At 41.7% G+C, this 57,671-nt stretch carries 59 protein-coding genes and 1 other RNA gene (2 of these 60 running past the window's edge); 12 read left to right on the top strand and 48 right to left on the bottom strand.

Annotated features, from left to right (window positions below):
* From FE005_RS12375 to FE005_RS12360, 4 genes are all read right to left on the bottom strand, one after another.
* A protein-coding gene (locus FE005_RS12375) for a CBS domain-containing protein (protein WP_003126617.1) crosses the window boundary here: on the bottom strand, positions 1–267 show its 5' end (the start). Its footprint begins 441 nt before the window's first position; only the first 267 of its 708 coding nucleotides appear in the window; its start codon is at positions 265–267; its stop codon lies off the left edge, out of view.
* Positions 260–667, bottom strand: a complete 408-nt coding sequence (locus FE005_RS12370) for a hypothetical protein (protein ID WP_138371868.1) — start codon at positions 665–667, stop codon at positions 260–262. The genes FE005_RS12375 and FE005_RS12370 overlap by 8 nt, the downstream gene beginning before the upstream one ends.
* A gap of 660 nt (positions 668–1,327) precedes the next feature.
* Entirely contained in the window at positions 1,328–2,998 is a 1,671-nt protein-coding gene (locus FE005_RS12365; protein ID WP_103300881.1) for a formate--tetrahydrofolate ligase, read from the bottom strand.
* A gap of 125 nt (positions 2,999–3,123) precedes the next feature.
* Positions 3,124–3,531, bottom strand: coding sequence for an EbsA family protein (locus FE005_RS12360; protein WP_060814305.1), 408 nt, complete (start codon positions 3,529–3,531; stop codon positions 3,124–3,126).
* A gap of 66 nt (positions 3,532–3,597) precedes the next feature.
* Here FE005_RS12360 and FE005_RS12355 point away from each other — a divergent pair, with 66 nt between their 5' ends.
* Complete coding sequence (locus tag FE005_RS12355; protein ID WP_060814306.1) at positions 3,598–4,011, top strand: ribonuclease HI family protein; 414 nt, start codon at positions 3,598–3,600, stop codon at positions 4,009–4,011.
* Here FE005_RS12355 and cls read toward each other — a convergent pair.
* From cls to FE005_RS12335, 4 genes are all read right to left on the bottom strand, one after another.
* Entirely contained in the window at positions 3,994–5,460 is a 1,467-nt protein-coding gene (gene cls / locus FE005_RS12350) for a cardiolipin synthase (protein WP_138371867.1), read from the bottom strand. The genes FE005_RS12355 and cls overlap by 18 nt on opposite strands.
* Positions 5,461–5,469: 9 nt before the next feature.
* Positions 5,470–6,609, bottom strand: coding sequence for a cation diffusion facilitator family transporter (locus FE005_RS12345; RefSeq protein ID WP_138371866.1), 1,140 nt, complete (start codon positions 6,607–6,609; stop codon positions 5,470–5,472).
* 292 nt (positions 6,610–6,901) lie between these two features.
* On the bottom strand, positions 6,902–9,544 hold the full coding sequence (alaS, locus tag FE005_RS12340; protein ID WP_103300884.1) for an alanine--tRNA ligase: 2,643 nt from the start codon (positions 9,542–9,544) through the stop codon (positions 6,902–6,904).
* A 372-nt stretch (positions 9,545–9,916) separates the two neighbouring features.
* Positions 9,917–10,969 (bottom strand): hypothetical protein, encoded by a 1,053-nt coding sequence (locus tag FE005_RS12335; RefSeq protein ID WP_060814309.1) that lies wholly within the window; start codon positions 10,967–10,969, stop codon positions 9,917–9,919.
* 66 nt (positions 10,970–11,035) lie between these two features.
* Between FE005_RS12335 and FE005_RS12330 the strand changes: the two genes are divergently transcribed.
* Entirely contained in the window at positions 11,036–11,464 is a 429-nt protein-coding gene (locus FE005_RS12330) for a GNAT family N-acetyltransferase (protein ID WP_175413548.1), read from the top strand.
* Between the two features lie 50 nt (positions 11,465–11,514).
* Here FE005_RS12330 and FE005_RS12325 read toward each other — a convergent pair whose 3' ends face one another.
* Both FE005_RS12325 and FE005_RS12320 read right to left on the bottom strand, forming a co-directional pair.
* The gene (locus tag FE005_RS12325; protein ID WP_138371864.1) at positions 11,515–12,861 is read right to left on the bottom strand and encodes a DEAD/DEAH box helicase; all 1,347 of its coding nucleotides are present in this window, start codon (positions 12,859–12,861) and stop codon (positions 11,515–11,517) included.
* Between the two features lie 51 nt (positions 12,862–12,912).
* Positions 12,913–14,070 (bottom strand): VanZ family protein, encoded by a 1,158-nt coding sequence (locus FE005_RS12320; protein ID WP_003126631.1) that lies wholly within the window; start codon positions 14,068–14,070, stop codon positions 12,913–12,915.
* A 95-nt stretch (positions 14,071–14,165) separates the two neighbouring features.
* Here FE005_RS12320 and FE005_RS12315 point away from each other — a divergent pair, with 95 nt between their 5' ends.
* Complete coding sequence (locus FE005_RS12315; RefSeq protein WP_138371863.1) at positions 14,166–14,492, top strand: hypothetical protein; 327 nt, start codon at positions 14,166–14,168, stop codon at positions 14,490–14,492.
* Between the two features lie 241 nt (positions 14,493–14,733).
* Here the strand turns inward: FE005_RS12315 and FE005_RS12310 are convergent, their stop codons facing one another.
* The 8 genes from FE005_RS12310 to FE005_RS12275 form a co-directional block, all read right to left on the bottom strand.
* Positions 14,734–14,958 carry a hypothetical protein gene (locus FE005_RS12310; RefSeq protein WP_060814313.1) on the bottom strand — a complete coding sequence of 75 codons (225 nt, stop codon included), beginning with the start codon at positions 14,956–14,958 and terminating at the stop codon, positions 14,734–14,736.
* An 11-nt stretch (positions 14,959–14,969) separates the two neighbouring features.
* Positions 14,970–15,335, bottom strand: a complete 366-nt coding sequence (locus tag FE005_RS12305; RefSeq protein ID WP_050801524.1) for a hypothetical protein — start codon at positions 15,333–15,335, stop codon at positions 14,970–14,972.
* Positions 15,336–15,407: 72 nt separating this feature from the next.
* A complete protein-coding gene (locus tag FE005_RS12300; RefSeq protein ID WP_029486827.1) occupies positions 15,408–16,049 on the bottom strand; it encodes an HD domain-containing protein in 642 nt (213 codons plus the stop codon).
* A gap of 179 nt (positions 16,050–16,228) precedes the next feature.
* The gene (locus FE005_RS12295; RefSeq protein ID WP_103300887.1) at positions 16,229–17,722 is read right to left on the bottom strand and encodes a carboxypeptidase M32; all 1,494 of its coding nucleotides are present in this window, start codon (positions 17,720–17,722) and stop codon (positions 16,229–16,231) included.
* Positions 17,719–18,882, bottom strand: coding sequence for a class I SAM-dependent RNA methyltransferase (locus FE005_RS12290; protein ID WP_003126638.1), 1,164 nt, complete (start codon positions 18,880–18,882; stop codon positions 17,719–17,721). The genes FE005_RS12295 and FE005_RS12290 overlap by 4 nt, the downstream gene beginning before the upstream one ends.
* A 66-nt stretch (positions 18,883–18,948) precedes the next feature.
* An RNA gene (rnpB, locus tag FE005_RS12285) (RNase P RNA component class B) lies at positions 18,949–19,315 on the bottom strand.
* Positions 19,316–19,332: 17 nt separating this feature from the next.
* On the bottom strand, positions 19,333–19,740 hold the full coding sequence (gene gpsB / locus FE005_RS12280) for a cell division regulator GpsB (protein WP_029486829.1): 408 nt from the start codon (positions 19,738–19,740) through the stop codon (positions 19,333–19,335).
* Positions 19,741–19,811: 71 nt separating this feature from the next.
* Positions 19,812–20,357 carry a DUF1273 domain-containing protein gene (locus FE005_RS12275; protein ID WP_003126640.1) on the bottom strand — a complete coding sequence of 182 codons (546 nt, stop codon included), beginning with the start codon at positions 20,355–20,357 and terminating at the stop codon, positions 19,812–19,814.
* A gap of 70 nt (positions 20,358–20,427) precedes the next feature.
* Here FE005_RS12275 and recU point away from each other — a divergent pair, with 70 nt between their 5' ends.
* Entirely contained in the window at positions 20,428–21,054 is a 627-nt protein-coding gene (gene recU, locus FE005_RS12270; protein ID WP_005473207.1) for a Holliday junction resolvase RecU, read from the top strand.
* A 1-nt stretch (position 21,055) separates the two neighbouring features.
* On the top strand, positions 21,056–23,365 hold the full coding sequence (locus FE005_RS12265; RefSeq protein WP_230320920.1) for a PBP1A family penicillin-binding protein: 2,310 nt from the start codon (positions 21,056–21,058) through the stop codon (positions 23,363–23,365).
* A gap of 18 nt (positions 23,366–23,383) precedes the next feature.
* Here the strand turns inward: FE005_RS12265 and nth are convergent, their stop codons facing one another.
* The 8 genes from nth to FE005_RS12225 form a co-directional block, all read right to left on the bottom strand.
* A complete protein-coding gene (gene nth / locus FE005_RS12260) occupies positions 23,384–24,049 on the bottom strand; it encodes an endonuclease III (RefSeq protein WP_003126643.1) in 666 nt (221 codons plus the stop codon).
* Positions 24,050–24,061: 12 nt separating this feature from the next.
* On the bottom strand, positions 24,062–24,763 hold the full coding sequence (locus FE005_RS12255; RefSeq protein ID WP_003126644.1) for a DnaD domain protein: 702 nt from the start codon (positions 24,761–24,763) through the stop codon (positions 24,062–24,064).
* A gap of 127 nt (positions 24,764–24,890) precedes the next feature.
* Positions 24,891–25,271 (bottom strand): RidA family protein, encoded by a 381-nt coding sequence (locus tag FE005_RS12250; RefSeq protein WP_138371861.1) that lies wholly within the window; start codon positions 25,269–25,271, stop codon positions 24,891–24,893.
* Entirely contained in the window at positions 25,268–25,699 is a 432-nt protein-coding gene (locus FE005_RS12245; protein WP_060814318.1) for a Fur family transcriptional regulator, read from the bottom strand. The genes FE005_RS12250 and FE005_RS12245 overlap by 4 nt, the downstream gene beginning before the upstream one ends.
* 170 nt (positions 25,700–25,869) lie before the next feature.
* Entirely contained in the window at positions 25,870–26,799 is a 930-nt protein-coding gene (gene cysK / locus FE005_RS12240; protein WP_003126647.1) for a cysteine synthase A, read from the bottom strand.
* Between the two features lie 199 nt (positions 26,800–26,998).
* Complete coding sequence (locus tag FE005_RS12235; protein ID WP_060814319.1) at positions 26,999–27,862, bottom strand: glucosaminidase domain-containing protein; 864 nt, start codon at positions 27,860–27,862, stop codon at positions 26,999–27,001.
* Between the two features lie 190 nt (positions 27,863–28,052).
* Positions 28,053–30,050 carry a transketolase gene (gene tkt / locus FE005_RS12230; RefSeq protein WP_138371860.1) on the bottom strand — a complete coding sequence of 666 codons (1,998 nt, stop codon included), beginning with the start codon at positions 30,048–30,050 and terminating at the stop codon, positions 28,053–28,055.
* A gap of 100 nt (positions 30,051–30,150) precedes the next feature.
* Complete coding sequence (locus tag FE005_RS12225) at positions 30,151–30,390, bottom strand: DUF896 family protein (protein WP_003126651.1); 240 nt, start codon at positions 30,388–30,390, stop codon at positions 30,151–30,153.
* 128 nt (positions 30,391–30,518) lie between these two features.
* Between FE005_RS12225 and lexA the strand changes: the two genes are divergently transcribed.
* Positions 30,519–31,148, top strand: coding sequence for a transcriptional repressor LexA (gene lexA / locus FE005_RS12220; protein WP_086269194.1), 630 nt, complete (start codon positions 30,519–30,521; stop codon positions 31,146–31,148).
* Between the two features lie 120 nt (positions 31,149–31,268).
* Positions 31,269–31,481: a hypothetical protein gene (locus tag FE005_RS12215; protein ID WP_003126653.1), complete on the top strand. Its 213-nt coding sequence runs from the start codon at positions 31,269–31,271 to the stop codon at positions 31,479–31,481.
* 71 nt (positions 31,482–31,552) lie between these two features.
* On the opposite strand, the gene FE005_RS12210 is transcribed toward FE005_RS12215, so the two are convergent.
* From FE005_RS12210 to obgE, 7 genes are all read right to left on the bottom strand, one after another.
* On the bottom strand, positions 31,553–32,065 hold the full coding sequence (locus tag FE005_RS12210; RefSeq protein ID WP_138371859.1) for an adenine phosphoribosyltransferase: 513 nt from the start codon (positions 32,063–32,065) through the stop codon (positions 31,553–31,555).
* 11 nt (positions 32,066–32,076) lie between these two features.
* Positions 32,077–34,377 (bottom strand): single-stranded-DNA-specific exonuclease RecJ, encoded by a 2,301-nt coding sequence (recJ, locus tag FE005_RS12205; protein WP_138371858.1) that lies wholly within the window; start codon positions 34,375–34,377, stop codon positions 32,077–32,079.
* 283 nt (positions 34,378–34,660) lie between these two features.
* Positions 34,661–35,086 carry a lipopolysaccharide assembly LapA domain-containing protein gene (locus FE005_RS12200; protein WP_060814322.1) on the bottom strand — a complete coding sequence of 142 codons (426 nt, stop codon included), beginning with the start codon at positions 35,084–35,086 and terminating at the stop codon, positions 34,661–34,663.
* 12 nt (positions 35,087–35,098) lie between these two features.
* Complete coding sequence (locus FE005_RS12195; RefSeq protein WP_138371857.1) at positions 35,099–35,887, bottom strand: SDR family oxidoreductase; 789 nt, start codon at positions 35,885–35,887, stop codon at positions 35,099–35,101.
* Positions 35,871–36,827, bottom strand: coding sequence for a ribonuclease Z (gene rnz, locus FE005_RS12190; RefSeq protein ID WP_060814323.1), 957 nt, complete (start codon positions 36,825–36,827; stop codon positions 35,871–35,873). Before rnz ends, FE005_RS12195 begins: the two co-directional genes overlap by 17 nt.
* Positions 36,828–36,891: 64 nt before the next feature.
* Entirely contained in the window at positions 36,892–37,461 is a 570-nt protein-coding gene (locus tag FE005_RS12185; RefSeq protein ID WP_003126659.1) for a DUF456 domain-containing protein, read from the bottom strand.
* A gap of 202 nt (positions 37,462–37,663) precedes the next feature.
* The gene (gene obgE / locus FE005_RS12180) at positions 37,664–38,977 is read right to left on the bottom strand and encodes a GTPase ObgE (protein WP_003126661.1); all 1,314 of its coding nucleotides are present in this window, start codon (positions 38,975–38,977) and stop codon (positions 37,664–37,666) included.
* Between the two features lie 252 nt (positions 38,978–39,229).
* Between obgE and gap the strand changes: the two genes are divergently transcribed.
* Positions 39,230–40,240, top strand: coding sequence for a type I glyceraldehyde-3-phosphate dehydrogenase (gene gap, locus FE005_RS12175; RefSeq protein ID WP_003126662.1), 1,011 nt, complete (start codon positions 39,230–39,232; stop codon positions 40,238–40,240).
* 51 nt (positions 40,241–40,291) lie between these two features.
* Here the strand turns inward: gap and FE005_RS12170 are convergent, their stop codons facing one another.
* From FE005_RS12170 to FE005_RS12160, 3 genes are all read right to left on the bottom strand, one after another.
* Complete coding sequence (locus FE005_RS12170; protein ID WP_138371856.1) at positions 40,292–41,236, bottom strand: alpha/beta hydrolase; 945 nt, start codon at positions 41,234–41,236, stop codon at positions 40,292–40,294.
* A 47-nt stretch (positions 41,237–41,283) separates the two neighbouring features.
* Positions 41,284–41,631, bottom strand: coding sequence for a hypothetical protein (locus FE005_RS12165; RefSeq protein ID WP_060814327.1), 348 nt, complete (start codon positions 41,629–41,631; stop codon positions 41,284–41,286).
* A 319-nt stretch (positions 41,632–41,950) separates the two neighbouring features.
* On the bottom strand, positions 41,951–43,048 hold the full coding sequence (locus tag FE005_RS12160) for a DUF871 domain-containing protein (protein ID WP_138371855.1): 1,098 nt from the start codon (positions 43,046–43,048) through the stop codon (positions 41,951–41,953).
* A 176-nt stretch (positions 43,049–43,224) separates the two neighbouring features.
* Here FE005_RS12160 and FE005_RS12155 point away from each other — a divergent pair, with 176 nt between their 5' ends.
* On the top strand, positions 43,225–43,965 hold the full coding sequence (locus FE005_RS12155; RefSeq protein WP_138371854.1) for a peptidylprolyl isomerase: 741 nt from the start codon (positions 43,225–43,227) through the stop codon (positions 43,963–43,965).
* A 53-nt stretch (positions 43,966–44,018) separates the two neighbouring features.
* Here the strand turns inward: FE005_RS12155 and fabZ are convergent, their stop codons facing one another.
* Positions 44,019–44,459 carry a 3-hydroxyacyl-ACP dehydratase FabZ gene (gene fabZ / locus FE005_RS12150; protein WP_003126667.1) on the bottom strand — a complete coding sequence of 147 codons (441 nt, stop codon included), beginning with the start codon at positions 44,457–44,459 and terminating at the stop codon, positions 44,019–44,021.
* Positions 44,460–44,662: 203 nt separating this feature from the next.
* Between fabZ and fabI the strand changes: the two genes are divergently transcribed.
* Complete coding sequence (gene fabI, locus FE005_RS12145) at positions 44,663–45,418, top strand: enoyl-ACP reductase FabI (protein WP_003126668.1); 756 nt, start codon at positions 44,663–44,665, stop codon at positions 45,416–45,418.
* 188 nt (positions 45,419–45,606) lie between these two features.
* Positions 45,607–46,524 (top strand): mechanosensitive ion channel family protein, encoded by a 918-nt coding sequence (locus FE005_RS12140; protein WP_003126669.1) that lies wholly within the window; start codon positions 45,607–45,609, stop codon positions 46,522–46,524.
* A 57-nt stretch (positions 46,525–46,581) separates the two neighbouring features.
* Here the strand turns inward: FE005_RS12140 and cbpB are convergent, their stop codons facing one another.
* The 8 genes from cbpB to FE005_RS12100 all read right to left on the bottom strand — a co-directional run bounded on the left by cbpB (position 46,582) and on the right by FE005_RS12100 (position 52,987).
* Positions 46,582–47,079: a cyclic-di-AMP-binding protein CbpB gene (gene cbpB, locus FE005_RS12135; RefSeq protein WP_005473224.1), complete on the bottom strand. Its 498-nt coding sequence runs from the start codon at positions 47,077–47,079 to the stop codon at positions 46,582–46,584.
* Positions 47,080–47,187: 108 nt separating this feature from the next.
* Complete coding sequence (locus FE005_RS12130; protein ID WP_138371853.1) at positions 47,188–47,700, bottom strand: metallophosphoesterase; 513 nt, start codon at positions 47,698–47,700, stop codon at positions 47,188–47,190.
* A complete protein-coding gene (gene rph / locus FE005_RS12125; RefSeq protein ID WP_003126673.1) occupies positions 47,697–49,049 on the bottom strand; it encodes a ribonuclease PH in 1,353 nt (450 codons plus the stop codon). The genes FE005_RS12130 and rph overlap by 4 nt, the downstream gene beginning before the upstream one ends.
* Positions 49,050–49,862, bottom strand: coding sequence for a glutamate racemase (gene racE, locus FE005_RS12120; protein WP_060814329.1), 813 nt, complete (start codon positions 49,860–49,862; stop codon positions 49,050–49,052).
* A gap of 231 nt (positions 49,863–50,093) precedes the next feature.
* Complete coding sequence (locus FE005_RS12115; RefSeq protein WP_003126675.1) at positions 50,094–50,750, bottom strand: amino acid ABC transporter permease; 657 nt, start codon at positions 50,748–50,750, stop codon at positions 50,094–50,096.
* A gap of 14 nt (positions 50,751–50,764) precedes the next feature.
* The gene (locus tag FE005_RS12110; RefSeq protein WP_138371852.1) at positions 50,765–51,412 is read right to left on the bottom strand and encodes an amino acid ABC transporter permease; all 648 of its coding nucleotides are present in this window, start codon (positions 51,410–51,412) and stop codon (positions 50,765–50,767) included.
* Between the two features lie 14 nt (positions 51,413–51,426).
* Positions 51,427–52,236 (bottom strand): transporter substrate-binding domain-containing protein, encoded by an 810-nt coding sequence (locus tag FE005_RS12105; protein ID WP_003126678.1) that lies wholly within the window; start codon positions 52,234–52,236, stop codon positions 51,427–51,429.
* 13 nt (positions 52,237–52,249) lie between these two features.
* Entirely contained in the window at positions 52,250–52,987 is a 738-nt protein-coding gene (locus FE005_RS12100) for an amino acid ABC transporter ATP-binding protein (protein ID WP_003126679.1), read from the bottom strand.
* Between the two features lie 255 nt (positions 52,988–53,242).
* Here FE005_RS12100 and trpS point away from each other — a divergent pair, with 255 nt between their 5' ends.
* A complete protein-coding gene (gene trpS, locus FE005_RS12095) occupies positions 53,243–54,250 on the top strand; it encodes a tryptophan--tRNA ligase (protein ID WP_005473228.1) in 1,008 nt (335 codons plus the stop codon).
* A gap of 336 nt (positions 54,251–54,586) precedes the next feature.
* Here trpS and FE005_RS12090 read toward each other — a convergent pair whose 3' ends face one another.
* From FE005_RS12090 to pheS, 3 genes are all read right to left on the bottom strand, one after another.
* Positions 54,587–54,964, bottom strand: a complete 378-nt coding sequence (locus tag FE005_RS12090; RefSeq protein ID WP_138371851.1) for an NUDIX domain-containing protein — start codon at positions 54,962–54,964, stop codon at positions 54,587–54,589.
* A gap of 203 nt (positions 54,965–55,167) precedes the next feature.
* Complete coding sequence (pheT, locus tag FE005_RS12085) at positions 55,168–57,588, bottom strand: phenylalanine--tRNA ligase subunit beta (protein ID WP_138371850.1); 2,421 nt, start codon at positions 57,586–57,588, stop codon at positions 55,168–55,170.
* A 2-nt stretch (positions 57,589–57,590) separates the two neighbouring features.
* Positions 57,591–57,671 carry the end of a phenylalanine--tRNA ligase subunit alpha gene (pheS, locus tag FE005_RS12080; protein ID WP_138371849.1) on the bottom strand. The gene runs 963 nt beyond the window's last position, so 81 of the gene's 1,044 nt are visible here — the last part of the coding sequence; its start codon lies beyond the right edge, outside the window — the gene reads right to left on this strand; its stop codon occupies positions 57,591–57,593.

The raw sequence follows: 57,671 nt of genomic DNA, 5'->3' as shown, positions 1-57,671 counted from the left end.
TTCGATTTGTTGGATTCGTGTCACTACCCATTGATTTGGCTCGGCGATCACAAAATTTTCACCGATTTTTTCATGAACGATGGCGTTCCGCAATTGGGCCATCTGCAATAAATCTTCTTCGTATTTTTTGATGTCTCCTTGCTTCTGTTTTGAAAGACGGCGAACCATCTCTGAAAAACCCATGTTACGAGGATTACCCAAATCGTCTCTCAATTGTTTTTCGATTCGATTGAAACTACTCAAAAAAATATCTGCTCCGCTAGCCATTTGTTACCTCCTCAATTACATACGCTTGTTTGCTATAATAAAGACCTAAACATAGATAACCTGCTAAATAAAGAAAGATACCCGAAAGGATAATGGACAACTGTCCGCTGCGAGTTAAAATCGCGATCATTAGAAACAGACCAATATAAAACAGCACATAAAAAGAAATCAGTCGCGGATTCATTTTTATTTCTAATGGAGTTTCTGCGTGTAAATCAGCCAACGCAATTTCTTTGCTTTTTAGGATGGAAAATCGGACAGACAATCGGTTGTCAGAATTGAGATTCAGCTCGACGGTTTCTTGATGATTGATTCTGGCGACTTTCTGACCATCCACTAGCAAATCCAGCGGACTCCCCATCGCGTAAAAGCCGGTATTTCGTATGATTTTACGTTTCATCGTTTTATACGCTCCAATTTTATCAGTATACTTTAATTTTCTTAGAAAGAAAACAGTCTTTTAAATGCACTACTGATTATATTATAACAAAAGACACGTCTCTTGCCTCTTGCTAATATTTAACTTTCAGTCTTTTAATAGATTGAAAATCCAAAAGCGGCAAATCATAAGATAAAAACGAGCGACTTTTATAGCCCTCTTTTTAAAACCATTCTTTTTATAGTCTCTCGTTTAAAAGAGCTTGATAACAATTTCCCCTTCCCGTTTCCTACTTTCGTTTCTAATGTTTCTAATGTTTCTAAGAGCAACGGATAAATAGGAATGCTGGAGATAACTATGGGAGACTTTTAGAAAACTTCGCAAAAAATCAAATATCCTCGCAGCCTCTTCAATTATTTCTTCCAATTTTTGAAAGTCAGAAGAAAAAGGGAGGTTTTATTCTCCTCCGAATCTCGCAGCCTATGTACAGCGTCAACAAAAAACGAACCAAACAAAACCTACTGAAAGACGACGAATCGCTCGCAAACAACACACCACACTTACAGAATCAATAGTGATCTGTAAGTGTGGTGTGTTATAAGAAATTGACTGAACTATTACTGGAGCCTTCGAGAATCTATTTCTTCATCCAGTATTCGCAGATGCAGAGAGAAAATAAGATTAAAAAAGGCCAGATACATTGCCGTCTGCATCGACATCCATATTCAATGCTGCTGGTTTCTTAGGCAGTCCAGGCATTGTCATAACAGTACCGGTCAAGGCAACAATAAAACCAGCGCCTAGTTTTGGTACAAATTCACGGATCGTAATCGAAAAATCAGCCGGTGCGCCTAAAAGCTGCGGATCATCACTAAAAGAGTACTGTGTTTTTGCCATACAAATCGGCAATTGATCCCAGCCATTTTTTTTGAAGACGTTCAATTGGCGCTGTGCCACACTTGAGAAGACCACATTTGACCCGCCATAAATCTCTTTGACGATCTTGGCAGCTTTACCAGGAAGGCTCTCTTCATTTTGGTAAAGCCTACGATAATTGCCGGGTTGTTCATCAATGGCAGTGACGACTTGCTGCGCCAAAAGTTCCCCCCCTGCGCCACCTTTCTCCCAAACTTGCGTCCGAGCGATTGGTACACCAATTTCCTTGCAGCATTGCTCCAACATTTGGATCTCAGCTTCGGTATCAGTGACAAATTCATTGATTGCAACAACAACTGGCAATTGATAGTTTTGCATGTTTCTCACGTGACGTTTCAAGTTGGCAAAACCCGCGACTAAAGCCGCGACATTTTCTTCTTTTAAATGTTCTTTATCTATCCCGCCGTGCATTTTTAAGGCGCGAATCGTTGCGACCACTACGACAGCGTCTGGTGCTTTAGAGAGATTGGGTGTTTTAATATCCAAAAACTTCTCTGCCCCGAGATCTGCGCCGAATCCCGCTTCAGTAACCGTGTATTCTCCTAAATGGAGAGCTGTTTCAGTGGCAATGACACTATTACAGCCATGGGCGATGTTGGCAAAAGGTCCCCCATGAATCAACGCAGGCGTTCCTTCGATGGTTTGAACCAAATTTGGTTTCAAGGCATCTTTCAACAATAAAGCTAATGCCCCCTGAACCTGCAAATCCTTGACGTAGATAGGTTGTTTATCATACGTATAACCAATCAAAATATTGCTCAAGCGCTCTTTCAAATTATCCAAATTCGTTGCTAGACACAAAATAGCCATAATCTCACTAGCAACGGTGATATCAAAGCCATCTTCTCTAGGTACTCCTTGCAGTGGTCCGCCTAGTCCGACGATCACTTGTCTTAATGCGCGATCATTCAAATCCACGACACGTTTCCAAATGATCCGTCGCGGGTCGATCCCTAATTCATTTCCTTGTTGGATATGATTGTCCACCAACGCAGATAATGCATTATTCGCAGCAGTGATTGCGTGCATGTCCCCGGTAAAATGAAGATTGATGTCCTCCATCGGCAAGACTTGCGCTCTGCCTCCGCCAGTCGCACCACCCTTGATCCCCATGACTGGACCTAATGATGGTTCTCGTAAAGCAATCACGGTTTGTTTTCCAATACGGTTTAAGCCATCTGCCAATCCAATCGTGACTGTCGACTTTCCTTCTCCCGCAGGGGTTGGGTTAATCGCTGTGACTAAGATCAACTTGCCGGTGGGGCGTTCCGCGATTTCCTTGATTGCTGGCCAATCGATTTTTGCTTTATACTTCCCATATTGTTCTAGATCTTCTGCTTGTAATCCGATAGTTGCTGCAATGTCAATAATCGGTTTAATTGTTGCTTCTTGTGCAATTTCGATATCTTTTTTCATCAGTAACCCTCTATTCCCGAACTATTATTCCTTATTCATTCATATTTGTTTGTCCTATTTCTATTATACCGTTTTTCATGAAGATTGAAACCCTGTTTTTCACCGGAATAAAAAAAGAGCCAGAATTATTTTTCTGACTCTTGTCTTTCAAGAATAGGCACTAGATTAACAAAGTGTGTCTGTAATACTTCAAGATCTTTTTTACGCATTACAAACGTATAGCTTCTTTCATTGGTCACGATTCTCAAATGATGATTCTCTACCCCAATGGCTTGGATTTTCTCGAGAGGAATAACTACTCGTTTCCAAAAGCGGGCATAGGTGATTTTGATGGTCTTCTCCGTCAAATAAAGGCGGCGCTGCAATCCTAACCAGACAAGAAATAGAAAAATCCCCAACACAAGATTGCTTTTCCAATAAGGGCGAGTATTTTCCAGTGCCAAAATCAAGCTGTAAAACAAAACGATCAGTGAACTGGACCAATAGATAATTGCGGTGGCTGGTTCTGGTTGCCAAAAATAGTTACGTTTCATAAATAATTTCCTCACGCGATCAATTTCTAGTATACTTATATCCATCATAACAGAAGGAGTCAACTCATGCTAAAAGTGTATCTCGATGCTTCAACCAAAGGAAACCCTGGACCTAGTGGCGGCGGTCTGTTGATTGTAGGGGAAGACCTGCATGAACAGCATGCCTTTGTACTACCCACGCTCACAAATCACCAAGCAGAATTTGCTGCGATGCATCATGCTCTTGAATTTCTCTTAACGAAAGAATGGCAAGACCAGACGATCATGCTTTATACAGACAGTAAAGTCGTCGCTCAAACAATCGACAAAAATTATACGAACAACCCCGATTTTCGGAAGTATTTAGAGGAAATCCAAGAGTTGCTGCCCTATTTCACTTTACTGATTGTCCAATGGATTCCCGAATCTCAAAACAAAGGTGCCGACCATTTGGCCCGTCAAGGGTTAGCTAAGGCTTTAAAATTACAGGATCGGCGATAACAAACGAGAAAAGTTTTGCTTGAAACGCAACCAGTAAGATTGTTTAGCCAGCATTTCATCTGTCAATAAAGTGGACTGCAGCATATCCTCTTCAAAAATCGTTTTTAATTGCGCCGTGATTTCTTGATCATAAACGAATGCATTGACTTCAAAATTCAACGCATAACTGCGAATGTCCTGATTTGTCGTTCCAAACGAGCAGATGGTATCATCCATCATAACAGTTTTGGCATGTAAAAATCCATTCTCATAGATATAGATTTTCGCTCCCCGGCGATGTAAATAGTTGGCATAGTGTTGGGTCGCTCGATAGATAAATGGATGATCCGGCATGCAGGGAATCATGATTCGAACATCTACACCTGAGTGGATGGCGATCTCCAAGGCATTCATCATACTGTCGTCAGGAATCAGATAAGGGGTTTGGATCCAAATCGATTTTTCAGCCGCCAAAATCATCTTGACGAAGCCGCCTTTTAGAATCTGCGTTTCCGTCTCAGGTCCGTCGGCCACGATTTGCATATCGACATGACCTGCCTCTTCTTTAGGCGGTAAAATGAAATAGCGATCTTCATATTCCAGTTGATCTGCTTCATTTCGAATCGAGGCATTCCAATCGCGGATAAAGATTTCCTGTAAGGTAAAACTAGCAGTTCCAACGATTCGCGCATGTGTATCCCGCCAATAACCAAATTTTGCTTTTTTACCTAAATATTGATCCCCTACATTAAACCCGCCGGTCCAGCCAATTTGGCCATCAATCACCACGATTTTGCGATGCAAATGGTAATTCAAACGTGTATTGCGAATCAAATTTTTTGAAGTAATAAAGGGCACGACCTTTCCGCCAGCGTCCATTAATGGCTGAAAGAATTTACGATTTGCTTTGGGAGAACCCCATGGATCGAATATTAGTCGAACTTCTACTCCTTGCTTGGCTTTTTCAATTAGGACATCAAGAAACTGCCCACCAATTTCATCATTAAAAAAAGAATAGTATTCCACATGAATATTGTCTTCAGCATTTTGCATATCTGAAAATAAGGCAGCAAATTTTTCTTTGCCGTCCGTATAAAATTGTACCTGATTGCCTTTTGTAAAAGGGGACTCATCTAAATTTTTAAAATACCGTTCCAATAGATGATTGTCATCTGAGTATGGATGCTCTGGAAAGGAATAATTGTGGACTTTGATGATTTGATTTAATTCATTGATCCTGCTTTGATGGTGCTCACTGAATTTATAAATGATTTCTCCGTCGATTCCTCGACCACAAAACAAATACAACAAAAACCCAAAACCCGGGATAAAGACTAATGTCATCATCCAGGCAAAAACACTTGCAATTGATCGCGGTTTACGAAAGACCGTAATAAATGCCGCAACTGTATTGACAAACAGCAACGCCAAAAAGACGGTCGAAACCACACTCATATCCATTTTTATCATATTTTCCTCCTACAACAAATAAGTATGATCAAACGTGATCGCCACCTCATACGTGCCGATTTCATGCGTAATCTTTTGATAAATTTTATCTTGCAGTTCACGATCTGTGTAAATTCTTTGCTTTGGGATCACCAAATCAAAAGCAAACTGTTTTTCGTGAATCCGAAAGTCGTGCATCCTTAACTCTGGATCAATCGTCTCAACGATTTGTCTGACTTTTTCCCGCAACTGCCGGTACTGTTTATTTTGGATAGGGACAGGATCAAGATGACAAACCAATTCAACTTGAAGGTTCCTTTGAAAATCATGTTCGATCGCATCAATTACTTCATGGGCTTGTGACAAACTCCAGCTTTCATTGACTTCAATATGAACACTAGCAAAACGATTCTTGGGACCATAGTTATGAACGAGCAGATCATGGTACCCCAATATTGTTGGATAACGATCTAGTCGATCCTCCATCTCACGGATTTCAGCTTCTGTCGGACGTGCACCTAGCAGTTCATTGATAAAGGTACGGATCATCATGATACCACTAAATAAAATGTATAACGCGATCAGCAAGCCAATATACCCATCTACCCGCCAACCGGTTCCCCATTCAATCAATGCAGAGAGCAAGACCGCAACTGTTGTGAGTACATCATTAAAACTATCTTGTCCGCTAGCTTGTAAAGTTGCAGAGTCAATTTTCTTCGACAATTGACGGTACATGAGACCTTGCCAAAGCTTTAATCCGATTGACAAGATCAGCACAATAAACAACCATGGTGATAAACGGATCGGTTCAGGAGCAATGATTTTTTCAAAGGCATTTTTTAGAAACTGAAAACCAACAAATGTGATCAGTAAAGAAACCACAAAACCGCTAATGTATTCAAACCGTTCATGGCCGTAGGGATGCTCCCTATCCGCCGGCTTGGCAGCAATCCGAAAACCGATCAATGTCAAAAAGGAGGAGGCGGTGTCAGACAGACTATTGATAGCATCTGCCATGATCGAGACCGATTGTGCCGACAGTCCAATCAGAAACTTTGCGACAAAAAGAAGTGCATTTGAGAGCAATCCCAGATAGCCCGCAAGTTTACCGATCATGGTGCGATCAGTTGCGTTTCCTTTCATTCGCTTTAAAAAGAAGCGCAGCATAACATTCCCTCCAAGCGTAAATTCGTCTTTCTTATTTTACCCCGAATGAAATCAGTAAAACAACTAAAAGCATGTAAAAAAAGTATTTTTCTAAAAATGAATGCTTCAGCTATTCCAAAATTTCTCTTTAATAAAATCCAATTTCTGCAAAAACAGAAAAAATACCCGAAGGAATCGCGTTTCGATCCTCTACCGAACGTCTTATAAAAAGACGCGGCAGCTCTCTGACACACAATTCCAGTTCGGATATTTCTTGATGTTATACATTTTTTTATGATTTGCTGTTAAAGAATCAGTTTGCGGCTAACCAATTGGCTACTTCAGTTAATGCAGCGTCGATTCCTTCTGGTTGCTTCCCACCGGCTTGTGCCATATCTGGACGTCCGCCGCCACCGCCGCCGACTTTCGGTGCGATGTGCTTGATCAAATCTCCAGCTTTCAAGCCTTTCTCATTTGCCTGTGGCGTCATTGCAGCCAACAGATTAACTTTGCCATCGTTGGCTGTAGCAAGAACTAAAACATCCGATAATTCTTTTTGTTTCCATTGGTCTGCCAATTGGCGTAACTGATTCATATCTTTGACAGTTACTTTTGCAGCAATAAAACGAATCCCATTCACTTCTTTGACATCTTTGAAAACATCGCCAGCTTGTTGATTGGCTAGTTTGCTCGCCAGTGCTTGATTTTCTTTTTGCAGATCCCGCAGTTGTTGCTGTAATTGTTCTGTTTTGCTGACTACATCTTTGATTTGTGCCGATTTGACGATCCCTGCAATGGCTTTTAGCTGTGCTTCTCCTTCATGCAGCAATGCGTAAGCTTCTTGACTCGTCACTGCTTCAATCCGACGAACGCCAGCACCAATCCCGGATTCAGAAACAATTTTGAAAATACCGATATCTTCTGTATTGGCGACATGTGTGCCACCGCAAAGCTCGATAGACCAATCTGCGACATTGACTACACGCACATCGTGGCCGTATTTTTCGCCAAAGAGAGCCATCGCCCCCATGCCCTTCGCCGTATCGATGTCGGTTTCGATAGTTACGACTGGCAAAGCTTCCCAAATTTTCTGATTGACGATTTGTTCCATCTGACTTAATTCGTCTGCAGTCACTTGGCCAAAATGACTAAAGTCAAAACGCAAGTGTCCAGGTGCAACTAATGAACCTGCTTGATTTGCATGGCTACCTAGCACTTCTTTCAACGCTTTGTGCAATAAATGAGTGGCTGTGTGGTTTTTGATGATTTTGTTCCGACGGTGCTGATCAACTTGCAAGAAATAAGAAGCCCCTTCCGTCAAGTTGCCAGTTACCTTCGCAGTATGCAGAAACTGGCCATTTGGTGCTTTTTTTACATCAGTGATCTCCGCAACGATAACACCAGATTGGTCAACAACAGTACCAGTGTCCGCTACTTGACCACCCATTTCTGCATAGAATGGTGTTTCTTTGAAGATCAGTTTGGCTTCACCAGTGGTTACTGTATCAAGCAATTGTTCCTCTTGAATGATCACTAACAATTCGCTGTTGACTTCAAGGCTTTCGTAGCCAACAAAACGGCTTTCGACTTTGATATCAGTCAAAAGAGCGGATTGAACACCCATAGAAAGCTCAGTCGATCGAGCAGAACGAGCCCGTGCCCGCTGTGCATCCATTTCTTTTTCAAAACCGGCATGATCAACTTTCAACCCTTCATCTTGAGCGACTTCTTCAGTCAATTCAACAGGGAATCCGTAAGTATCATACAACTTAAAGATATCGGCACCTGCTAATGTCTCTTGCCCATCTGCCTTCACTTTAGCAATGACTTGGTTCAAGATCTCTAATCCTTCATTGATCGTTTCATGGAACCGTTCTTCTTCATTACGGATTACTTTTTCGATAAACGCTTGTTGAGCCAATACTTCCGGATAATAACTCTCCATGATTTTTCCTACGATCGGAACAAGTTTATATAAAAAGGCTGAATCGATACCTAATTTCTTGCCATGCATGACGGCGCGGCGTAGCAAACGGCGCAACACGTATCCGCGTCCTTCGTTTGACGGTAGTGCACCATCGCCTATAGCAAAAGAAAGCGCGCGAATGTGGTCGGCGATCACTTTGAAGGAAATATCTGTTGCTTTGCTTTCGCCATATGCAAAATTGCCGCTCAATTCTTGAACCGCTTCGATGATCGGCATAAAGAGATCTGTTTCAAAGTTGGTTGGTGCATTTTGGATGATCGACACCATCCGTTCAAGCCCCATACCCGTATCAATGTTTTTGTGTGGTAATGGTTCATACGTGCCATCTGCTTGATGATTGAACTCTGAAAAGACCAAATTCCAAATTTCCAAATAGCGTTCATTTTCACCGCCAGGATAATTCTCCGGATCATCTTCTGCGACATCGTTGAACTCAGGTCCCCGGTCATAAAAAATCTCTGAATCTGGTCCACAAGGTCCAGCACCGATATCCCAGAAGTTGTCTTCGATCTCTACGATGTGTTCTGGAGTCAACCCGATTTCTTCGCGCCAAATTCGTTTTGCTTCTGTGTCTTTTGGATACACTGTGACATAAAGCTTTTCTGGATCAAAGGCCATCCATTCTGGAGAAGTCAAAAACTCCCACGCCCAATGGATTGCTTCATTTTTGAAGTAATCACCAATCGAAAAATTTCCTAACATTTCAAACATGGTGTGGTGACGTGCTGTCTTACCAACATTTTCGATATCGTTGGTCCGAATCGATTTTTGTGCATTGGTGATTCGCGGATTTTCTGGAACAACGGTACCGTCAAAATATTTTTTCAATGTTGCTACACCTGAGTTGATCCACAACAATGTTGGGTCATTTACAGGGACGAGTGATGCACTAGGCTCGATCGAATGTCCTTTTGATTGAAAGAAATCGAGAAACATTTGACGAACTTCGGCACTTGATAAGTGTTTCATATAGTTTTCCTACTTTCTAATGATAAAATCGCTTGGGAGCAAGGAATGCTTTTGTTCTTTGGTGACCTTTCTCTCTGATATCTGTTCATTCGACGAACTCGCTTCTGGGCAGTCAAACAAAAAAACACCACTGCAGAGCAAGGACGTAGCTACGCGGTACCACCTTACTTGCAATGATGTTGATCATTACCTCTCAGACTCGATAACGCAGAGCAGGCGTCAGCATTTCTACTGAATCAGATACCAAAGGGAGCGATCAATTAGGATTCTTGTTTTTCTCTCAGCTTTGAAAAACTTTCTGTAAAGAATGAACAAATCAACCATGTCCTTCGTCTTTAAAAGTATAAGGAAATGTTCACAAAAAGTCAATCCTCAAATCCGTTCTCGATCAATAATAACTGCTTTTCGGTAGCGGTATTTTTCAGGGTCCAACTGCTGGTTTGCTTGCAACATTTTGCGTGACCGATAATAACTAGCATAGGGCAATGTATCCAGTAATGGATTGCCGCACTCTGGCCAATCTTCCATCTTTAGAAATGAACTGTCAGTTAGCTCCCATCCATTGGCATACGGATAAATCAAGCCAAACATGTTCGGCTCAGCCAATGCTTTTTTGGTCAATTTGACACCATCCTCACAGGGTTTTTCATTGCCCCAACGAAATAAACGACGGGTCCCGGCGCCCACTGCATATTCCCACTGTTCTTCATTCATCAAATCATATCCCTGCTGTCCCAGCCAGTGCTGCAATTCATTTTGGGTCATTCGTTGGTGAGTGTATACATGATAATTGCCAGACACTGGATGCAGTTCCGCAAAGTACTGATTTTCGGCACTGATTGTTCTTGGCATTTCCCACTGCAAACTTTCTTCAAAACTTCGCGGCTGCTGAAATGCCTGCCGTATCTCGGAACCAAAAGTTTCAAATTGATCAACATGACCATGGAATTCTCCCGTGACTGTATCTAGTTCTCCAATCAAACGAGTACCTGCTGGCAATGCCATTTTCTGCACCAACATGGGTGGGATGGTCGCTTTGCGTAATGGGCTCATTGATTCATTTACAAAATCTCCCCACTCCTCAGCGTTTGACAATCCATAGCCTTCGATCAAGCGGCTCAGCGAAGGGCTGAGAGGTTCTTGCCACATTTTGGACCAGCAGGTTATCGGCAATCCCTGAATGCCCAAGTCCCAGCCTAGAATTGTTTCAGAATTTCCAGGCACAAAGACGAAGGGTTCCTCATCAATCGTTAATTCAAAGGTCTCACACTTGATTCCTGCATAGCTTGTTTTAATAAAATGAACATCTGTAATTTCTTTCAATGGGCTGACAAAGTACATGACTACTTGCTGAAACACTTGGCTTTTGACTTCAGCAGTCAAATTTTTCCAATTCGTCCATTGCAATGCTTCGAAAAAATCCACGAGCTTTCCCCTTTCATCTGCTACAATCAATATAGATTGAGTATACCATGGATTGGGAGAAAAATGATGCAGCTTTATTTTGGGCGGGAGGACTGGATTCAGCAGGCTGTTTTTGCACTTAGAAGATCTGTCTTTGTCGACGAACAAGGAATCGCTCCTGAATTAGAATTTGATCAAAAAGATCAGTTCTGCCATTATTTTCTACTGGCAGAAGGCCAAGTACCAATTGCCACTATTCGCTATCAATCGTTGGATTCGCAAACGATCCAGCCCGATCGCTTTTGCGTGGCTAAAAACTATCGAAAGCAAGGGATAGGACGGCAGTTGTTAGCGGCCTATGAGAAAAAAGCGATCACCGATGGCTTTTGCTGGTCGGTTTTGTCTTCTGAAATTGCAGCAGTCGGCTTTTATCAAAAATGCGGCTATGAGATCCTCTCTCCTCCTTTTGAAGAAGATGGAATCCTCTGTGTAAAAATGGGAAAAAATCTTTGCTAAAACGAAGGAACACCCAATAGCCATTGCCTGGCCGATGGGTGTTCCTTAAATTAGATACTGGAATTTTTTTTATTCTTGCGAGCAGAGCGATTCGACTGACGACGTTCGATCTTTCGTTTCTCTTTGTTTTTCTTATCAACAGCCCACTGAATTTTCTTCTTGTAGCCAGGCTTGATTTTTTTCTTTTTCTTCTTGACCAACCCAATCAATGTTGGGTCTAATTCGTCTCTTGATTTTTCACGTTTTTGTCGACGATTCCGATCATATGTTGCAACGATCTCCCCATTTTTGATTTCTTTTGGTTGGAATTTTACACCTAAATCTTCGATTGCTTGAATGGCTTGTTCGTCACTAGGATCATACAAAGTGATCGCTGTTCCAGCTAACTGATTACGTCCAGTACGTCCCACACGATGAATAAAGAAATCCAAATCCGCCGGAATCTCAGCATTGATTACATGCGAAACCCCCTCGATGTCAATCCCGCGAGCAGCTAAATCAGTTGCGACTACATATTGATACTCTAAATTTTGAACCTGACGCATCACACGTTTGCGTTCTCGCGGTGTGATATCGCCATGGATCTTGGCTACTTTCAGCCCTTTTTCTTTCAGATAGCCGGTTAATTCATCCACTCGGGATTTGGTATTGGCAAAAACAATCGCCAAATAAGGATGTCCCGTCGTTAGTAGTTGATAAACCAATTGATTCTTATCTTTTCCTTTAGTTGAGATCAACCAATTTTCAATGGATTCAGAGATGACTGCTTTCGGACGAATTTCTTCGATCAATGGATTTTCGAGATATTTTTTCAAAAAAGGACGCAGCTTTTCTGGAATCGTTGCAGAGAAAACTAACATTTGCAGTTTTTCCGGCAATCGACTAGCAATTTGGTCCACTTCTTCCAAAAAGCCCATATCTAATGTCATATCTGCTTCATCAATGACAAAGGCTTGTGCCGTATGCACAGCCAGTGCTTGTTCATTGATCATATCTAGAATTCGTCCCGGTGTCCCGATAACAAGCTGCGGCTGCTGGTTTTGCAAACGGTCCATTTGTCGTTGTTTATCCGTGCCGCCTACAAAGTTGGTCACACGAATCTCTGGTTGCTGAAATTCTGCTAGTTGTTTTGCCGCTTGATAAATCTGCGTGGCTAATTCACGACTCGGTGCAGTGATCACGACTTGCACTTCATCTTTTTGCGGATCGATTTGATCCATCAAAGGAAGCAAAAATGTATGCGTCTTCCCACTTCCAGTTTGGGATTGTCCCACGACACTGCGACCTTTTTGGATCACAGGAATTAATTTTTCTTGAACTTCTGTTGGTGAAGTAAATTTCTTCTCCGCTAACGCTTCGTAAATAAATGGTTGAAATTTAAATGACTCAAAAGACATTCAAACACCTTCTTTCTATTGACATCTTTTGGATTATAGCATATTTCCAGCTCAATTCCTAACCTTGTTTCGCTGGATCGTGCTTACTACATAAGTAGCCGTTCTTTTTTCGTAAAAGAATCGCGGTTGTTTTTTGAATGCTGCCCAAAGGATGTTGCAATAAAATCCAAGTTGGATCAAACCAAAAATCAACACAACCAACAAACTCACTAGGACGAGCATTTGATTAGTAGATTGAATAAAAGGCGTAAACAACACATTGATGCGTGTCGCACTAACATAGATCAGATAGAGCAATCCATAACGCTTAAAAATTGCTCTGAAACTGACACGGGAATGGTTTTCCTCCATCACTCGAATGCGAACAAGTTTTTTTCCTAGCGTTTGTCCATTGAGAATATAATTCAAAAGAATAAAGTAAAGAACTACTTCTAGTAAAAAATACCAATAATCATTCGTAAAGTCATCGATTTCTTTATTCACAGTCACTCTTAACAGAATCATAAGCATCCAAGCGAATAAATTCAATATTCCCCAATCGATCAGCCAAGCAACAAATCGGCGAGTAAACGTCACTCGATTATCTTTGGCATAAGATTCGGCATCCATCTCTTCACGGGTAGGCAACAGGAAGGTAAACAATGGCGTCACCAAAAAGCCAATGGTCCCGCCAAGGGTATTGACAAATAAATCATTGACGTCAAACAACCGATAAGGGCGCGGATAAATAAAGTATAATCCAGTTAACTGAGTCAATTCAAAGAACAGTGATAAGCCAAAGGTTGCCACAATCGTCTTCGGAAAAGACAATTTAAAGTAGTAGCGCATATAGACACCAAAAGGCAGTGTCAAAAAAAGATTGAATAATGGCTCTAAGACTACGTTTTGCTTCAAAGCCGGAAGATACGTAGTGGGATCATTGATTTGTAACACCGTTTGCTGCAAAAAATGCTGCCAGGAAGCACCTAACTGCCACTCCATTTTGGGACCGGTCATTTGAGCGACTTCTTCAATACTCGGCAACGGCAAAATGACCAAGAAATAGGCACAAAGCAGATAAAAAACAAATGAATAAAGTACAATTGCTCGTGAAAAAATAAATCGGCCAAATTTACGGTATTGGCGCACAAAAAATATCGACGAGATTGCAAGTGCCAAGAATGGAAATAACAGTAATGCAACCTTGATTGGCATAAGATAAGCTGACATAACATCCTCCTAAAAATCTATTTCCTTTTAATCTTACACTGTAATTCCCAAAACGTAAATTTTGGAGTATGATAAATAAAAGGAGGTTAAAAAACATGTTGAATCCTTATTTTGCTTTTGGTGTGCCATTTTTTCTTTTATTGCTCTATATCGGCTTTGCGCTTTTTCGCCGTTCTTCTCATATTCCTTATTTAGGGTTTGTACTCTTTATCATTGCTGGATTTATGAGTGTATTCAGTTTCCAAGTGATCCAACAGGCGCTGACAGAAGTAAATAAAACCAATACTGCTGTGGTAGAGCAGGTCCATGGCTATTCCCTCTACTTATTAGCTATTCCGTTGCTGATCGGTCTCTTGTTAGTGATCCGCAATATTTTTCGGGGTTATGCTAAAATCAAAAAAGTACGTCTCCAATCCAAATGAAAAAGATACAGTTTCACTTTATTCAAATGTTGACTGACAGGCGCTCTGAAAAACAAATGAATCCGTCAAACAAAACAATTATCCGAACGATAGCTGAATGATCAAGCGTACTTACATGCATGCGGACTTAAGTTAAGCGCATCGCATTCTTCATCGACTATCGTTCGGATATTTTTTTGTTTTGTGTTCTTCTGTTTTTCTTTAACCTACATACATTCATTGGGCATTTGCCCCTCTATTCTTACTCCTCGTCTAGAAAATCAGTCTCGGCCTGTGCAAGAAATTGCTCCTTGACTTCATCATCCAGTTGTTCCAAAAGATATTGCCAGTCGCTATTTGACAAAACGACCACATCCAAATCTTTTTCTTCGTCAATCAATTCGAGGTTGCTGTACTTATCACCCAGATCAAGAAATAAATCAGCGAGTGCTGCATCCTCAATGGTTAGGTATTCCGTTTTTTTCATCACCCATCACCTCAAAAATCAAAGAATTCGTAAAACAATATTTCAAACGATTGAATGGTTGTCATTTTTTGTAGCGTCAATAAATCCAAGCGGATAAACTCTTTTTCCACTAGAAAATAGTGATTGTCTTCTAATGCTTCTTCGATGAATGGCAGAATCTGTTCTTCATCTCCTTGCCGTTCCCTGGAAATACTAGAGATCTGATTAAATAAACGTTCATCTTGCAATAAAAAATACTCATCATCGTACCGGTAAATGGCAACTTGATAATTCCGGATGGGTAATGCTGCTCGAATGATAAAAAAACATTCCCCAGAATCAGAAAGTGCAGGTAATAATTCATTCGGTTTCAGCGCTTGTTTGTAATACATATCCATCCCTCCCCTTATTTATAATTATAGATAAATACAGAGGAAACACAAAGGAATCGAACTGAAGATTAAAAATTACTAAACATCCCATTCTCTATAAAATTCAGTTAAAAAGGTTGTCATAAAGTCTTTACGCCGCAGCGCTTCTTGTTTGCCAAAGTGTGTGTGCATTTTTTCAGGCAATAAAAACAACTTTTCATAGAAATGATTGATCACGGTGGTCCCTTTTCGATAGTCAGCGTGGTTTGTGAACGTTTTCGGCGCTCGCTCTGATTCATGGATCGGATGCTGATGTGCACCGCCAAAGTAACTAGTACGCAAAATACCAATTGCGCCCAATGCATCTAAGCGATCCGCATCTTTCACGATTTGTCCTTCTAAAGAGGAGACTTGTGCCCCTGCCAATAACTCTTTTGAGAAAGAGAGATTCTCAATGATTGTAAATATATGACTGATTTGTTCTGCTGTGGCTCCAGCAGCGAGAAGGCATTGCTGCACTTCTTCTTTGGCTTTCACCACATCTTTCACCACCTTATCATCAATGGTATCGTGCAAAAATGCCGCTGCTTCCACAACGTAATCATCTACTTGCAGTTGATCTTCGGCAATGATCTGTTTAGCCATTGCGGCTACTCTCTTGACATGATCAAAGCCATGCCCTGTGTGATCAGTTCCCAAAATCAATTTGGCATATTCATAAATTGGTGCTATATCAGCCATTTTTTGAAACTCCTGTCTTTTTTATCTTGTTTCTATTGCTAGCATTCTGATTCAATCGTCCGATTCCATCAAAGTATCAGAACCTAAAGTCAATAAATACTATCGTCTAGCTACCTAGTTTGCCGTGCGTTTTTTTAAAGATGAGAAGAAGCCTTTCGAGTGAACGAAAGGCTTGCTCATTAGCGGATTTGATAAACAGAAAAATAAACCTTCCGCAGATAATCCAATAAATATTGCGGATTTAACAGTTCTCCTGTCGCATCCAGAATCAATTGATTTGGTTTTTTAGAAGCCCCGTATTGATGAATGTGCGTGGTCAACCATTGGCGGATCTCTGAATAATCATCAGAAGCCAATACAGCATCGACATCGATCTCTTTTTCCATTGCATGAAAAAGCTGTGCCGCATACATGTATCCTAAAGCGTATGATGGGAAATAGCCAAAACTTGACCCTGACCAATGAACGTCTTGCAAGATACCTTCTAAATCATTTTGCGGACGTACGCCTAAGTATTCTTCATATTTATCATTCCAAATAGTTGGCAGATCTTCCACATTCACTTCTTCATTGAAAATCATCTTCTCAATCTCGTAACGGATAATGATATGCAAAACATACGTCAGGCTATCTGCTTCGATCCGAATCAAACTTGCTTGGGTAAATTTTAATGCATTGTAGAAAGTCTCAAAGGAAACATCATCGAAAGTTCCTTCTGCACACTCTTGAAAATAAGGGTATTGTTTCTCCCAAAAGTTGCGATTGCTACCGATAATGATCTCATTGAATAAAGATTGCGATTCATGGATTCCCATGGATGCTCCTTCGTGGACCGGCGTTCCTTCAAATTTTTCATCAATGTTTTGTTCATACATGCCGTGGCCTGCTTCATGAATCACGCCGAATATTCCCATCGAAAAATCTTCTTCATTCCAACGAGTCGTCAAGCGAACATCATTGTGGTTAATGCCGGTCGCAAAAGGATGCACCGTATTGTCCAACCGCCCGCGAGAAAAATCATACCCTAAGTCTGTGATGACTTTCGAGATGAATTTCCGCTGTTGCGCCTCTGTCATTTTACGAGATAAGATCGTTGTATCTGGTGGAGTACCTTTTTCTAACTGGCGACGAATATCCATGATTCCATCACGAACTTGTGAAAACACATTATCCAAGATTTCAACGGTCATGTTCGGTTCATATTGATTCAAAAGAACATCATAATTTGTCCGTTCCTCTTTTTTCCAATAAGGGATCAGCTCTTTTGTCAAACGGATATTCTCAGCTAATGCTTCCTTGAATAAAGAGAAATCTTTCGCTTTGCGGGCTTGCGTCCAAGCAGTATGAGCTCTAGAAGTAGCAGCAGAAGCTGCGATCGCTAATTCATTAGGAACATTTTTTTGCAGCTCATATTCTTCTTTCACCAGCTGATAAGCTGCTTGACCAACTTCAGATAATTCATCAGGGTGCTGACCAAAATAAGTAATGGCTTCTTGGATCGTTGGTCCGACTTTCTTTTCGAAATACAAGCCATACAAGTAGCTGTCAACTTCACTGCGATATTCGCTGGCCTTTTCAGGCATTCCCGTCTGAGTATCCCAACCAAGGATTCCCATTGCTTGTGACAGCAAATCGAGCTCTTTTAATTCTTTTAGAAATTCTTGTTCTTTCATTCAACCGTCTCCTTTTTACGCGGTGGGCGACTGCCCCAATACTGGAAGAAATCCGTACGCAACGCACCATTATATAGTTTGCGTTTCTTGGTTGCTTTTTCACCATAGTGGGTCTCAAATGTAAGGTCACTGGTCAAAATGTATTTGCTCCAAGTTTTTAATGGCCGAAAGACTTCGCCCATTTCACGGTACAAGCGCTGTACCGTCTCTTCTTCTCCTAAACGTTCCCCATATGGTGGGTTGGCAACGATCACGCCGTATTCTTTGTCTGTTTTAAAATCTTTGACTGCTTGTTGTTTGAAGGTGATGGAATCACCTAGACCAATCTCTTCCGCGTTTGCTTTGGCGATTTCGATCATCCGTCCATTGATATCTGAGCCCATAATGTCCAGTTGGCTATCGTAATCGGCTGCTTCGTCTGCCTGAGCTCTTACAGTCTCAAATACTTCAGCTGGAACCCAATCCCATGTCTCACAGACAAAGGAGCGATTGAATCCAGGGGCAATATTATGTCCGATCAGTGCTGCTTCGATGCACAGTGTACCGGAACCGCATACAGGATCAACAAACGGTCGGTCTTTGCGCCAGTTGGTCAACATGACTAATGCTGCAGCCATATTTTCTTTTAAGGGTGCGCCCCCTTTTTCTAGTCGATAGCCACGTTTGAACAAACTCGGTCCTGTCGTATCGAGTGTAATCATGGCATGATCTTTCAACAAAGCAACTTCCAACTGAAAGAAAGCACCACTTTCAGTTAAAGGAACACTTGCAGGGCGATGATAAACTTCCCGTAATCGATTAACGATCGCTTTTTTTGTGATTGCCTGACAATCAGGCACACTGAATAACTTCGATTTGATCGATTTACCTGCCACAGGAAACTCTGCGTCTAGCGGCAGAAAGTCTTCCCAAGGTAATGCTTTGACTTGCTCAAATAATTCATCAAAGGTGTATACATCAAATTCTCCCACCACAATCTTAATGCGGTCAGCTGTGCGTAACCAGAGATTGGCGGTTGCAATGGTCTCCAACGTTCCTTTGAAACGAGCCCGTCCATTTTCTACTTGGCATTCAATGCCTAAATCTCGCAACTCCTTACCAACTAGCGCTTCTAACCCACTAGCAGCGGTTGCGACACAATCAAATACTTTTTCTGTCATAGATTTCTCCTTCTTGATATAAAAAAACCTTCCGTTGATGGAAGGATTCCCTGATCTGCTGTGATTTTCTATAAGCCATGTTCTGTCCACGTCTTCCTCAGGGAGAAGAAAACGTTGGGTAATTATCTATCTGCAATTACTTGCCTTTTTGCTCCGTTCATTTCCGTGCAAAAAGCGCCCCTACCATTGTTTGGGTTGCTCGCTCGAGGGGTTTACCGCGTTCCACCAAGACGGTTTCCCGTCTTGCTTCGTCACTGTGGCACTTTCAAGGATACTTTGGCATAGCTCGCGCCTTAGCCATTTTTCCTGCCGTTACTCTTTCAAGTACCCTAGCTTATTGTTTCGCTAGGCACGATCACTACAAGCATCTCAGCTTGTGCGAGCATGGACTTTCCTCAGCATAATCAAAGTTATGCCGCAATTACCCGAAAACCACAGCAATCAAATTGATTAGAATTGACGTGTTTTTTCGTTATCGTCTTCAAAATCCGCATTTGTGTAGTTGCTGTTGTATGAAGAGGAACGTGTAACTGGTTCTTCTTGATCCAATTTTTTGCCAAAAACTTCTTTTTCCAAATTAGACAAACGTTTCAAAATATCAAAATTTGTCACTGTTTGACTTTTTGGCGCTTCTTGTTGGACCCGTGATGCAATCGCTTGGTTCTTAGAAAGTTGATCGATTTTTGCATTCAAACGATCGTTTTCTTCTTGCAATGCTAAAATCTCTTTGTTGTAGCTCTCGTAGTCTTTGATGATATTGTCTAAAAATTCATCGACTTCCACTGGATCATAGCCGCGCATTTTTGTTTTAAATTCTTGTTGAAGAATATCCTTGGGACTAAAAATTAGATTTGCCATTATTTACACCTCATTGATTTTTCCAAATGATTTTCACTTTCTAGACCATTCTATCAAAAAACTCTCAGAAATCAAAGTAAATTACTATCAAATGTTGCGTTTTGCAGATCATCCATTGTAATTTGATCGATCTCGTAAGGATGATCCTCCCGATATTTCTTCGCATCTTTCAAAAAAAAGCTGGTTTTTCCAGGGAATTCTTCATCATAAAGCAGCAACGCACCATCTGTGTGTTCCAATAGAAACTGGGTATGATTTCTTAATTGGCTTGGTTCTTTGTAGGGTTGATGGCTAGTGGCATTCACATAATCAGCGCTCATTTGCACTCGTTGCAACATTTGCTGGTTCGCTTCATTCCAGTTTTCACCAAATCCTTGAAACGGATAAATGATCCCTAGTTTGATTTCTGGATAGTCTTTTTGCAAAAGCTCCACCACTTCTGCACACCATATTTCTGCTCCTAGATTGCCACTGATCAGCACCCATTCCAGTCCTTGTTCAATGTAAGAAAGCAAAGACATTTTTATTACTTTCTTAATAATTTTGATTTTGGGATCTTTTTCTTGAAATACACCAAGTTCAAAGCTGCGGTAGCCGGTAAAATATAAGGTTTTCATTGTTTAAGCAGTCATCTCTTTTCTTTCCAAACGTCTTTTTGGTATAATGATGCCTAGGAGTGTGAATAACATGGTCATTCGATACCCTAACGGTCAGTCTTCTGCTTATGATGGCGGTAAAAAACAAAAATTGCAAGAAAAAATAGCTCGGCCAAAAACTTTCGCGAACCGCGGAATGCGTTTTGAAGAAGCAATCAATCAAAGCAATGCCTATTATTTGAATCGTCAAGCAGCAGTCATTCATAAAAAACCTACACCTGTTCAGATCGTTAAGGTGGATTATCCCCGCCGCAGTGCAGCTGTGATTAAAGAAGCTTACTTCCGAGAAGCCTCTACCACGGACTATAATGGTGTTTATCGCGGATATTACTTGGATTTTGAAGCCAAAGAGACACAGAACAAAACCTCTTTCCCCTTCAAAAATTTTCATGAGCATCAGATTCAGCATATGGAAAACTGTCTGACGCAGCAAGGAGTCTGCTTTGTCTTGTTATGGTTCTCAAGCTTGCAACGCTGCTTTTTTTTGACGAGCAGCAACTTGATCACAGAGTGGCATCAACAAAAAACAACAGGTAAAAAATCGCTGCCTCTTGCCTATATAGAGAAAAACGGCATTGAGATCATCCCAGGAATCGCTCCGCGTATTCCTTATTTAAAAGCAGTAGATCAATTTTTGTCAATGAAGGAGAATGATTAGTATGGCGAAAGAATCGCAATCGAGAGCTTCTCGACATGATTCTAAGAAAGCGGCGGCTGCATATAAAGGCCCGAAACAAAAAAAGCCGAAAGGAAAACGAACGATTGGCAGTATTTTACTTCGTACCTTTATGGGGCTCTTCTTTTTAGGATGTCTCGGTCTCTTATCAGGGATGGGACTTTTTTGGTGGTACGCTAAAGATGCACCACCATTAGATGAGAAACAGCTCGATTCTGCTGCTTCTTCCAGGTTCTACGCCTCCAATGGAGATCTGATCCTCGATTTTGGTAGCGAGACCCGTGAAAAAATCACTGCGAATGAAATTCCGCAGCAATTGGAAGATGCGATTGTATCTGTAGAGGATCGTCGTTTCTATCAACACATTGGAGTAGACCCTATCCGTATCATTGGATCGGCATTGTCGAACGTGACGACTGGTGGCATGCAAGGTGGGAGCACCCTAACACAGCAATTGATCAAATTATCCTTCTTCTCTACTAGTGCAGAAGATCAGACGTTGCGAAGAAAAGCGCAAGAAGCTTGGATGGCCGTCAGACTGGAACAAACAAAATCCAAACAAGAAATCTTGACCTACTATATCAATAAAGTGTACATGTCTAACGGTGTCTATGGGATGCAGACAGCTGCCATGAAGTTCTATAACAAGACATTGGATCAACTAGATTTGGCTCAAACAGCATTAATCGCTGGATTACCAAACGCCCCTTCTGCTTATGATCCATATGCTCACCCAGACAAAGCTAAACAGCGACGAGATCTTGTTCTGTTAACCATGTATGAGAATGAAAAAATCACTAAAGACGAATATGAGGCAGCCAAAGCCGAAGATATTTCAGAAGGATTGCAAAAAAATCCGCAACGAAATAACGAATGGAAATATTATGACAATTACTTTAAAGAAGTGATTGATGAAGTAAAAGCAAAAACCGGCAAAGATGTCTATACGGATGGATTGGACATCTATACGAATCTTGATGTCAATACCCAAAAACGATTGTATGACATCGTTAATAGTGACGAATACATCAATTTCCCAGATGATAAAATGCAAGTAGCCGCTACTCTGGTAGATGTTAATAGTGGTAAAGTTGTCGCGCAAATCGGTGCTCGTCATGTGGAAGACGATGTTGTCTTAGGTAATAATTTAGCAGTCAACGTCACTCGTGACTTTGGCTCAACCGTTAAACCCCTGACAGACTATGGTCCAGCCTTCCAATTTTTACAAAATTCAACAGGCCGCATGATTTTGGACGAACCCTATAATTATGTGGGGACGAACACACCAATCTACAACTGGGATCGACAATATATGGGAAATATCACTTTGCGGACAGCACTGGCTCAATCGAGAAATGTTCCAGCAGCAAAGCTTTTTGAAGAAGTAGGTGCTGACAATATTTCTTCCTTCTTGAAAGGCCTAGGTATTGAATACAAAAACATTGAACAGTCCAATGCAATTTCCAGCAACACGTCAGAAATCGATGGCACCAAGTATGGGATCTCTAGCTTGAAAATGGCTGCTGCTTATGCTGCCTTTTCAAATGGCGGAACCTATTACGAACCGCAATATGTCAATAAGATCGTTTCGCAAGATGGAACAGTTGATGAAGACTCCTTCAAAGTGGAAGGTCAAAAAGCGATGGATGATACGACAGCCTATATGGTCACCGATATTCTGAAAGACGTGATTTCTGTCGGAACAGGAACCAACGCCCAAATCGATGGACTATACCAAGCTGGGAAAACCGGGACTTCCAACTATGATGACAATCAATTGGCCCAATTGGATACGTCAAACGGTGCTTACCCGGATATCACGTTTGCAGGTTATACCCCATCCTTTTCTTTAGCTGTTTGGACAGGATATAATGATAAAATGACGCCGATCACAGACAGCAGTACTCATGTTGCCTCAGATGTTTATCGGGAATTGATGCAATATGTCTCAGCCTCTGTTGAGAACCGCGACTGGAAAATGCCCGCAGATTTGACCCGGATCGGCAATGAGCTTTACATCAAAGGGACTTACCAGCAACCAAGTTCTAGCACAAGATCAACGATCAGCTCTTCTTCGCTTCCTGAATCAACACCAGAAAGCAGTTCTGAAATCGTTGAATCTAGCAGTTCAACGGAAGAATCGATTCCACCAGTTGAATCTTCTTCTGAAAGCTCACAATCTACACCGCCACCGTCAGAAAGTGAAAGCACACCATCGTCTTCTTCGGAGTCAAGTTCGACGCCATCATCTTCGTCGACTACTCCAGGGACAAATGAAACAAATCCTGAATAAAAAAAGTTCAGCCGCCTCTCATTGAGGTGGCTGAACTTTTTTTGCGCGCATCCGCAGTTGTCCTTCTTGGCACATTGTCAATAATGGGCAAACTTCACATTTTGGCGCTCTAGCTGTGCAATGGTATCGTCCAAAGAAAATCAGTGTGTGATGTGTTTTGACCCAAAGATCTTCTGGCACTTTTTTCATCAATGTTTGTTCTACTTCTAAGACATTCGCATCTAATCGGCAAATCCGTAAGCGCTTGGTTACTCGTTCGACGTGGGTATCCACAGCGATTGCCGGAATACCAAACGCATCGCCTAAAACAACGTTGGCTGTTTTTCTTCCGACCCCCGGTAATGACACTAATTCCTCGCGGGTTCTAGGTACTTGGCCATTGAATCGTTCGATAAGCTGGGACGCACAAGCCTTGATATTTTTTGCTTTGTTGCGATAAAGACCGATCGTCCGTATTTTCTCAATGATTTCCTCAACAGGGGCTGCTGCCAAGGCCTCAGGTGTCGGATAGGCAGCAAATAGTGTGGGGGTCACTTTATTGACCGACACATCCGTAGCCTGAGCACTTAAAATCACAGCAATCAACAGTTCAAACGGATTTTTGGAAATCAGTTCTCCGTGAGCGTCGGGGAACATTTGGTACATTTGTTCCAATGCGATCATAGTTTTTGCTTTACTGATCATGACAACTCTCCTTTATTCCCCTTCTAACCAATTATGCATAGGAATCTTAGGAACGGGTCCATTCGTTTGTTCCAAATTTTCTTTCTGCATAAACTGTTTTTTACGGCGTTTTTGTTCTTCTTCTACTTGTTCTTTCGAGGTAATATTTTTCCGTTCCCAAGAAAGTAAAATGCGATCAATATAATTCAAACTGTAAGCTTGATTCAAAACCGCCTCACGTAACGCAAATTGAATCAAATCCGGCTGGTATTTATCTTCTTCCAGCCATTGTGATATTCGCTGGTATTCGATTGCTGAAAGCGGACGGCCAAATTCGGACTCAAACATTTGATAAAGCGAACGTACTTTTGAATCATAGCTCTGCTTTTCCTCCTGCTGATTTTTTTGCCGCAAACAAACTTCCAGTCGTTCATAGATTCCAGAAAACTCATAGTAATCCACCATCTTCCCTGCTGAATCTTTCTTGGATTCGATGGCGATGATCTGTTTATTCAATAGCTCATTCAACCATTTATAGATTTCTTTTTGCTCACTTCCCATCCCCTTAGCAATCATTGCTAGATCAGGAAAATCATTGCCTTGTTCGTGGTAACGATACAACTGAAGCCATAATACAAATTCATCATTGGTTAAACCAAGGCTATGATAGTTTTCCAAAAGCAGATTGGAGACAGTTGTTTGCCCCTGGGCTAAATATTCTTGTAAAGAAATCATCTTATTGTCCTCTTTTCCCATCGTTACATAAAAACCATTTTCAATTTTATTTTGGCATCATCAAGAATAAAATCCATTCTCAACAAAAATGGGACTGCGCATATATACGACCGTCCCATTGACTCCTTTATTGTGCCACCACAGCAATGATCTCTACTTCCACCAATACATCCTTTGGTAAACGGGCCACTTCAACTGCTGAACGTGCAGGCAAATGTTCATGAAAAAGTGTGCTGTATGTATTATTGAATGGAACAAAATCATCCATGTTTTTTAAGAAACATGTTGTTTTGACGATTTCATCTGGTGTAATACCGGCGGCAGTTAAAATTGCCTCGATATTTTTGAGAACTTGCTGCGTCTGAACTTCGATAGTTGCTCCCACAACTTCTCCTGTAACAGGATCTAACGGCACTTGTCCGGAAGCAAACATGAAACCATTAGCAATCCGTGCTTGTACATAAGGACCAATTGCTTGCGGTGCTTTATCCGTTGAAATAATTTTCATTCCTCTTCTCCTTTACACTCTGGACACAATCCATATACTTCTAAGCGATGGCTTTGGATTTTATATCCGGTCAGTTGGGAAGCGGCCATTTCGACATCTTCCAATCCAGGATAGTAAAAATCAGAAATCTTGCCGCAACGTTGACAAATTGCATGATAATGCGGCTCTGTCGTAAAGTCAAAGCGACTGGATGCATCGCCGTAGTTCATTTCTTTCACAAAACCGATCTCCGTAAACAGTCGCAGATTATTGTAGACTGTCGCTACACTAATACCGGGAAAGTGGACTTCGATCGCTCGGTAAATTTCTTCTGCGGTAGGATGTGATGCGTGGCTAGCCAAAAACTCAAGTATCGCAACCCTTTGTGGAGTGATACGGATATTTTCTTGTTTTAATTGTTTGATTGCCTCGTCATATATCGTGTTCACAGGAGTTCCTCCAATTCTCTTATCTGTAATATCATACTATGTAGATGGTAAAAATTCAAACAGCTTTCTCTAAAAATTCTTAATCAACCACAAAACAAACACGAAAAATTCCACAGTCCTTAAGAAAAGGGGAGAAAAAGCAGGCATTCTGCCAATGCCCGCTTTCCTTGTTATTCTTCCACTTGATATAAAGCAGTCGATAGATAGCGTTCTCCATTGTCCGGGACGATCGCTAAGACTTTTTTGCCTTTTCCCAGTTCTTTGGCAACTTTGAGTGCTGCATGGATCGCTGCTCCAGAAGAAATACCTACGAGCAAGCCCTCTTTACGGCCCACTTCTCTTGCTGTTGCCATCGCATCTTCACTTGATACGGCAATTGCTTGATCAAAGATCTCTGTATCAAGAACTTTAGGTACAAAGCCGGTTCCAATTCCTTGGATTTTGTGAGGACCAGGTTGTCCGCCTTCTAAGATAGCCGATTCTGCCGGTTCAACGCCATAGATTTTTAAGTCTGGATACACTCGTTTTAATTCTCGACCCGCACCAGTGATCGTGCCGCCTGTACCGATACCAGCGACAAAGGCATCTAATCCTTTTGATTCAAAGGCATTCTCTATTTCTTTCCCAGTTGTTTTCTCGTGAATCTCGGGATTTGCCGGATTTTCAAATTGCAGCGGCATAAAATAGCCCTCTTGTTCAGCCAATTCTTTGGCTTTATTGATTGAACCTGTGATTCCTTCTGAGCCTGGTGTCAAAATCAATTCAGCACCATAGGCTTGCATCAGCTTGCGCCGTTCGATACTCATGGTCTCAGGCATCACGATGACCACTCGGTACCCTTTCGCTGCACCGATCATCGCCAAGCCGATCCCAGTATTACCGGAAGTTGGTTCCACGATCGTATTGCCTGCTTTCAAAGAGCCGTCTTTTTCGGCTTTTTCGATCATAGCCAAAGCGATCCGGTCCTTCACGCTGCTCCCTGGATTATAAAACTCAAGTTTTACGTAGACATCAGCGGAATCCTCTCCAACCACCTTGTTTAATTTGACGATGGGTGTATGCCCAACTAGCTCGGTAACAGATTGATAAATCTTTGTCATTTGCAATCCCTCCAGTTCATATTCCTATTCTACCCAAAAAACGGCAGACTTGCGAACAAAAAGTTAGCGTTTTCCAAATATTTATGTTTTTTTCACAAAGAAAAAAACTTTTGCTTTGCTTCTTTTAGTTACTAAAAGAGAACAAAAACAAAAGTTTTTGTGAAATTTCATTTGGCGTTTAGCTAATAAATAGCGAAAATCAAACGATCAATTCCTGTCCTACGACGATCAAGTCACTGCTTAATCCATTGGCAGCCATGATTTGATCCACCGTTGTTCCAAAACGTGAAGCAATATCCCAAAGACTGTCGCCAGATGCTACGACATAACTTTGTCCCGTACTTTGTGTCGTTGTTGTCGTCGATGTGGATTGCGTTGTCGTTGTCGTTACAGAAGTCGTTGTGGCACCAGTACTTGGTGTATCAAAACGAGTTAGTTGATACGTTTCAATCAGCCAGTTTAATTTTTGTGCGTAACCTGGATCAGTGGCATAGCGTCCTGTCAGATAGCTGGTCGCATCGTAAAAAGAAGTCGTTTGACTTTTCCAGACCCCACTATAATGTGCTTTACCTGAAGTGAAGCTTGTACTTCTTAAAACGTTGGCGTGATCTTGAAAAGACTCCCAGTAGGAATTATATTGGCGGAATGGTTCATTCATTACGACCCATTGTCCATTGATATACTCATCTGTAGGCAAATAGACAGATTGCCCGTTATATGATCCTTTGACCCCAAAAAGATTGTAGTAAGGCGCATTGGATAATGTAGATGAGCCATAGCCACTTTCCAAAATGGCTTGCGCGATCATCACCGATGCATAAAGATCATTATTGGCCGCAACGTCTTGTGCTGACCAACCAATCTGTTCGATAAAACTAGCGATTCCTTGACTAGTGGCCTGATATTCACTTGCTTGGACCTGTTCCGGAAGTAGCGTGACCACCGCTGGTGACAATGCTAATCCAGCCCCAATAAAAGAAACCACTGCTCGTTTACTTGGTCGTGGCATCACTGCTTTTTGTTGGCGGATATGTCTTTCACTGCGGGTTTGATAATTTTTCATTCTTTTCCTCCATCGTCCCAATACTATTCAACAATATAGACATTATACGGAAAAAATTTTTTCTGTGCAACTTAAGCAACTCAATAGTTTTTTAAAAGTCTTTTCGCAAAAACATCTTGTTCTACCTAAAAACGAAAAGACTTTAAAAAAAACAAGCGAAATCAGCTGCGATTTCGCTTGTTTTTTACGCTTATTTGATCGATTGGAAAGTGGCAACCACATTTTCGACTGTAAAGCCGAACTCTTCCAATACTTTGTTTCCTGGAGCAGAAGCGCCAAAATGATCAATGGCGATGACTTTGCCTTTGCAGCCTAGGTAACGATCCCAACCAAATGGGGAAGCTGCTTCGATGGCAACCCGTTTTTTCACGGCTTTCGGCAAGACACTCTCCTTGTACTCTTCCGACTGTGCTTCAAACAAGTCAAAGCTTGGCAGTGATACGACAGACACATCCACTCCAGCTTCTGCTAGTTTGGCTTGCGCTTCTACCGCTAGATTCACTTCTGAACCAGTAGCGATCAAGATGCCTTCTGGTGTCTCACCGGTTTGTTTTGAAAGGACATAGCCACCTTTAGCCACGTTTTCTTCGACACCACTTAGCGTCCCTGCTAACACTGGCAGGTTTTGACGGCTCAACACTAAGACCGTTGGTTTATTCGTCGTTTGCAAGGCGATCTTCCAAGCTGCCCGAGTTTCGTTGCCATCTGCTGGTCGGATTACTTGCACGTTTGGCATGCAGCGTACACTCGCCAATTGTTCGATTGGTTCGTGGGTCGGTCCGTCTTCACCAACAGCCACAGAATCATGGGTCAGAACATAGATGACTGGCGCATGTTGGAGAGCCGACAAGCGAACTGCTGGACGCAAGTAATCAACAAAGACGAAGAATGTCCCGCCATACACGCGTGTACCGCCATGAAGTTGGATCCCGTTCATGGCTGCGGCCATCGCAAACTCCCGCACACCGAACCAAATGTTGCGGCCTTCATATTGACCAGGTTCAAAATCTTTTTCCGCTGCGACCATCGTATTATTGGATCCGGATAGATCGGCCGATCCTCCCCATAGGCTTGGGATAGCTTTTGAAAGGGCTTGGATCATTTCTTTACTGGAAACACGACTCGCTTGTGAGCTGCCTGCTTCATAAGTTGGCAGTTCTGCATCCCAATCTGCTGGTAGTTCGCCAGCCACTGCTTGTTCGAACTGTGCAGCTAATTCTGGATAAGCCGCTTTGTAAGCAGCGAATTTCTCGTTCCACTCCGCTTCGGCTTTTTGGCCTTCATCGATCATCGTTTCTTTGAAACGAGCCGCTACTTCTTCCGGCACGGTGAATTCAGGATACTCCCAGCCATAGATTGCTTTAGCGGCTGAAATACCTTCCGCACCTAATGGAGCACCATGGACAGCAGAGGTTCCTTGATTTGGGGCACCGTAACCGATGACTGTTTTGATTTCGATCAATGTCGGTTTCTCTGTTTCAGCTTTAGCTGCTTCAATGGCTTGTGAGATTGCCTCTAAGTCATTGCCGTCTTTGACCAACAAATGTTGCCAACCGTAAGCTTCAAAACGGGCACCAACGTTTTCTGTGAATGCTTTTGAAGTAGGTCCATCTAATGAGATATCATTGGAATCATATAAAACGATCAATTTGTCCAGCTTCATATGACCAGCCATTGAAGCTGCCTCTTGAGACACACCTTCCATCAAGTCGCCGTCGCCACATAATGCATACGTGTAGTGGTCGATCACATTGTATTCATCCCGGTTGTATGTCGCCGCTAGATGTTCTTCCGCCATCGCCATCCCGACGGCCATTGCGATTCCTTGTCCTAATGGACCAGTCGTTGCTTCCACACCATCCGTATGCCCAACTTCTGGGTGTCCTGGTGTGCGGCTGCCCCACTGACGGAAATTTTTCAAGTCTTCCGTGGTTACTTGATACCCTGAAACATGCAGTAAGCTGTAAAGCAAAGCAGAACCATGTCCAGCAGACAAGACGAACCGGTCGCGGTCGATCCAGTTTCTAGAAGTGGTCGGATTAACTTTCAAATGCTTGGTCCACAAGGCATACGCCATTGGCGCTGCCCCCATTGGCAGACCGGGATGACCTGAATTTGCTTTTTGTACGGCTTCGATACTCAATGTACGAAGGGTGTTAACACCTAATTGATCGATTTTATCAAACAATGGTAATTCCTCCTAATTTAGGTTTTTTTTACCTTTATTACATCTCATATTATACGGGATTTCTTTCAGGATTTCAATAGGAATGAAAAGGAATTCATCTTTATCTGCCATGCAATCCTTTTTTCTTTTGAATTTCTTTTAATTTGTCTGGAGTGACATCTTGTCCTTCAGGATCGACGATTTTCATTCCTTCAATGTGGTGTCGCATTCCTCCACGAAAAGCTTGTAAATATTCTTCGCGAAGCTTTTGCTGTTCGATCGTTTCATCAGCAGATAGACCTTGCACTTTTTTCTTTTTGGCTAGCTCATTAATGCGGGCTAATTTTTCTTTGGATAACATTTCGACACCTCCTTTTCACTACTTTATCTTATACAAAACCTGACAAAAAAACAATAGCAACAAAAAGCGAACATTTGTTTGAATTGTCGTTTCTCCTATGGTACACTAAGACTATCAAATGAAAGAAGGTGTCAGTTTTGGCAAAACGAACAGAAAATCGACAAATCGAGATTCTTAAGTTTATTCATACACGAGTCACTGAAAAAGGCTATCCGCCGACTGTTCGCGAAATTGGCGAAGCCGTTCAGCTATCCTCTACTTCTACCGTCCACGGACATTTATCCAGGCTTGAAAAAAAAGGCTTGATTTTACGCGACCCAACAAAACCAAGAGCGATTGAATTGACTTCCTCCGGATTAGAAAAAATCGATGTGCAGCCAAACTCGATCCCAATGCTAGGAGTCGTTACGGCTGGTGAACCGATCTTAGCTGTAGAAGACGCCTCCGATTTTTTCCCGATACCGCCTGATTTAGCAAATAGCACCGGCAGTTTGTTCATGTTGACGATTCGCGGTGAAAGTATGATCAACGCTGGAATCTTAGACGGTGATCAAGTCATCGTTCGCAAACAGCAAAGTGCTCAAAACGGGGACATTGTCATTGCAATGACGGATGAAGATGAAGCCACCTGTAAGAGATTTTTCAAAGAACAGGATCACATCCGTTTGCAACCGGAAAATGATTACCTAGAACCTATCATCTTGCCAGATGTAACGATTTTAGGCTTAGTCGTTGGTCTCTACCGTCACTTACTTTAATCGATTCCTTAAATCTTCGAACCTTCGAAGATTTTTTTTATTTCCTCTTTACAAACCGAACAAACATTCGTATAATAGTTTTACAAACATAAGTTCGCATTTTTATAAGGAGTGAAAATAATGAAAGCAGTTCGTCGATTTGGTTTTATTTTGTGGGTGTTGTTAACAGGGATCATTATTGGTTATTTTGGCGTACTCAGTGCAGTTCTGATTTTTTGCCCTTTGATGATGCTGTGGTTCATGCTATGGGATGAAAAGAAATTCCGCCAAGCAGAACGAAAGAGAAACCAAACTTATTACCACGACCATGATTTTTATCATTACGAACAGTAGGTCGATTATTTCGGTGTTGCTGCCAAACAAACAAAAAAAAGCCAGATCAAAATTGATCTGGCTTTTTTCGATTAATATTCCATCAATGTTTTGATTTCGTATCCAGTGATTTTGTCTCTGCCTTGCAAGTCCATCAACTCGATCAGAAAAGCACAGCCAACTACGATGCCGCCTAATTTTTCCACAAGTTCGATCGTTGCTTTAATCGTGCCGCCGGTTGCAAGTAAATCATCACAAATCAATACCCGTTGGCCAGGTTTAATCGCATCTTCGTGTAACGTCAAAATATCCACGCCATATTCTTTCTGGTATGTTGCTTCAATCGTTTTTCGAGGTAGCTTGCCTTTTTTACGTACTGGCGCAAAACCAACACCCAGTTGATACGCCACGGGACAACCAACAATAAACCCACGAGCTTCAGGTCCAACCACCATGTCGATCCCTTTTTCCTGAGCGTACCCGACGATTTGCTGTGTTGCATAACGATAAGCTTCTCCATCAGCCATCAATGGAGAGATGTCGCGAAAGACAATTCCTTCTTGCGGATAATCCGGAATGCTGGCAATATAGTCTTTTAAATTCATGTTTTTTCCTCCTAAGATATCAACCATTTGCGAATCGTTGATAAATCACTCATTAGTAAGTCTTCTTCTGTTTTGATTTTTGCAAGTCGCTGTTGATACAACACACTCTCAGTAAGCGGCTTATTCTCTGGATCAGGGACTTTTTTCAAAACGCCATCTTTTATTGTAACAAATTTCAAATCAAAAAACACTTGAATCATAAAAATTAATAATTTTTCTGGAATCTGCAAGTAGTTAGCTACCATTGGCAGTTTATAGCGAATATCAATCCCATTCTGCTGATTGATCAGTTGAAACAAACGGCCGTATTGTTCTCTAGTCCCGACACCATCCAGATAAGCATCCTCTGTGGATACTAAAATCAAATAGATACGATTGACAGGTATTTCTTGAATGATTTTTCTCAAAAGCTCTTTCTCGCTAGGACAGTCTAGAAAAGCGAGTTGCGTATAATTTCCTGAACCAAAAAAAGCTGTCAAATCGTCTAGCGTTTGATAAACATGAACGTTCGGACAAAATCGTTCTATCTCTGAAGGTAATTTATCCGAAAAAGCAACCCCTAATGTTTGGGCATCAAGGGTCAGCCCTTGCCGATTTTTCTTTGAACGCAAGTCGAACAGCTGTATGCCATTGACTTCAAAATCTTCCAACATCAGCTGTGGTTTCTTCTTGCCGTTCCATTCATTGACAGATAATTGCCCCACAACGGCCAATCCTTCACTCTCAAATTCTACTAGCTGTGATCCAAAACCAAAACCGATCACGTCTAATTGACCATTTTCTCCATCTGTAAGACTGACCTTTAAATGCTGATTCTCTGTACCAATTTGTCGGCCATTATCAGCAGAAATATTCGTAATCAAAAACTTTGGGATTGGGTTGTCTGTACCAAAGGGAGCTAAAATTTTCAGCGACTCGATAAAATTTGTCGTAATTTCTGCTAAAGACAATTCTTCATCAATCGGTAACGGAATCCCGCTAGAAAGGTCGATCCGATTATCGACCACGTATTGATTCATACGTTCTTGGAGCACCGAAAGGTGATCAATGGGCACACTGAGCCCTACTGCCGCATGGTGTCCACCAAAGCTGGTAAACATTTCACGCATTCCAGAGAGCATGTCAAATAGATTTAATGCTGCAACACTGCGCCCAGAACCTTTAGCAATACCGTTGCTTTTTTTGGTTAAAACAAGGACCGGCCTGCCAGTCTGTTGCATCAATCGTCCAGCAACGATCCCTAAGACACCTTCATGCCAATCATCTCCCACAATTAAATGGACTTGATTTGAATCGGAAAGCATATTCTGAGCTTCTTTCAAAATCGTTTCCACATATTGCTTTCTTTGAAGATTGATCGTATCTAATTGATTGGCTAACGATTGGGCTTCTTCTGGATCAAATGTCGACATAAGTGTTACCGCAGGATTGGCATCTTCCAAGCGTCCAATCGCATTCAAACGAGGTCCGATAGCAAAACCAATATCCGTTTCATTGATTGCCCGTTTCTTCAGACCACTCACTTCGATCAGTGCCGAGAGCCCCGCACGTTCGGTTTGCTGGATCATTTTTAATCCGTTAGTGACCAGAATGCGATTCTCACCAGTGAGCGACACCATGTCGGCGATCGTACCAATTGCCACGAGATCTAATAATTCGACTGGCACTTCTTCTAATAACGCAGTAGCGACTTTGAATGCGACTCCGACCCCCGCCAAATCTGGAAAAGGATAATTTCCTAATGGATGACGAGGATGAATGATGGCATACGCATCGGGTAATTCTGGTGGCAACTCATGGTGATCTGTAACGATAACATCTACCTGTGCTTCTTTGGCATAAGCCAATGCCTCATGACCAGATACACCATTATCAACAGTTATAATCAATTGCACACCAGCTGCGATTTTATCTTGATAAACGGAAAGATTGGGCCCGTAGCCATCGGTAAAGCGATTGGGCAGATAAAATTCAACATCCGCACCCAATAATTCCAGCGCTTCTTTTAAGACAGTCGTGCTCGTAATACCATCAGCATCGTAGTCTCCATAAATCAGAATACGCTCTTCATTTATGATCGCTGTCTGAATTCTATCGACGGCTTTTTCCATATCATAAAACAAAAATGGATCATGAAGTCCCTGCAAATCCGGTTCTAAAAAACTTTGCAAGTCTGCTGCTGTTCGAATATTCCGCTGCCATAATAATTGACCTATTAATGGTGACAAACCTCTTGCTTGGATCATTTCCTCGAAATCAGCTGATAATTCACTTTTTTGTGGTCTCAGCCAATGAAAGTTCGCGCGTTTCACACAATCACTCCTAACTTGGTAATTATAGCAAATATTTTGGAGAAAAGAAAAGCGTTGACCAAAAAAGCACTACCAGCTTCTCTCCTTTTTCTGTCCTATTTCTAGTACAATAAAAACGACATCCTTCGGTCGTTTATCGAAAGACCATCGAAGGATGTCGTTATTATTTCGCTCATTTGTTGCAAAAGAGTGGTGAGCCAATCTTGCGCCTCACTTCAGAGATTTACCGTTCTGGTTGGAGTCCCAAAACCCTCTTTTGAAGAACAAGAGTGCAAGCTTACCATTACTCTGGAAACGTATCTTGACGATTTTCTATAATTGGTGGTTCACCAGGTACAACTGCCGCAGTTTTTGCTTCTGCTTCAGCAATTTGTTGTTCCCTCAAGGCGAGGTCTGCTTGCTTGTTTGCATATTCCCGTTCTAATACCTCACGCTGTTCTTGCAATTTTTCTTCATTATTTTGTTGAAAGTCAGCCAATTCTTTCCGTAATCTTTTTAATTCTTTCTTTTGTTGGAACATCGTACTAGTTGACACTAGTAAGATAATCAGTGCCCCCAACAAAGCCGCCCCAATGATAATCAAGATCAGAGGCGCTTTGATGCTAGTAAAGCCAAAATTGATTGGAACAGTCATATTATTGGCGACCGCAAAAAGGACGATCACTAAAACCAACAAAATACCTACGATTACTCGCCATTGATTTTTCATCAAAAACAACTCCTATTTTTTATTGAATAGACTTCCAGCCAAGTAGTCCCCAATAGCTGGGAATAGTGTGTAGAATTTTGCAGCTACTCCCATCACTTGTGGGCGATTGATCTCTCGTTTTGGATGAATCATCGCTTTAACGATGGTCTTTGCCAGTTTTGTTGGTTCAAGAATAAATGTCCCTAAAGAAGCTAAATAATTGCCACTAGGATCTGCTTGGTCAAAGAAGGCTGTTTCGATAGGCCCCGGATTGACAGTTGTCACATGAATGCCGAAAGGTTTCAACTCCAAACGCAACGCATTTGAAAAGCCTAATACAGCAAATTTGGTTGCCGAATACACTGCAGTTTTTGGTGTAGCAATTTTCCCAGCCATCGATGCCACATTGATGATATGACCAGAGCGCTGATCGACCATTTCTAAAGCAATTTGCTGTGTTAAGACCATCATCCCTAATACGTTCACTTCAAACATATTGCGGATCGTTTCTGGTTTCATTTCTGTAAATTCTTGAAAAATACCAAAACCAGCATTGTTGACAAGAATGTCCACTTTTCCGACCTTTTCACGAATCGAAGCAATGACATTTTCGACACTTTCAGGGTCTGCAATATCCAATTGAAAGGCATAAGCTGGTTTGCCACTTAATGTCATACAATGTTCTTTGACTTTGTTGATCAACTGACCTCTACGGGCACAAATCACCACGATCGCACCGCGACGCGCTGCTTCATAACAGATTTGTTCCCCTAAGCCAGCAGATCCGCCAGTTACGACAATTACTTTATTTTCTAACAACATCTTGATCTCCTTTTTCTGCAAATGGGACATCGATGACATCGAAGTCTTTCACGATCACCGTATTAGGAAATACAGCTTTTGCTTCATTTGCCAGATTTGTAATATCTTTCCCAACATAGCGTGCACTAATGTGCGTCAAAAGCAATCGTTTTACCTGCGCTTGTTTGGCTACTTCAGCCGCCTGCACTGTTGTAGAATGAAAATAGGCGCGAGCCATTTTAGCTTCATCTTTATTAAAGGTACTTTCGTGAACCAGTACATCTGCATTTTCAGCCAGTAAGATCGAATTGGCACAAAGGCGAGTATCTCCTAAAATCGTGACGGTACGTCCCTTTTTCGCTTCACCTACATAGTCGCCTCCGTTGATTTGTCGTCCATCTTCCAACGTGACAATTTCGCCTTTTTTCAGTCGACCAAAAACTGGACCCGGTTTGATTCCTAATGCAGTCAAAGCTTCTACCTGAAGCTCTCCTTGGTGACTCGCTTCTTCGACTCGATACCCAAAGCTTTCAATTCCGTGATCCAACCGACGGCAAGAAACGGTAAACTGTTTGTCCTTGAAGAGAATGCCTTCTTTTGTGATCTCATGAAAAACTAACGGGTAGCTCAATTTTGTTTGAGAAATTCTTAACACGGTCCGTACAAATTCTTCAATACCTATGGGCCCATAAATCTCTAACGGTGAAGCGCCCCCTTGAAAGGAGCGACTGCTGATCAATCCAGGCAATCCATAAATATGATCTCCATGTAAGTGAGTAATGAATATCTTTTCGATTTTCCGTGGGCGAATCGTAGAATGCAAAATCTGCATTTGTGTGCCTTCACCACAGTCAAACAACCAAACAGCATTGCGTTCATCAAGTAACCGCAGTGCTGTGCTTGTTACATTCCGATGTTTCGCTGGTACGCCTGCACCGGTACCTAAAAATTCTAATTCCATATACTTCTTTCCTTTCATCTTCCCCCAATTTTAGCGGAAACGAAGGTCAGATGCAATTTATAGTTTATTCCTGTTCTTCTTCAGATTGGGAATGAGACTTTTTCCAATCTTCTTGCGCTTGTGCTTTCGTTTTTTCTTCGACTTTTTTAGCCGTTTCAATTTCTGCTTCTACTTCATCATAGTCAAAGCGAGTAATTTCCCCACCTAATTGATTCATGATCAACTGATTTAGTGGACGATTGTCTTCCTCATCTGCAATCAACAATAAGCCAGTGTCGCCTACCCCAATTTGGGTGCTGACATGTTCAAACAGCAATTGTGCATTTTGGATCTCTTTGGCGTCTCGTGTCGCGCCAATCATACTACCACCGAACCAGCCTAACATGATTCCTAATGGTCCTCCCAGAATTCCTACTAGCATCCCAATCATTCCACCAGTCGATGCTTTGTTATTACCGGTAAAGTCTAGAAAATCTTCGATCTTGAACTGGTGCGCACCGGATTCTGTATGAGTGATCACAGCCATTTGTTCTCCTTTGATTTTTCGTTCCATATGCATGCGTTTTACTTCAGAAAATGCTTGGAATGCTTCCGAGTTTGCGTTGAAATTCATTACAATCACACGTTTTGCCATAATTTTCGCTCCCTTTCTTTTCTTTATTTTACCAGTATCTTGTCTATTTGAAAAAGAAAACAAATAAAAAAACGAAGTCATCTCATAACTCCGCTTTTTTATAAAGATTCACTAGTTGTATCAAGAGTTGTTCCTATTGATAGGATTAGGCGCTAACGCTTTAACTGTATCTAAAGCAGCAACTAAGCTTACTCAACTAATCTTATTCAACAAATTCAAACTCAAAATTACCGATGCGCACGATATCGCCATCTTTGGCTCCTCGCGCACGTAACGCTTCGTCTACTCCTAACCCGCGTAATTGACGGGCAAAACGCATGACTGTTTCATCATGATCAAAGTTAGTCATTTGGAAGAGTTTCTCAATCTTTTCACCACTCAAGATCCAAGTAGCATCTGGATCACGATCAATGGTAAATTCTGGTTCATCCGAATGGAACCCATATTGAACAACTTCTTCTTCGATTTCCTCATCATACAATAAGAATTCTGGTGTGACTTCTAATAAGTCTGCAGTTGCACTCAGTAAAGCATCAATTCCCTTACGAGTGACACCTGAAATTGGGAAAATCGGCAAAGGATCTGCGAATTCATCGGTTTGTTCTTTTGCTAATTGCTCTTTGAATTTCACCAGATTTTCTTCTGATTCTGGCATATCCATTTTATTCGCTACGATAATTTGCGGACGTTCAAGCAAGCGTAAGTTATGGGTTGCTAATTCTTGATTGATTGCTTGATAATCTTCATACGGATCGCGCCCTTCCATCCCACTCATATCGATCACGTGCAAAATCACTCGTGTCCGTTCAATGTGTCGTAAAAACTGTGTACCTAATCCAACACCTTGCGAGGCCCCTTCAATCAATCCAGGAAGATCGGCCACGGCAAAACTACGACCATCTGAAGTCGTTACCATCCCTAGATTAGGGACTAGCGTTGTAAAGTGATAGGCACCAATCTTCGGTCTTGCAGAAGAAATGACAGAAAGTAATGTAGATTTTCCTACGGATGGGAAACCAACCAAGCCGACATCAGCTAGTACTTTCAATTCCAATTCAATTTTTCTTTCTTGGCCAGGTTCGCCATTTTCAGCTAGTTCTGGCGCCGGATTCTTTGGCGAAGCAAAACGGATATTGCCACGACCGCCACGGCCGCCTTTGGCAATCGTCAACGTCTGTCCTTGCTCCAACAGATCTCCTAGCAAAGCACCTGTGTCTGCATCGCGGACAGTGGTTCCTTGGGGAACTTTGATATACGTATCTTCTGCTCCGCGGCCATGCATCCCTTTACTCATTCCGTTTTCACCTGGTTGTGCTTTAAAATGACGATTGAAACGGAAATCCATTAACGTACGCAAGCCTTCGTCGACAACTAAAATCACATCACCACCGCGGCCGCCATCCCCACCGGCTGGTCCGCCATCGGGAACGTATTTTTCTCTTCTAAATGCAACCATCCCGTCTCCGCCTTTACCAGCTTTGACATCGATTGTTACCTGATCTAAAAACATGGACATGTTATGTGCCCTCCATTCTCTCTTCTTACCTTCTAATAAACCAATTTGAATACAATTCATGCCATTTGCAGGCCAAAGTTCACCTTTAAGAAAGTCTATTTAATTGTAACGACCGCAAGGCCATTTGTCTATCTTTTCTGCTTCTTTTCCCAAAGAACTAGATAAAAAATTAAGGGTTTTTCTTTGACAGAATCCTGGTTTCGTAGCAGAATTTTAATTGTAAGATCAAAAAAAAAGGAGGAACAATAGATTATGACAGTAAAAGTGGGAATAAATGGATTCGGACGTATCGGTCGCTTGGCCTTCCGTCGAATCAAAGAAGTATCAGATGATATCGAAGTCGTGGCGATCAATGATTTGACGAGCCCCGTCATGCTAGCCCAGTTACTCCAGTTTGATTCAACTCATGGTACCTATCCAGGCACAGTCACTGCCACAGATGATGCGATCGTCGTTGATGGAGAAGAAACAAAAGTCTACGCAGAACCTGATGCCAGCAAAATTCCTTGGGTGAAAGAAAATGGCGTGGATATCGTTTTAGAATGTACAGGCTTTTATACATCTGAAGAAAAAGCACAAGCACACTTAGATGCCGGTGTAAAACGTGTCGTTATCTCTGCACCAGCAGGAAAAATGAAAACGATCGTTTACAATGTCAATAGTGATACACTTACTGCAGAGGACAAAATCATTTCAGCTGGTTCTTGTACAACCAATTGTTTAGCTCCAATGGCTTATTTCCTAAATGAAGAATTTGGGATCGAAGTAGGAACTATGACGACTGTCCATGCCTACACTTCTACTCAAATGCTTTTGGATGGCCCGGTACGGGGAGGCAACCTGCGAGCTGCGCGTTCAGCCGCTGATAATACGATCCCTCATTCAACAGGAGCAGCGAAAGCGATTGGTTTGGTCATTCCAGAACTAAATGGCAAACTTCAAGGACACGCACAACGGGTACCTGTTGTCGATGGATCTTTAACAGAATTGGTATCGATTCTGAAACAAAAAGTAACCGCAGAAGAAGTCAATGAAGCCATCAAGAAACACACGATCGACAATCCTTCTTTTGGCTACGATGACCGTGAAATCGTCTCTGGCGATGTTATCGGTACGACGCAAGGATCAATCTTTGACCCGACACAAACAGAAGTAACTACTGCAGGAGACTTTCAATTGGTCAAAACTGTTGCATGGTATGACAATGAATATGGTTTTACTTGCCAAATGATTCGTTTGTTAGAAAAATTTGCTAATTTATAAGCTACTCATTACAAAAAGAGCGAAGATCTACAGATCTTCGCTCTTTTTTTGCTATTCTGGCAAGTGATCATACTTTTCAAGGAATGCCGCAATTTTTTCCTGGTAACGTTTTGGATCTTTCGTGTAGCTTTGGGCATGTTCCGCCCCTTTGACTACCCATTTTTCTTTTGGCGCATCTGTAGCAGCATAAACTTCTGCCAACATTGAATAAGGAACGAAAGTATCCGAATCACCATGGATGAAGAACATTGGACGAGTGTTCTTGTGCAGCTGTTTCACGGCATCTGCTTCGCCAAAGAAGTAACCAGCTCTTAGCTTGGTAACCAGACTAGTGACATTGATCAAAGGAAATGCTGGCAAACCAAATAATTGATCCAACTGATAGCTCAATTCCTCATTTACAGAAGCATAACCGCAGTCCTCAATGATCGCTGTTACGTTGGCAGGCAACTTTTCGCCACTGGTCATCATCACGGTAGCAGCTCCCATACTTACACCGTATAAAACAATGGATTCTTCCTTGCCGCTTTCTTTTAAGATTTGATCGATCCATTGGACATAATCTTTCCGTTCTGGCCATCCAAATCCTATATAATCGCCTTGGCTTTCTCCATGACCGCGGGCATCAGGAACCAATACGTTATATCCTAGATCATGGAACATCTTCGCATAAACTCCCATCGTCTCTGCGTTTCCCATATAACCATGGGCGACAATCACTGTTTTGTGCTGTGATTTTTGGGCAGGCAAGTAAATTCCGGACAACATCAATCCATCTGAGGATTCAAGTTGCCACATTTGACGATTTTCCGGAGCGGTAAACCACTCCTCCGCTTCAGGATTCGCATTGCTTTTGTCCGTTCCAGAGGTATCACCTTTTAAAAAATCTTTTTCTGATGGGACAACTGCGTAATTATAAAAATAATTTCCGGCATAGCCCAAGCCTGCTATCAAAAGCACTCCCACTAAAATGGCGATCTTCCAGCGTAGTTTCATTTTGTTCCTCCTCGACAACTAGTTTACATAATATAATTATTGGTTGATTATTTCAAGAAACGCGCTTGAATCTGCTCTTTATTTAGGCGATATTTGAAATAAAGATGAAATCCGCCCGCCAACATCAACGTGATCCCATACACCCACATCTGATGCCAAAAATAAAATGTATTGATGACCGCAAAGACCCCTAAAACGGCAAAAAAACAGCCATATAAGCGCCAAAGAAAGCCATCAGTCCCTAATTTGGTAAAATATGTCTCCCATTCTTCACTGGTCATGTGTTGTCGTTTCCGCTTTTGCTGGAAAATAGCAATCAGTAAGAAAATCGACAAAAAACCAGCCAGACGAATGGTAACGATAAATAACAATAACGTTTCAATAATAAAAAACACCGTTCTGGTTGCTCCCTCCTAAAAAACATTCTAGTACAAAATACCCCTTTTACTTTTGATTTGTCAATAGGACCAAAACGAAAAACAGTCAAACTAACACTTCAACAAGCGCTACCAAGTGCTGCTATGTAAAGAGCAGAGAAGTAAAGAGTAAAGAAATTTTTGCTAGCAGGCGGCTCCTTTCAACAGTCCTCACCTTCTTACCATCAATCTCATCCACATGTAGAAACGCGCCTTTTTTCCCCACACTGCACGGACGAAAGCTATTAAACAAAAAGAACCGCTCAAAAAGAGCAGTTCTTTAGAAAAACAAAGCGTCTTATTCGTCTTTGCTGTCTTTTAGTTTAAAGCTTGACCATGGTTTCAAGAAATCCAGTAGAAACAGTTCATCTGCAGCAATTTTTCCTACGACATTGACACGGCCATCATTCTTCATTTCTTTCAATGCGATCTGAGTTTCACCTTTGTATTGCCCATAACCGACGTTATCGATCAAAATATCACCGCGAGTCATATCATGGGTATCATGTGCTGGGAATGGCTTATCTTTGTAGTAAATTCGAGTCATCGTCGACCGCAAAATATATTCTGAGCGATCCCCGCGATAACCATGAAGATTATCAAACAAACAGATGCGTTCATCTTCCGTGATTCCTTCAGCAACATCTACTTTTAAGGTAGGATAGTCCGCATTGAAGGCTTCTGCCATTGCAGCTAACTCTTTTTCTGATGCATAGGCATTTCCCACTGAAATATCATCGATTAATCCTGTCAAAACCAAATGTTTAACTTGAGTAGCGATTGGCAGATCACGATGATCTTCCAACGAACAAAGCCCATCTTGTGTTGGCCAAGGACCAAATGTTGCCTCGTGAGAATTCACAAAAGCCATTGTGTTCAAGTTGTAACGACGGAATTTTTGTGAGCAATACACAAAATGGTCATAACCCAAACCTGAATATCGATGAGGGTAAAAATTGTGGGAGCCTAATAAATTATTCGTATTTGGCGAATAACTCATGATATTGTCTACGTAGTTTGTCCCACTGCTCATATTGATCTCAATTTTGATGCCATAAGGATTACGCGTCATACGCGCTTCTTCGGCACCGGTAAAACCGATATCCAAACGGACACCATAAGCACCCATTTCATCAAAGAATGAAAGATCATCATATGAGATCTCTAATTGATCAAAGAGACCAGGATTGATGTCCACCATGACTTCCATTCCTAATTGATTGGCATAATCCACTACCTGCTTGAAATCTGCCAATACTTTTTCTTTATCATCTTCGATTTGCAGCAAACTTGTAAACACACGCTTAAAGCCGTATTTGTGTGCTAAATCAAGATAAGCCTTGTCTTTCTCAAACGTTGATCGTTCTGGATAAACTGAAATACCTAATTTTCCCATCCGTCAAACCTCCTAAAAATTCTATCCGTTTTTTGTTCATGAATCCTCTTTCATTATAGCAAACAACCGATAAGTGGTCTACACCTTTCCTATTGGTTTTAATAGATACCTGCTTTTCACTCCAGCTAAATTTTGATATGATAAAGACAGTCTAGTAATGAAAGGATCTTACTCAAATGAAAAAAATGATACTAACGTTGGCGGCAGCAACTAGCCTCTTTCTATTAACTGCCTGCAATGATACAACAACTACTTCTAGTTCTTCGGATAAAACAACCACATCAGAATCTGTAGACTTAAATTCTCTGGAACTGCCGCAGTTGTCCACTGAAGTAAATGAAAATGAAGATCTTGTTGCACTTGAGACCACAGAAGGCACGATCAAAATCAAATTATTCCCAGAAATTGCACCAAAAGCTGTCGAAAACTTTATGACTCATGCCAAAAATGGCTACTACGATGGCTTGACTTTCCATCGAATCGTCGAAGACTTTATGATCCAAGGCGGCGACCCTAACGGTGACGGAACTGGTGGAGAAAGCATTTGGGGCAAAGGGTTTGGCGAGGAAATATCCAAACAGCTTTACCATATCCGCGGCGCGTTATCGATGGCAAAATCCAGCGCTCCCAACAGCCAAGGAAGTCAATTCTTTATTGTTCAAAACCATGATGATGTCTCTGATGGACGAGCAATCCAATTTTATCCTCAAAAAATCATTGACGCCTACAAAGATGGTGGTGCTCCGACACTAGATGGTAAGTACACAGTCTTTGGTCAGGTCATTGAAGGAATGGATGTCGTAGACAAAATTGCCAAAGCCGAAACGACCGGTGAGGCGAATAGCAACGGAGAAGACTCTACGCCAAAAGATCCTGTCAAAATCAAATCCATCAAGATTTTACAAGAAGCTAAGTAAGCAAAAAAGACCAATGCCTTTGAAAATTTCCCTTAAAGGCACTGGTCTTTATTTTATTTTTGTTCTCCAACAATAAAGGTAAATTCACACTCCGCTGCTTTTTTTCCTTCCACAGTTGCCACAGCATTGGCTGTCCCTACAGAACCTTTGATTTTTGTAATCTCAAAAACAAGTTTCAAGGTATCGCCGGGAACAACTTTTTGACGGAATTTTGCTTTGTTGATCCCGCCAATATAAGCAGTTCTTCCCTGAAATTCATCCGATTTCAAAATCAAGATCGAACCTGCTTGTGCCAATGTTTCTAAAATCAACGCTCCTGGCATCACTGGATTTCCTGGAAAATGTCCTTGGAAAAAATCTTCATTGATCGTCACATTTTTCGTGGCAATGATCTTCTTCCCTGACTCAATCTCATCAACGTAATCGATATAAATGATCGGATAGCGATTTGGAATCAAGTCCATGACTTCTGTTTCTGTCAATAGTTTTTTCATGGGGTTCCCTTCCTTGCTTAAAAAAATATTATAGTTTGATTATCAAAGTATCATAGTTCTGATTTTTTCGCAACTAAATATTTATTAAGAAAAAAATAGTTTGACAATCAAACAATTATGAATAATAATTAGAAATCATGATAGTGGGACCCACTATCGATCGTCATTATTAATTATTATGCAAACTATTAAGGAGTGGAATTATGAGTTTCTTAACTGGAAAAAAAGTTGTCGTGATGGGCGTAGCCAACAAACGCAGTATCGCTTGGGGCTGTGCGCAAGCGCTAAAAGAACAAGGCGCTGAAGTCATCTATACGTATCAAAACGAACGCATGAAAAAACCTCTTGAACGGCTACTAGAGGAAAATGAGTATACGGTTGAATGTGATGTTGCAAATGATGAGAGTATCGCGAAAGCTTTTGAAACCATCAAAGACTATGCAGGCGAAATCCATGGCGTCGTCCATGCTGTCGCTTACGCCAACAAAGATGATCTTTCAGGTGATATTTTAAATATATCAAGAGATGGCTATGCACTAGCACAAGATATCAGCAGCTATTCATTGATCGCTGTTACTAAATATGCCAAACCCCTCTTGGCAGAAAATGCCGGAATCGTTACCTTAACCTATTTAGGTTCAGAACGTGCTGTACCCAACTATAACATGATGGGGATTGCTAAGGCTGCTCTCGAATCAAGCGTTCGCTATTTAGCTGCAGAATTATCCCCGCAAAAAATCCGGGTCAACGCCATCTCTGCAGGAGCAATCAAAACACTGGCTGTGACAGGTGTAAAAGATTATCAAAAGCTGATCCAATTATCTGAAGATCGCACTCCTGATCATGTTGGTGTGACCATCGAAGAAGTCGGCAACACATGTGCCTTTCTGATTAGTCCATTGTCTAGCGGTATCATCGGAGAAGTGATTTTTGTCGATAAAGGTGTTCACTTATCGTAATTCTATGATCACATGTACTCGTGCTCGTCTCTTGACTGGTCTATGCCAAGAGACGAGTTTTTGCTGTTTCTTTGCTAACTAATGATATCCCCTTATTTGTTCATCTTTTTACAAAAATTTAACAAGTGAATTTTGCATTTCTGTTTCTTCTCCTATAAAATAGACCTATTGATAGATGGAGGGATTTTATGTTACGACTTTTGACAGATGCTACAACGGATTCGACAGGATCCAGCTTGACGGAGCCTGCCGCAAAACAATTGAATGCCTTGCAGAAATGGTGGCAAAACATTGATTGGGAGGCTATTGTTGGTATCTTGATCCAAAAAGTTCTGATGCTGCTTTTTTTGATTATTTTATTTGGTATTTTGCTGAAAATCAGCAATTATGTCATCGAACGAATTTATCGTTCCTACGAGAAAAAAGGAACCTATAATGCCAGTCGAATCAACACGATCCATGCGCTGATCCGCAATATCGTCCACTATACATTAGGTTTCTTCTTTGTATATGCGTTATTGTCAACGATTGGCGTGCCTGTTGGTTCACTCTTAGCGGGGGCTGGGATTGCTGGGGTGGCACTGGGACTAGGTGCTCAAGGCTTTATGAATGATCTGATCACTGGTTTTTTTATCATTACTGAGCAACAAATCAATGTCGGCGATTATATCCGTTTGACGAATTTGTCATTAGAAGGAACAGTTACAGCTGTCGGTATTCGAACGGTTCAGTTAAAATCCGTGGATGGGACTGTCCATTATATCCCGAATCGGAATATCACTACGATCAGCAACACTTCACGAGCCAATATGCAAGTCGTTGTAGATGTGCGTATCTTGCCATCAGAGGGCTTAGACGATATCCGGTCGATCATTGACGAAGTCAATCAAACAGTGGCTGCTGCTCACGAGGAAGAGATCCAAACGAAACCAGCAATTTTTGGTGTTGTCGACCTTGGCAACAATAATTTTGCGATCCGGACAACGATGTATGTTACCAACGGAACTCAGTGGAAACTAAAAGAAGAGTTTTTAGCGGCTTCAATCGATGCACTGACTGCTAAAGGCTACACCATTCCTAGTGCGCCAATCATTGGCGTCAATTGACCGCTTAAACGTTAAAAGCACCCCGATGATTTTTTCGGGGTGCTTTTTTATCCATTATTAGATGACTTGTAATTCGTCTGTAGGACTGGCCTCTTTTGAGATCAGCATATACCGTTTCTCTAATTCATGTGCTAGGTGATTGACAGATTTTAAGATTTCTTTTCGGGTAATGATTCCTACAAAGACATTTTCCTCATTGACGATGGGCAAAAATGCCTGATCCACTAAAAGATGAAGCATGTCTTCTAATTCGCCATCTTCTTTGATACAAGCCACATTGACTTCCATCACGTCTGCGGCCGTCAAGCCTTCTAAGTTGTCCATACTAAACCCAGTCAGGTCCATCATTCTTTCGACCACGTTCGATAAACTGATCAATCCAACAAGATGATCCTCACTATCTAGGACTGGAATCTTGGAATAGCCGACTTTCGATAAAACGAGTAACGCATGGTTTAATGGATGATTGTAAAGAACCGTTGCAACGTTTTCTGCAGGTACTAAAAAACTTTCTTGATTTTCTAATAATATTTTTTCTACTGTTTGACCAATCAATCTGAATGCCTCCATTTCACAGCTACTTTTCTATTTTACTAGAAAAATCAAAAAGATATCGTAAAACTGCTTATTTATAATGAATTTTTTACTTTTGATTTCGCTTTCTTAGCGCTCAAAAATAAAATGCAAATCAGCGATTTCATTAAACGTACGATCATAATATTGAACGATCCACTGCTTTTCAGTACTTTCTATGATGGCAAAACTTTTGATTTGAATAGGTCCCCGCGGTTGAGAAATACTGCCCGGATTCAAGAATAGGCGATGCCCCACCTTCTCACAGGCAATCTGGTGGGTGTGACCAAATACAGCAATTGATGCATCAGCTTGTTGTGCTTGAAGTCCGAGTGTTGTCACGCCAAAACGAACATCTGCCAAATGACCATGGGTCACATAAATCGTGTCGAGAGGCGTTTTGATAATCTTTGCATCCTCGTATTCCAGACTGTAATCACAATTTCCGCCAACCACTTGATAGGTTTGCCAAAGGGGATCGCTTGGTTGCAGTTCCGAATCTCCACAATGGATAAAGGTATCCACTTTCCCAGAAAATTCTGCTAGCAAATCAACGAGAATTTGACGATCGCCATGGTTATCGCTAACGATTAAATATTTCATGCTTGTTCTCCTTCCAACCACTCTTGCCATACATTGCGTAGTTTCGCGATGGCTTGACCACGATGACTCACTTGATTCTTTTCTTCTCCACTCATTTCAGCAGCCGTTTTATCTGAACCAACAGGGATAAACAATGGATCGTAGCCAAAACCGTTCTCTCCCCGAGGAATGCGGCCAATCCTGCCTGGCCAATCGGCAGCGACTACGAGACTTTCTTTGTCAGGAGCTGCAAAGACCAATGTACAATGGAATTGTGCTGTTCGTTGTTCATCTGGGATATCAGTTAATTCGTACAACAATTTGGCATTATTTGCAGCATCGCTTTTTTGTTCACCCGCAAAACGTGCCGAGTAAACACCGGGTCTACCACCTAATGCATCCACTTTTAAGCCCGAATCGTCCGCTAGAACAGGTCGCCCAAGAATTTTTGCAATCGTTTCTGCCTTCAGCCGAGCATTTTCTTCGAAAGTCGTTCCTGTTTCCTCAACATCAGGTAATGCGGGATAATCTTTCAATGTCCGAACGTCATAGCCAGCAGCACCAAAAACTGCGGTGAATTCTCGTGCTTTGCCAGGATTACCAGTGGCAATCACGATCGTCTTCTCAGGAATAACGTATTGGGGCTGTTCTTGGATCAGCAATGCTTCTTTTTGATAGGCAATCAGCTCTTCAATGGCTGTTTTGCCATAAATCAGCATTTCGTTCAATTGCTGACCATCAAATGTCGCTTCTTCCCCAGTTCCTTGAATCTCAATGAAACGGCCTGACTCTGTCATTACGAGATTCATATCTACAGCAGCCGCAGAATCTTCTTCGTAGTCTAGATCAGTGACACAAGTGTTATCAGGTAAAATTCCTACGCTGATGGCAGCAAGATGTTCTTTAATAGGATCTTCCGTTAGCTCATGGTTGGTCAATAATTGATCGATCGCCAATCGCAAAGCCACAAAAGCACCGGTGATACTAGCTGTTCGAGTGCCGCCATCCGCTTGGATGACATCACAATCGACTACAATGCTACGTTCACCTAACTTTTCCAAGTCTACCACTGCCCGTAACGAACGGGCGATCAGTCGCTGGATCTCCATTGTCCGACCAGACAGCTTTCCTTTTGCACTTTCTCGACGATTACGGGTATTCGTTGCTCGCGGCAGCATGCTGTATTCTGCCGTCACCCAGCCTTTCCCTGAGTCCCGTAAAAAAGGCGGCACTCGGTCTTCGATCGTTGCGGAACAAATAACTGTGGTATCACCAAATGAGATCACGACGGATCCTTCTGGATGTTTGAATACATTTGTTTTGATTTCTACTGGACGGATACTTCCCGCTTTTCTGCCATCATGGCGCATTTAATTTCCTCCTAATGTGATATGTTGCGAATGGACCGGTACATTCAACCATTCGTTCGCAATTTCATCAAATAATTTTGTTGAACCTGTCGTATAAAAAAGATATTCCGGTTCTTGGGTCATTTGGCTTGTATTGGCAATAGCAAAGTAGTCCAACAGCATGCTGACTTCACCCACTGTTTCTGCACCGGAATCAATCAGCTGGATCTGGCTCCCCATCTCGTTCTGGATCAAAGACCGCAACAAAGGATAATGAGTACAACCCAAAATCAACGTATCTAATTTCTTATTTTTGAGGGGGCGCAGTGTTTCGGCAACGATTTTTTTGGCAACCGATGATTGCGCTTGATTGCTTTCAACGATAGGCGCGAATTTGGGACAAGCCAAGCTAACTACCACAGAACGAGGTGATTTAAGCTTGATTGCTTCTTCATACGCATTGCTCTTAATAGTACCCGCAGTTCCAATGACACCGATCTGTTGGTTTTTTGTTGCTTTGACAGCAGCTCGAGAGCCAGGCAGTATGACTCCGATTACCGGAATCGATAATTTTTCTTTGATTTCTTCTAATGCGACAGCCGTAGCCGTATTACAAGCAATCACCAACATTTTGATGTTTTGCTGCAATAAAAATTCGGTCATCTGCCATGTATACTCGATGACTTGTTCTGCCGGACGCGGCCCATAGGGACAGCGTGCAGTATCACCAAGATAAATAATATGTTCATTGGGCAATTGCTTAATCGCTTCTTTAACAACGGTCAATCCGCCAACACCAGAATCGATAAAGCCAATGGGTTGTTTATTTGTCATAGTTGTCCATCCTTTTTAATGAAAGAAAGAAATTTGTCTAAGTTCCATTTTGGACTTTTTTTACTGATTTTTCAAGTATTGCTTTATCCAAGAAAGCAATGAACCTATTGCGGTCAAAAAAAGATCCGAAAACCTCCGATGCTCTGGCTACTCTCGTCCAAGGAAAGCAACTGCATGACATCAAAGGTCATTCGGATCTAGTAATCACTGTTTCTATGCAGCCTCAAGAAATCAGTAATTATACTGACGTGCTTCCAAGAAGCGAGAAAGCAGCGATAAGGCATAGCAGACGATGAAGTACAGCACAGTCATCGCAAGAAACATTGGCAATACATAATTGGTATTTTGTCCATAAATAATTCGAGCATGGTGAGTCAGTTCTGGAAGTGAAATAATCACTGCCAATGACGTATCTTTGATCAATGAGATCAATTGACTAACGATCGCAGGCAGCATGGCTTTAAAAGCTTGCGGCATCACAATGCTTCGCAACACTTGGACATAACTCAAACCGGTAGACAAACCAGCCTCCATTTGCCCTTTTGGTACGGCATTAAGCCCCGCACGAAAAATCTCTGAGAGCATGGCAGATTCAAAAATCGTCAATGCCACAACTGCAGACCAGAAAATATTGAAACGAATACCAATCTGCGGCAATGCAAAGTACGTGAAGAAAATAATCAGCAGCAACGGCAGGTTTCGAATCACATCGATCACTACACCTAAAATCTTTGAAAAGAACGGAATGTTAGTGAAACGCAAGACTCCTGCAAGGCCGCCAATCAAAAAACTAAAGATGATCGATAAGACGGAGACTTCGATCGTTACTCGGAGACCGTCGATCAAAAACCGAAGATTGATGGCAGAAAAAGCTTCGAAAAATTCCATTTAGTGTCTCCTTTCTATGAGCGTACAGCCCAACGTCTTTCAAGATAAACCATTAAATAGGATAATGGTAATGTGATAATCAAATAAAAGATTCCGACAATAATATAGGTGTCGAAAGTATTAAAGGTTTCACTGGCAATCAAGTCACCTTGATACATAACGTCAAGACCAGCTACCATTGCTAAAATCGATGAATTTTTGACCAAGTTGATAAACTGATTTCCTAGTGGCGGAACAACAATTTTAAAAGCCTGCGGTAAAATAATGTAGCGCATGGCCTGGCTGTAAGTGAATCCAGAGGACAAAGAAGCCTCCATCTGCCCTTTAGGAACTGTCTGGATTCCAGAACGAATCGTTTCTGCAATAAACGCAGACGTATAGATGGTCAAGCCGATCGTTCCCGCTTGAAATCCATCAAAAGTCACCCAATACATCGGCACCACGACATAAAAGAACATCACGATGATCAACAAGGGAATATTTCGGAAAAACTCGACATACGCTTTAGCGATCCCTTTGACCCATCGATTGGTAGACAGCTGAAATATCGCCATCAATGTACCAATCACTAAACTAAAGAATAAAGCCAGTAAACTGGAGAAAATCGTATATTTGAAACCAGAAAAAAACTGGTCGCCGTAAGTTTGAAACAATTCAAGCATGCAAATTTCCTCCTTTAATCAACTTTCCCAGATGCATCATCAGGGAACCATTTCTGATAAATTTCATCATACGTACCGTCTTCATGCATTTCTTTCAATGCCTGGTTGACGGCTTTCAAGAAAGGCTCTTGTCCTTTATCGATAGCTATTCCGTAAGGTTCATTTGTAAATGTACCGCCAACTAAATGATAGTTGGGATTTTCACTGGCCATCCCCAATAAGATCGCATTATCTGTCGTCATCGCATCGCCTTGTCCTGACTGTAATGCAGTAAAGGCTTCGGCATAATTTTCTAACTCCAAGATTTTTGCTTCCGGCGCTGCCTTGCGGATATTGATCGCTGATGTCGATCCTTTGACGACTAAAACCGTCGTATTGGCATTTAAATCTTCGATTCCCTGAATCGGGCTATCTTTGGCTACTAATAAAGATTGTCCAGCATCGAAATAAACATCAGAAAAATCTACTTGTTTCTTCCGTTCATCCGTGATGGTCATCGTAGCGATGATTGCATCGATATTGCCATTTTTTAATAGCGGAATTCGAGTTTTTGATGTGACTTCGACAAAAATAGCACTTCCGTCACGTCCTAAAATATGCTCAGTAATTGCTTTAGCGATATCGATATCAAATCCGCGGACTTCAGCTGTCGCAATATCCATCAATCCAAATAATCGGGTATCATTCTTGACTCCCCAGATGATTTGGTTGCTTTCTTTGCTGCTCGCTAACACATCACGTTCTGCAGCACTTTGGCCTTTACAAGCAGAAAAGGTCATGAGCGCGAATACAAGGAGCAGCACTGTACTGATTTTTTTGCTCATAGCTACTTTCCTCCTAATGATTGGTTACCTTGCTTAAGAATTGTTTGGCCCGTTCGTCTCTTGGGTTTTCAAAGAAGCCATCGACGTCGCGACGATCTTCTAATACTTGGCCTTCTGCCATGAAAACGATCCGGTCGGCTACTTCACGGGCAAAACTCATCTCATGAGTCACCACGATCATGGACATACCTTCACTGGCGATTTTTTTCATCACGTCTAAAACATCACCGATCATTTCTGGATCCAGTGCAGAAGTTGGCTCATCGAAAAGCAACATTTCTGGTGTCATGGCTAATCCTCGGGCAATAGCCACCCGCTGTTGTTGTCCGCCAGACAACATGGATGGATAAGAATCTTTTTTGTCCAGCATGCCTACACGGTTCAACAGTTTTTCGGCTAAGGCAATCGCTTCTTGTTCATTTTGTTTTAATACTTTAATGGGAGCCAAAGTGATGTTTTCTAACACGGTTTTATTGGGGTAAAGATTGAAATGCTGGAAGACCATTCCGATGTTTTTTCTAATCTCTGTCAATTTGACATCTTTACTGAAAAGATCTTTGCCATTGATCAGTAAGTGACCAGAAGAAATCGTTTCTAATCCATTGATTGTGCGAAGCATCGTGCTTTTTCCGGATCCTGAAGGACCAATCACAACAACGACTTCACCTTTTTCAAATTCAATATTTATGTTTTTTAATGCATGGAATTTGCCGTAGTACTTTTCCACGTCTTTAAATTCTATCATTGCCATTCATTCACACTCCAAGTCTATATTTAAAAATAAATGAGTAATTGAAAAGATTTGATTCATATTATAGCTCAAAATTTTTCTATTTGTAAAGGTAGTTTTAATTTCCACATCATCCCCAAAGAAAAACCTTCATTATTTTAACCTCATGTTAGGTTTTTGTCCATCGTTTTTTTTCGACCCTTAGTAGAACAAGTTGTTTCTTTTGGAAAAACAAGGTAAGATGAACTATATATTGAATTTAGAGGTGGATGAAACGTGAACACAATATTAACCGGAGACCGGCCTACAGGGCAACTTCATTTAGGGCATTATGTCGGCTCATTAAAAAAACGAGTTGAGATGCAAGACGACCCTAACAATCAACTTTATATCATGATCGCTGATATGCAAGCATTGACAGACAATGCCAAAAATCCACAGAAAGTGTCAGAAAATATCTTGCAAGTGGCACTTGACTATTTAGCGATTGGTCTCGATCCGACCCGCTCGACTTTATTTATTCAATCACAAATCCCTCAGTTATCGGAACTAACCATGTATTACTTGAATTTAGTCAGTGTGGCACGGGTTCGCCGCAATCCGACCGTCAAAGCCGAGATCGAACAAAAGAAATTTGGGGAAGGTGTCCCAACTGGATTCTTCATCTACCCTGTCTCACAAGCAGCAGATATCACTGCTTTCAAAGCCAACTTAGTTCCTGTCGGTGAAGATCAAAAACCAATGCTAGAACAAACACAAGAAATCGTTCATAGCTTTAATTCCATCTATAGTGACGTATTGGTGGAACCTAAAGCAGTTCTTCCGCCTAAAGGAATGGGACGTTTACCTGGTATCGATGGAAATGGTAAAATGAGCAAATCATTGAACAACGGAATCTATTTGGCAGACAATGCGGATATCGTTCAAAAGAAAGTCATGAGCATGTACACTGATCCAAATCATATCCATGTAGCAGATCCTGGCCAAGTCGAAGGCAATATGGTCTTTACTTATTTAGATGTCTTTGGCAAAGATTTAGAAAAAATTGCCGCATTGAAAGAGCACTATCGTCAAGGCGGTCTAGGCGATGTAAAAATCAAGCGCTATCTGATCGATGTCTTAGAAGAAGAATTTGCTCCGATCCGTCAGCGACGAGAAGAATTTGCTAAGGACCCGGCTGAAGTCATGAACCTCTTAAAAAAAGGCAGCGAAAAAGCAGAACAAGTCGCAGCACAAACCTTGGCAGAAGTGAAAGAAGCAATGGGGATCAACTACTTTGCATAAATATGAACAACCAACAAACCCACCAGTATGCTTGGTGGGTTTGTTTTTAATTACTATCTTTTATTTAAAGATCCCTAAATAAAAAAGCGAACTGCTCAACTACCATTGACATGTGAGCAAACACCATTCGAGAACATTTTTCTCAATCACGACAGAATCGCTTTCTATCAAAAAGAAGCTACCATCACGAGTAAGAACTTAGACCGGAAAATAGTCCCCAGGATGACTTTGAAGCGTGAAAACGATCGGTGCATATAAGTAAGGAATAAATTTATACCCATTGATCAATGCGCGATACTCTTTTTCATTGACCCACTTTGCTGCAGCAACTTCTTCTTACTGCAAACAAAGTTCAGGGTTAGCGCCGGTCCATTGAACAAAATAGAGTTCATTCCAGCCTTCTTCAAATTTCACTGTTAAACGACTAGGGATTTTCTCTGAAGAAAGTGTCATCCCTAACTCTTCTAATAGTTCCCTTTCTGCCGCTTGATAACAGCTTTCACCAGCTTTGACGGTCCCGCCAGCAGGATAATCCCAATAACTAGGCCAGCCTTTTTTTGTGGATTGTCGTTTTTGAATCAGTAATTCTCCGGCGTCATTAAACAATAAAACAGACACCACAACTCGGTAGCCGTCATTAGGGACTGGCGTATCCCGCAACATCGTCGCAGCTGTTGGCTGCTTTTGTGCATCGTAAACCGTCAGTTGTTCCATCAATCGATCCTTTCTTCCATAAAATAAAACTGGAAAAGCAACTCTTCGAGCTGTGGTTATCCATGAGAATATTTACTCTATCCATTATAAAAAAAATTGTAGCATAGCAAGGGAGAACACCTTCCCCTGCAAATGCTACAATCTTGCTGATTCCTCAAGATCACTCTTTTTTTATGTCACTGTTTCCTATCACAGCAATGGGACTAACGAATTTCTACTTGTAGTGATTCTTCTAGCACACGTGTGATCTTCGACATTGCTTGATTGATTTCTTCATCTGTCAATGTCGCTTCAGGATTAGCAAAAGTCAATCGATAGGCCATTGATTTTTTATTGCTATCGATGTTCTTTCCTTGGTACACATCAAATAGATGAATGTCCGTCAAGAAACGGCCTGCTGCTTGTTCAATGGTTTGCAGGATTGTTTGGTTCGACGTCTTCTCATCCACCAACAGTGCAATATCCCGGTTAACTGATGGGAATTTCGAAACTGCTTGATAAATGAGCGCTGCATTTTCAGTTGCTAACAAACGATCCAAGTCCAATTCAGCAACATATGTCTCAGTCAGATCATAAGCTTTTGCTGTACTTGGATGGACTTGCCCTAGGTAACCGATCACTTCATCCTGTAAGAGGATAGCAGCGGCTCTGCCTGGATGAAGTTCTTTGATTGCTGTTGTCTTTTCATAAGTAATCTGATCCGTAAGAGAAAGACTTGCAAACAAGTTTTCCAAGATCCCTTTAATATGATAGAAATCGACTTTTTGTTCATCTTCTTGCCAATCTTTTTCGGTGATGGCGCCAGTGATGGCTAGTCCTAGATGATTATTTTCTGTTGGTAGCTCCCGAGGGTCATCACTTGTTTTGTAAAAGACGCGCCCCACTTCGTACAACGCAACATTGGCATTTTTGCGGGCCAAGTTATAGGCAATGTCGTCCAGCAGTCCTGAAAGTAGATTCATTCTTAAGACACCACGCTCTTCTGTCATTGGCCAATCCAGACGGGTAACCTGACTCTCTAACCAACAAAATTGACGGGCTTTTTCTTCGGTTGTCAATGCATAGCTGATAGCTTCACTCACACCATTTCCTTCTAGGAGTGTTCGTACTTTGCGAGTCAAGCGTTGTTCTTTGGTTAAGCTCCCCGCAACTGTCTCACCACTTGGAAGTGTCGATGGCAGACGGTCATAGCCATAGATACGGGCGACTTCTTCAATGATGTCAGCTTCGATCTGAATATCCCAACGTCTAGGTGGCACCACAACTTGATAGGTACCTTCATTTTCTTGGTAGCCAAAACCTAAGGCGTCAAAAATCTCATTGGCTTCGGCAATCGTGATTTGTGTTCCTAAGTAGCGATTGATCCGATCTAATGTGATCGTGACTTGAACATCCTTAGGGGTCACTTCAGCGCCTTTGACAGCACCTTGTAGAACTGTACCGCCAGCTAGCTCCGCAATCATAGCAGCGGCTGCATCACAAGCCTCCGCGATCGCAGCCTGATTGATACCTTTTTCGAAACGGGAAGATGACTCACTGCGCAAATTGAATTTTTTAGACGTCAAACGAATCGCTAGGGGGTCAAACAAGGCGGCTTCTAAAGCAACAGTTGTGGTATCTTGTGTGATTTCTGAATCTAACCCACCCATGACACCAGCTAAAGCGACTGGTTCTTTTCCATTAGTGATCACAATGTTCTTATCATCTAGCGTTCGTGTCTCTCCGTCCAAAGTGACCAACGTTTCTTGCGGTTTGCCACGGCGAACGACGATTTCTTGGCTACCCAATTTTTGATAATCGAATGCATGAAGGGGTTGTCCAAACAGCAGCAAAATATAGTTGGTAATATCAACGACATTGTTGATTGGTCGAATGCCTTCATTCATCAAACGGTTTTGCAACCATTGCGGACTTGGTGCAATCGTTACGTTTTCAATGATCCGAATTTGATAGGCTGGCGCATCCTTTTGATTTTCTACGCTGACTTTGATCTTGTCTGCGGCTTTCACAGCACTTTCATTCAGTTGAATGGTCTCAAATTTTGGTGTTTGTCGATAAATGGCTCCTACCTCGTAAGCGACCCCCCGCATACTTAAGGCATCGGCCCGGTTTGGAGTAATCGACAACTCGATGATGGCATCATCCATATCGAGATAGGGAAAGACTTCCTTCCCCACTTCGGCATCGGTAGGCAAGTAATAAATACCCTCCGCATATTCTTTAGGGATCACACTATCAGAATAGCCTAATTCCTGCAGCGAACAGATCATCCCATTGGATTGTTGTCCGCGCATCTTGCCTTTCTTGATTTTGACATTGCCCGCGATCCGTGAATCTGGGAGTGCCACAATCACTTTGATGCCGCTTTTGATATTCGGCGCACCGCAAACGATTTGTGATAATTCAGATTCACCGATATCTACTTGGCAGATCGATAAGTGATCTGAATCTGGATGTGGCACACATTCTTTGACTTCCCCAACAACGATTTTCTTCAATCCCGCTGCTGGCATTTCGATTCCTTCGACTTCGATCCCTGTGACTGACATTTTATCTGCCAGCTCGTTTGGTGAGATCTCAGAAAGGTCAAGATAGTCATTTAACCATTTGTAAGATACTAACATATTTATTCCCCCTTGAACTGACTGATGAAACGTACATCATTTTGATAGAAATTCCGAATGTCGTTGACGCCATAGCGCAACAT

The sequence above is a fragment of the Enterococcus sp. M190262 genome (genome assembly GCF_005843965.1).
GTDB classification, from domain to species: domain Bacteria; phylum Bacillota; class Bacilli; order Lactobacillales; family Enterococcaceae; genus Enterococcus_D; species Enterococcus_D gallinarum.
This window is presented reverse-complemented; position numbering and strand designations above follow the sequence as displayed.

What these genes read in the sequence shown, in the direction of transcription:
- FE005_RS12370 (WP_138371868.1), bottom strand. Translation starts at nt 667, where the DNA reads ATGAAACGTAAAATCATACGAAATACCGGCTTTTACGCGATGGGGAGT.
- FE005_RS12265 (WP_230320920.1), top strand. Translation starts at nt 21,056, where the DNA reads ATGGCGAAAGAATCGCAATCGAGAGCTTCTCGACATGATTCTAAGAAA.
- FE005_RS12255 (WP_003126644.1), bottom strand. Translation starts at nt 24,763, where the DNA reads ATGATTTCTTTACAAGAATATTTAGCCCAGGGGCAAACAACTGTCTCC.
- FE005_RS12100 (WP_003126679.1), bottom strand. Translation starts at nt 52,987, where the DNA reads ATGGCAATGATAGAATTTAAAGACGTGGAAAAGTACTACGGCAAATTC.
- FE005_RS12300 (WP_029486827.1), bottom strand. Translation starts at nt 16,049, where the DNA reads ATGGCTGATATAGCACCAATTTATGAATATGCCAAATTGATTTTGGGA.
- FE005_RS12275 (WP_003126640.1), bottom strand. Translation starts at nt 20,357, where the DNA reads ATGAAAACCTTATATTTTACCGGCTACCGCAGCTTTGAACTTGGTGTA.
- FE005_RS12105 (WP_003126678.1), bottom strand. Translation starts at nt 52,236, where the DNA reads ATGAGCAAAAAAATCAGTACAGTGCTGCTCCTTGTATTCGCGCTCATG.
- fabZ (WP_003126667.1), bottom strand. Translation starts at nt 44,459, where the DNA reads ATGAAAAAACTATTGACAGAAACAGAAGTCATGGACTTGATTCCAAAT.
- FE005_RS12305 (WP_050801524.1), bottom strand. Translation starts at nt 15,335, where the DNA reads ATGGATATGTATTACAAACAAGCGCTGAAACCGAATGAATTATTACCT.
- FE005_RS12360 (WP_060814305.1), bottom strand. Translation starts at nt 3,531, where the DNA reads ATGAAACGTAACTATTTTTGGCAACCAGAACCAGCCACCGCAATTATC.
- FE005_RS12130 (WP_138371853.1), bottom strand. Translation starts at nt 47,700, where the DNA reads ATGAAATATTTAATCGTTAGCGATAACCATGGCGATCGTCAAATTCTC.
- obgE (WP_003126661.1), bottom strand. Translation starts at nt 38,977, where the DNA reads ATGTCCATGTTTTTAGATCAGGTAACAATCGATGTCAAAGCTGGTAAA.
- FE005_RS12215 (WP_003126653.1), top strand. Translation starts at nt 31,269, where the DNA reads ATGAAAGCAGTTCGTCGATTTGGTTTTATTTTGTGGGTGTTGTTAACA.
- racE (WP_060814329.1), bottom strand. Translation starts at nt 49,862, where the DNA reads ATGACAAATAAACAACCCATTGGCTTTATCGATTCTGGTGTTGGCGGA.
- FE005_RS12330 (WP_175413548.1), top strand. Translation starts at nt 11,036, where the DNA reads ATGCAGCTTTATTTTGGGCGGGAGGACTGGATTCAGCAGGCTGTTTTT.
- FE005_RS12140 (WP_003126669.1), top strand. Translation starts at nt 45,607, where the DNA reads ATGTTACGACTTTTGACAGATGCTACAACGGATTCGACAGGATCCAGC.
- FE005_RS12295 (WP_103300887.1), bottom strand. Translation starts at nt 17,722, where the DNA reads ATGAAAGAACAAGAATTTCTAAAAGAATTAAAAGAGCTCGATTTGCTG.
- gpsB (WP_029486829.1), bottom strand. Translation starts at nt 19,740, where the DNA reads ATGGCAAATCTAATTTTTAGTCCCAAGGATATTCTTCAACAAGAATTT.
- rnz (WP_060814323.1), bottom strand. Translation starts at nt 36,827, where the DNA reads ATGGAATTAGAATTTTTAGGTACCGGTGCAGGCGTACCAGCGAAACAT.
- FE005_RS12185 (WP_003126659.1), bottom strand. Translation starts at nt 37,461, where the DNA reads ATGGCAAAACGTGTGATTGTAATGAATTTCAACGCAAACTCGGAAGCA.
- FE005_RS12090 (WP_138371851.1), bottom strand. Translation starts at nt 54,964, where the DNA reads ATGGAACAACTGACGGTTTACGATGCACAAAAGCAGCCAACAGCTGCG.
- alaS (WP_103300884.1), bottom strand. Translation starts at nt 9,544, where the DNA reads ATGAAACACTTATCAAGTGCCGAAGTTCGTCAAATGTTTCTCGATTTC.
- FE005_RS12310 (WP_060814313.1), bottom strand. Translation starts at nt 14,958, where the DNA reads ATGAAAAAAACGGAATACCTAACCATTGAGGATGCAGCACTCGCTGAT.
- FE005_RS12315 (WP_138371863.1), top strand. Translation starts at nt 14,166, where the DNA reads ATGTTGAATCCTTATTTTGCTTTTGGTGTGCCATTTTTTCTTTTATTG.
- FE005_RS12365 (WP_103300881.1), bottom strand. Translation starts at nt 2,998, where the DNA reads ATGAAAAAAGATATCGAAATTGCACAAGAAGCAACAATTAAACCGATT.
- FE005_RS12250 (WP_138371861.1), bottom strand. Translation starts at nt 25,271, where the DNA reads ATGAAAATTATTTCAACGGATAAAGCACCGCAAGCAATTGGTCCTTAT.
- FE005_RS12110 (WP_138371852.1), bottom strand. Translation starts at nt 51,412, where the DNA reads ATGCTTGAATTGTTTCAAACTTACGGCGACCAGTTTTTTTCTGGTTTC.
- nth (WP_003126643.1), bottom strand. Translation starts at nt 24,049, where the DNA reads ATGATCAGTAAAGCAAAAACTATGATCGCATTGGAACAAATGTACCAA.
- FE005_RS12155 (WP_138371854.1), top strand. Translation starts at nt 43,225, where the DNA reads ATGAAAAAAATGATACTAACGTTGGCGGCAGCAACTAGCCTCTTTCTA.
- FE005_RS12160 (WP_138371855.1), bottom strand. Translation starts at nt 43,048, where the DNA reads ATGGGAAAATTAGGTATTTCAGTTTATCCAGAACGATCAACGTTTGAG.
- FE005_RS12355 (WP_060814306.1), top strand. Translation starts at nt 3,598, where the DNA reads ATGCTAAAAGTGTATCTCGATGCTTCAACCAAAGGAAACCCTGGACCT.
- cls (WP_138371867.1), bottom strand. Translation starts at nt 5,460, where the DNA reads ATGATAAAAATGGATATGAGTGTGGTTTCGACCGTCTTTTTGGCGTTG.
- FE005_RS12195 (WP_138371857.1), bottom strand. Translation starts at nt 35,887, where the DNA reads ATGTTGTTAGAAAATAAAGTAATTGTCGTAACTGGCGGATCTGCTGGC.
- FE005_RS12210 (WP_138371859.1), bottom strand. Translation starts at nt 32,065, where the DNA reads ATGAATTTAAAAGACTATATTGCCAGCATTCCGGATTATCCGCAAGAA.
- gap (WP_003126662.1), top strand. Translation starts at nt 39,230, where the DNA reads ATGACAGTAAAAGTGGGAATAAATGGATTCGGACGTATCGGTCGCTTG.
- FE005_RS12290 (WP_003126638.1), bottom strand. Translation starts at nt 18,882, where the DNA reads ATGACAGAAAAAGTATTTGATTGTGTCGCAACCGCTGCTAGTGGGTTA.
- FE005_RS12115 (WP_003126675.1), bottom strand. Translation starts at nt 50,750, where the DNA reads ATGGAATTTTTCGAAGCTTTTTCTGCCATCAATCTTCGGTTTTTGATC.
- FE005_RS12345 (WP_138371866.1), bottom strand. Translation starts at nt 6,609, where the DNA reads ATGCTGCGCTTCTTTTTAAAGCGAATGAAAGGAAACGCAACTGATCGC.
- FE005_RS12325 (WP_138371864.1), bottom strand. Translation starts at nt 12,861, where the DNA reads ATGTCTTTTGAGTCATTTAAATTTCAACCATTTATTTACGAAGCGTTA.
- cysK (WP_003126647.1), bottom strand. Translation starts at nt 26,799, where the DNA reads ATGACAAAGATTTATCAATCTGTTACCGAGCTAGTTGGGCATACACCC.
- FE005_RS12170 (WP_138371856.1), bottom strand. Translation starts at nt 41,236, where the DNA reads ATGAAACTACGCTGGAAGATCGCCATTTTAGTGGGAGTGCTTTTGATA.
- rph (WP_003126673.1), bottom strand. Translation starts at nt 49,049, where the DNA reads ATGCGCCATGATGGCAGAAAAGCGGGAAGTATCCGTCCAGTAGAAATC.
- FE005_RS12225 (WP_003126651.1), bottom strand. Translation starts at nt 30,390, where the DNA reads ATGTTATCCAAAGAAAAATTAGCCCGCATTAATGAGCTAGCCAAAAAG.
- FE005_RS12200 (WP_060814322.1), bottom strand. Translation starts at nt 35,086, where the DNA reads ATGAAAAATCAATGGCGAGTAATCGTAGGTATTTTGTTGGTTTTAGTG.
- FE005_RS12320 (WP_003126631.1), bottom strand. Translation starts at nt 14,070, where the DNA reads ATGTCAGCTTATCTTATGCCAATCAAGGTTGCATTACTGTTATTTCCA.
- fabI (WP_003126668.1), top strand. Translation starts at nt 44,663, where the DNA reads ATGAGTTTCTTAACTGGAAAAAAAGTTGTCGTGATGGGCGTAGCCAAC.
- pheT (WP_138371850.1), bottom strand. Translation starts at nt 57,588, where the DNA reads ATGTTAGTATCTTACAAATGGTTAAATGACTATCTTGACCTTTCTGAG.
- recU (WP_005473207.1), top strand. Translation starts at nt 20,428, where the DNA reads ATGGTCATTCGATACCCTAACGGTCAGTCTTCTGCTTATGATGGCGGT.
- FE005_RS12235 (WP_060814319.1), bottom strand. Translation starts at nt 27,862, where the DNA reads ATGAAAAATTATCAAACCCGCAGTGAAAGACATATCCGCCAACAAAAA.